The following is a 56,939-nucleotide window of genomic DNA, read 5'->3' as shown; positions in this document are numbered from 1 at the left end:
CCAGGTTTCATTTGCAGGTATTTAAGAGGAACCAAGATGAGCGGACGTATCGTACAAATCATCGGCGCGGTGATTGACGTAGAGTTTCCGCGGGACTCAGTGCCCAAGGTCTACGACGCGCTTAAGGTCGAAAACGCCGACACCGTGCTCGAAACCCAGCAGCAGCTGGGCGACGGTGTGGTGCGTACCATCGCCATGGGCTCCACCGAGGGCCTCAAGCGAGGCTTGGACGTCTCCAACACCGGCGCTGCCATCTCCGTGCCGGTGGGTAAGGAGACGCTGGGACGGATCATGAACGTGCTCGGCGAGCCGATCGACGAGGCGGGTGAGATCGGTGAGCAGGAGCGCATGCCGATCCACCGCAAGCCCCCGACCTATGCCGAGCAGGCAGCTTCCAACGAGCTGCTCGAGACCGGCATCAAGGTCATCGATCTGGTCTGCCCGTTCGCCAAGGGTGGCAAGGTCGGCTTGTTCGGCGGTGCCGGCGTGGGCAAGACGGTCAACATGATGGAGCTGATCCGCAACATCGCCACCGAGCACAGCGGTTACTCGGTGTTTGCCGGTGTCGGGGAGCGTACCCGCGAGGGTAACGACTTCTATCATGAGATGACCGAGTCCAATGTTATCGACAAGGTATCGCTGGTCTACGGTCAGATGAACGAACCCCCCGGCAACCGCCTGCGCGTGGCGCTGACCGGCCTGACCATCGCCGAGAAGTTCCGTGATGAAGGCCGCGACGTACTGCTGTTCGTCGATAACATCTATCGCTATACCCTGGCCGGTACCGAGGTCTCGGCACTGCTCGGCCGCATGCCCTCGGCGGTAGGTTACCAGCCCACGCTGGCCGAAGAGATGGGTGTACTGCAGGAGCGCATCACCTCGACCAAAACCGGCTCGATCACCTCCGTGCAGGCGGTCTACGTACCGGCGGATGACTTGACCGATCCGTCGCCGGCGACCACCTTCTCGCACCTCGACGCTACCGTGGTACTGGCGCGCTCCATCGCCGAGCTGGGTATCTACCCGGCCATCGATCCGCTCGACTCCACCTCGCGTCAGCTGGATCCGCTGGTGGTCGGTCAGGAGCACTACGACACCGCCCGCGGCGTGCAGAACGTGCTGCAGCGCTACAAGGAGCTCAAGGATATCATCGCCATCCTGGGCATGGACGAGCTGTCCGATGAGGACAAGCTGGCCGTGTCACGAGCGCGTAAGATCCAGCGCTTCCTGTCGCAGCCGTTCTTCGTTGCCGAGGTGTTCACCGGGGCGCCCGGCAAGTATGTGTCGCTCAAGGACACCATCCGCGGCTTCCAGGGTATCCTCAACGGTGAGTATGACGAGCTGCCGGAACAGGCCTTCTATATGGTCGGTTCGATCGACGAAGCCGTCGAGAAAGCCAACCAAATGAAGTAAGGCCGTCCACCCAGAGGGGACAACACTATGGCGAACAGCTTCAAGTGCGAGATAGTCAGCGCAGAGGAAGCGGTGTTCTCCGGCGAGGTCGAGCAGGTGGTCGCCGCCGGGATCATGGGTGACCTGGGCATTCTGCCCGGCCACACGCCGCTGCTGACCGAGCTCCAGCCGGGGCCGGTCAGGGTAACGCTGGCGGGCGGCGGCGAGGAGAACTTCTACATCTCGGGCGGCTTCCTCGAGGTCCAGCCCAAGGTGGTGTCGATTCTCGCCGATGCGGCTACCCGTGCCGGTGACATCGATGAAGCGGCGGCCGAAGAGGCCCGCCAGCAGGCGCTCAAGTCGTTCAACGAGAAGTCCTCGGAGTTGGATTACTCGCGCGCGGCGGCGGAACTTGCCGAGGCGGTGGCCCAGCTCAGAACGATCCAGCAGCTGCGCAAGAAGGCCGGCAAGAGCTGATCGGTTCCTGTCGTGAAAAGCGCCCCCCGCGTCGTTGACCGGGGGGCGTTTTCGTGTCTGCTATGATGGTCGCCATGCCCGCCACCCAATCTGCCCGATTACGGCGTCAGGAGGATGCCTATGTCATTGAATGAAGCCCTGACCGAACAGAAGAGCACGCTGCTCGAGGCGCTGCAGTCGGATGCTGCCGATCTCGACGACGTGCTGCCCGAGCTGCGTGCCGCGGATATCGCCGAGATCCTCGAGGATATTGCCGAGGAAGACGACGACACGCCCACCGTCTTTGCCCTGCTCGACCATCTTTCGGTGGAACGACGTGCCAATGTGTTTGGCTACCTGCCGAGCGACATGCAGGGCGAGTTGGCCGAGGCGATGTCCGACGAGACGCTGCTTGCGCTGTTCGAGGAGATGAGCTCGGATGAACGTGCCGACCTTTTCAACCTGCTCGACGAGGATCGTCGCGAGGGCCTGCTGCGGCGTATGGCCAAGCAGGAGCGCGAGGACCTCAAGCGGCTGGCCAGCTACGAAGAGGGCACCGCCGGGGCGATCATGACCTCCGACTACGTGGCGATCCCCAGTGGCATGACGGTGTCCCAGGCGCTGATGCGGGTGCGTCAGACCGCGCCGGACGCCGAGACTGTCTATCAGATCTACGTACTCGCCGAGGAAGGCCGCCTGGCCGGCACGTTATCATTGCGTCAGTTGATGGTGGCGCGCCCCGGGGCGTTGGTCGACGATCTGATGATCAAGGATGTGATCAGTGCGCGCGTCGATGACCCCCAGGAGGACGTGGCACGGCTGGTGGCGCGTTACGACCTGCTGGCGGTGCCGGTGATCGACAGTGATGAACGGATGGTGGGTATCGTCACCCACGATGACGCCATGGACGTCGCCGAAGAGGAGGCCACCGAGGACTTCCACAAGGGGATGTCGATAGGCCAACTGGAGGATGGCGTCAGCCGCGTGCCGCTGTGGAGCCTGTATCGCAAACGCGTCATCTGGCTGGTGCTACTGGTATTCGCCAACCTGTTCTCCGGCGCGGGTATCGCCTATTTCGAGGAGACCATCGCCGCTCAGGTGGCGCTGGTGTTCTTCCTGCCACTGCTGATCGGCAGCGGCGGCAACGCCGGTGCCCAGGCCGCCACCCTGATGGTGCGCGGCATGGCCACCGGCGATGTCGGGGTCAAGGACTGGGGTACGCTACTGGGTCGCGAGCTGCTGGTGGCAGGTTCACTGGGTCTGACCATGGCGCTGGCGGTGGCCCCCATCGGGGTGATGCGCGGTGGAGAGGCGGTGGCGATGGTGGTGGCCATGAGCATGGTCACTATCGTGCTGTTCGGCAGCCTGCTGGGCATGTGTCTGCCGTTTCTTCTCAACCGCCTGGGCTGGGATCCGGCCACTGCCTCGGCACCGCTGGTCACCACCTTGATCGATGCCTCCGGGGTGGTGATCTACTTCAGCATTGCCACGGCAATCCTGACCAGTGTGTGATCAGCGGGAATCAGCGTCGAGGATTATGGTGGTGGCCAGAACAGGCCTCTTATTCGAGTGAGAGATGTCATGCCTGGACGGCGGACAAACTGTTACCGAGTGTGTATCCTTGTCCGCGGTCATCTTGTCCAGGAGGTGGGCAGGTACACGCCGCGCCGTTCTTCGAGCATCATCTATTGGCCCTAAAGGATTACCATGGACTGGCTACAGGTCGTCGTTCTCTCGCTGGTGCAGGGACTTACCGAGTTCCTACCCATCTCCAGCTCTGCTCACCTGATCCTGGTGCCAGTGCTGACCTCATGGGAAGATCAAGGACTGGCCTTCGACGTGGCGCTGCATATCGGCAGCCTGGCGGCTGTCATCGTCTATTTCTGGCATGAACTGAAACGTATGACGCTGAGCTGGGTGGCCTCCTGTCGTGGACAAGGCAGCGATGCGGACGGCCGCCTGGCGTGGTGGGTCATCGTAGCTACGATTCCGGTCGGGCTGATCGGTCTGGTGTTCAAGGAAACCATCGAGCTGGAGCTTCGTTCACCGCTGATTCTAGCCATTAGCCTGATCGGCTTCGGGCTCCTGCTTGGCTACGCCGATTGGCGTAAGCACGGTACTCGCAGCGAATATCAGCTGAGTCTGAAGGATGCACTGCTGATTGGCGGCGCCCAGGCGCTGGCGCTGATTCCCGGCACCTCTCGCTCCGGTATCACCATCACCGCGGCGCTGCTGCTGGGCATGAATCGTGAAGCGGCCGCGCGCTTCTCGTTTCTTATGTCGATTCCGGTAATCGTGCTGGCCGGCGGCCTCGAGGTGGTTGGCCTGATCCAAGAGCCGGAGGACGTCGCCTGGACGGCGATGATCGTGGGCACCTTGCTGTCTGGCATCAGCGCCTATCTGTGCATCCACTATTTCCTGGTCTTCATCAAGCGCATCGGCATGCAGCCGTTCGTGATCTATCGGATTATCTTTGGACTCTGGCTGCTGTGGTTCTTCTGGTAGCCCCTGGAGGACATCAACCATGTACGTCACCCGTTTTATTGTTCCACTGCTGCTGGCCGTGCTGGTGGCCGGTTGCGGCGAGCGAGACCCCGAGCTCGACTCACCGGTGCGCCTCGAAGGCAATATCTTTGGCTCCTTCTACCAGGTCACCATCGCCGACCCGCTGACGCGCAGTCAGGCCGAAGCGCTCGAGGAGGGCTTCGTTGCCGAGCTCGATGATGTCGATGCGGCAATGTCGATCTATCGGGATGACAGCGAGCTGATGGATCTCAACCGCACGCCTGTGGATGAATGGCTGGCTCTCTCCAATGCGCTGTTCGAGGTGCTGGCAGTGAGTCAGTCGGTGGCCGGGAAGAGTGATGGCAGCTTCGATGTCACTGTGGGTGGGCTGGTCAATCTGTGGAGCTTTGGCTCTGAAGCTCGTCCCCAGGAGGTGCCATCCCCGGATGTCCTTGCCGAGCGACTCGCCGAGGTTGGCCACGACAAGCTCGAGCTGGATGCCAGCGAGACTCGGGCCAGGCGCACCGGCGATGTGTTCATCGACCTGGGGGGCGTGGCCAAGGGGTATGGCACCGACCGGGTCGCCGCTTATCTCGATGCCCAGGGCATCGAGCACTACCTGGTTAACCTGGGTGGCGATCTGATCGTCAAGGGCTATCGCGATGAGGAGCAGAACCCATGGCGGATCGGCGTCGAGGTGCCTGACGGTAGCCGCCAGGTGGCCCACCATACGCTACCGCTGCACGATATCTCTGTGGCCACCTCCGGTGACTACCGCAACTATTTCGAGGCACAAGGGCAGCGCTATTCGCACACCATCGACCCACGCAGCGGTATGCCGATCGAACACGCGCTGGCCTCGGCGACGGTACTGCACCCCTCCAATGCCTGGGCCGATGCCTGGGCCACGGCGCTGATGACGCTGGGGCCAGATGATGGCCTGCGACTGGCCGAGCAGCACGACCTGATGGTGCTGTTGCTGGTGCGCGAGGGAGACGGCTGGGCGACGCGGGTAAGCTCGGCATTGATCGACTATTTTGGCATCGAAACCCTCGCCGACATTGGTATCGACGTGGATGACTGAACAAGGAGAGACCATGACCCTCGACGTAGTGATTCTAGCCGCCGGTCAGGGCACACGGATGCGCTCGACCCGGCCCAAGGTGTTGCATACTCTGGCTGGCAAGCCGATGGTGCGTCACGTCATCGACACTGCCGCGACGCTTGGTGCCGAGAAACTGCACGTGGTGATCGGTCACGGCGGCGACCAGTTGCGCCAGGCGCTGGGCGATTGTCCGGTGAGCTTCGCCGTACAGGCCGAACAGAAGGGCACCGGCCATGCGGTGGCCCAGGCGCTGGATGCGTTGGGGCCCGACAAGGTGCTGGTGCTGTATGGCGATGTGCCCTTGATTCGGCGCGAGACCCTGGCGGCACTGCTCGACAGCGTCAGCGAACAGCAGATGGCACTGCTCACCGTGACCCTCGACGACCCCAGCGGCTATGGGCGTATCCTGCGCAACGCCGCCGGTCAGGCGGTGGCGATCGTCGAGCACAAGGATGCCAGCGAGAGCGAGCGGGCGGTCCAGGAGTGCAATACCGGGATCATGGCGATGACCAGCGCCCAGCTACGGCGCTGGCTGCCTCAGCTGTCGGCGGATAACGCCCAGGGCGAGTACTACCTGACCGACGTGCTCGCGCTGGCCGCCGCCGAAGGAGTGAGTATCGCCACCGCCCAGCCGGCCAGCCCCATGGAAGTCGAGGGGGTCAACAACCGCGCCCAGATGGCGCGTCTCGAGCGTGCCTATCAGCAGGCCATTGCCGAGCGGCTGATGACCGAAGGCGTGGCGCTGGCCGACCCGGCGCGCCTCGACGTGCGCGGCAGCCTGCGCTGTGGCCACGACGTGGAGATCGACGTCGGCTGCGTGTTCGAAGGCGAGGTGGAACTGGGTGAAGGGGTACGCATCGGCCCCTACTGCGTGATTCGCGACAGCCATATCGGCGCCGAGAGCGTGATCGAGGCACATAGCGTGATCGAGGGCGCGGTGGCTGCCGGGCATAATCGCATCGGGCCCTTCGCGCGGCTGCGCCCCGGCTCGCGCCTGGCGGTGGGCGCCAAGGTCGGTAACTTCGTCGAGACCAAGAACGTCGAGGTCGGCGAGGGCAGCAAGATCAATCATTTGAGCTATGTCGGCGACGCCAGCCTGGGGCGCGGCGTCAACGTCGGCGCAGGTACCATCACTTGCAACTATGACGGTGCCAACAAGCACCGCACCGAGATCGGCGACGACGCCTTCATCGGCTCCAACACCGCCCTGGTGGCGCCGATAAGCGTCGGCAAGGGCGCCACCGTGGGAGCCGGCTCGACCATCGGCAAGGACGTTGCCGACGGCGCCCTGGCGGTATCCCGGGCGCGGCAGATCAGCAAGCCCGACTGGCCGCGGCCGACTAAGGATTCCTAAGCCATCCGGCAACCCACCATAACGCCGCTTCGGCTTGGCTGAAGCGGCTTTTTCGTGGTCGGGACTTGACGTTGTACGGCTATTGGTCTTTCATTTGGAAATTAATTTCTTTCGATTCGAAACGTTAAGATTGATATTAAATGACCAAACGAAACACGGCCCAGCGGCGGCATGCCATTTTGGCATTCGTCAACGCCGCGGGGGAGACCAGCGTCGAGACCTTGGCACAACGCTTCGACTTCTCCGAGGTGACGATACGCAAGGATCTGGCCACCTTGGAGAAGAGCGGACTGCTGCTGCGTCGCCACGGTGGCGCAGTGCCACTGCCCGTCGAGCTGCTGGACGGTGCCGTCAATATCTCGCCTGCAAAGCGGGCCATTGCCCGAGCAGCAGTTGAGCGGCTCCGAGAGCATAACCGCATCATCGTCGATAGCGGCACCACGACCTCGGCGATGATTCCCGAGCTGGATGGCAAGACCGGCCTGGTGGTCATGACCAACTCCTTGGCGGTGGCCAATGCGCTGCACGCGCTGGAACGCGAGCCGATGCTATTGATGACCGGCGGCACCTGGGATCCGCATTCCGAATCGTTTCAGGGCCAGGTCGCCGAACAGGTGCTGAGGCACTACGACTTCGACCAGCTGTTCATCGGTGCCGATGGTATCGACCTGGCGCGAGGTACTACGACCTTCAATGAGTTGCTGGGACTATCGCGGGTAATGGCCGAGGTGGCCCGCGAGGTCGTGGTAATGGTGGAAGCCGACAAGATCGGCCGACGTATCCCCAATCTCGAGTTGCCGTGGGGCTGCATCGATACATTGATCACCGATCATCGTCTCGATCCTGCCGACCGCCGAGCGATCGAGGCCCATGATGTAGAGGTCGTCACCGTTATGGTGGATGACGCAGAATCCAGGAGGTAGCGCGATGTGTGGAATCGTTGGAGCGGTAGCCGGGCGTAACGTGCAGGGTATTCTGCTCGAGGGTCTGCGACGCCTCGAGTATCGAGGCTATGACTCCGCCGGTATGGCAGTATTGGACGACAACGGAGTACTGGCACGACGGCGTGCCCAGGGCAAGGTCGCGGCACTTGCCGAGCGGCTCGAGCAGTCGGCCCTGTCGGGAAGCGTGGGGATCGCCCATACTCGCTGGGCGACCCATGGCAAGCCCAGCGAGGCCAACGCTCATCCCCATCAGTCCGCTGGTCGTCTGGCGGTGGTACACAACGGCATCATCGAGAACTTCGAGTCTCTCAAGGCCGACCTGGAGGCCAGCGGCTACGTATTCGAATCGCAGACCGATACCGAGGTCATCGCCCACCTGCTGGATCGCGAGAGTGCCGTCCAGGGCGACCTGCTGGCGGCAGTGCAGCGGGTCCTGGCGAGGCTCGATGGCGCCTATGCGCTGGGTGTAATGCACGCCGCCGAGCCGGACGTGGTGATCGGCGCGCGCAAGGGCAGCCCGCTGGTGGTGGGTGTGGGCATCGAGGAGGCCTTCCTGGCCTCGGACCCGCTGGCGCTGCTGCAGGTCACCGACCGCTTCATCTACCTCGAGGAGGGCGATGTGGTGCGTCTCTCGCGGGGCGGCGTGATTGAGATCGTCGACGCCGATGGGCGCTCGGTCGAGCGTGAGGTGCAGACCTTCGAACACGGCGACGGAGCCGCCAGTAAGGGCAATTACCGCCACTTCATGCTCAAGGAGATCCACGAGCAGCCGGCGGTCATTGCCCAGACCCTGGAAGGTCGGCTGAGTGAGCGAGGGGTGCTGGTCAAGAGCTTCGGCGTCGAGGCCGAGGCACTGTTCTCGAAGGCCAAGCAGATCCATATCATCGCCTGTGGCACCAGCTACCATGCCGGCATGGTGGCGCGCTACTGGCTGGAGCGCTACGCCGGCATTCCGACCCAGGTAGAAGTTGCCTCGGAGTATCGCTACCGCCGTGTGGTGGTGCCTGAGAACACCCTGTTCGTGACCCTCTCTCAGTCCGGCGAGACTGCCGACACCCTGGCGGCGCTACGCTTTGCCAAGCACAGCGGCTATCTCGGCAGTCTGGCAATCTGCAACGTGCCGGGTAGTTCGCTGGTGCGTGAGTCGGATCTCACGCTGCTGACCCACGCCGGCCCCGAGATCGGCGTGGCCTCGACCAAGGCCTTCACCACCCAGCTCACCGCACTGATGCTGTTTACCCTGGCGCTGGGGCGCCAGCGTGGCATGGACGATGACCAGCAGGGGCAGATCGTGACGGCACTACGCGGGTTGCCGGCGCTGGTCACCCGGGTGCTGGCGCTGGACCCTGCAATTGAGCGTCTTTCGGTAGATTTCGCCGAGAAGCAGCATGCGCTATTCCTGGGGCGTGGGGCGCATTTCCCGATCGCTCTGGAGGGCGCGCTCAAGCTCAAGGAGATTTCCTACATCCACGCCGAGGCCTACCCGGCCGGTGAGCTCAAGCACGGTCCCCTGGCGCTGGTCGACAGTGAGATGCCGGTGATCTCGGTGGCGCCCAACGACGAGTTGCTCGACAAGCTCAAGTCGAACCTGCAGGAGGTACGCGCCCGTGGCGGCGAGCTCTATGTGTTTGCTGACGAGCAGGTGGCAATCGAGGCTGGAGAGGGCATCAAGGTGCTGCACCTGCCCCACGTCGACGAGGCGCTAGCGCCGATCCTCTACACCCTACCGCTGCAGCTGCTCTCCTATCACGTGGCGGTGCTCAAGGGCACCGATGTCGACCAGCCGCGTAACCTGGCCAAGTCGGTGACGGTGGAGTAAACCCCCAGCTTACTTTTCTTGTTTATTGTCGTTAAACTTTACTTCGACCTAGGGCAGTAATAATCAACTTATTGCTGCCCTGTTCGACGTAAATGAAAAACGAGAAAAGGATATCGGCATGGGGAAGGAACAGCAGCGTCGGGGAAGTGTATTCAAACGATCAGTAGTCATTATCCTGGGGTTGGTGCTTATCGTAGGTTTGGCAGCTCCCTACTGGTTAGGTCAACGGATTGAACAGAAGTACGCTGATTATCTGCAGCAGTTACAGCGCTTCGGTTATATAGAGGTCGAAAACCTGGTTTACGAGCGTGGCTGGCTGGAGGCAAATGCCGCATATGAGCTCGTACTCGAGCCGGAGTTTGCGCAGTTTTATACAGGTCTTCTCAGCACTGCCGTGGGCCAGGAGTTCGAAGGAGAACCATTGCGGATCCACGTCGATGATCAGATTACCCATGGCCCCTTCATTGGTGCTTTCGCCAGTATCGAGGGACGGGCGGACGCCTCGGGTTGGCTATTCGATCAGTTGGTTCAAATGGAGGTCGACGGGAGTATCTCACGCTACGATGCCAGGGTCGGTTTCGACCAGGTCGTGGTAGGTGAGTGGGCCCCCATGCAGATGGTTCTGACGGCTGGCCCGCTGTTGAGCGACGCAGGCCTGGATCTACGCTATGACCTCGATTACCAAGGCGGTGATTTCCGCTACGATCCATCCCTTGGCGAGTATCGAAGCTCCAATCGCATGGGGCCGGCACGATTGGAGGAGCCCAGCGCTACCCATACCTTCGAAGGTTCTACCGCGGAGTTCGTGGCCTCCTTCCCCGAGGGGGTGCTGCGTGATGTCATGTTCAGCTCGCAGGACGGGCCGATCGTCACCGAAAGCCGTGACGTCGAGTGGGTCGGCGACTCGCGCATCGATGCACAGAGCGTCGACATTCAGCTGCAGTTCGATGAGCAGGGTCGCTTCGAGGGCTTCACGACCCGTTATGCGCTGCAGGGTTTCGAAGCCGAGGAGCCGGAGCTGTTCCTTACCATGCAGGACATGGGGGCGGAAATTACGGCGAGTCGCCAGGACGAGACCAGCTGGTACGGCCAACTGGATGTAAGCCTCGAGGGGCTGACACTGCGCGAGCTGGATTCGCCGAGTTTTGAAGTGCAAGACATGCATTACCGCCTGGGCTTGGAGCCGGAATCCGCGGCGCATTTCCGGGTAGCGCAATTGCTAGCCGCAAGCGGGCTTCGCATTCAGGGCGTAAACGATCCGATTGCGCTGCACGTCGAGTCAAGCTATGGACAGTTGCCGCGTGCGCAATACGACACGCTATGGGGCCTGATCCATGAGGCCGTCGGCCAATTCTCGTGGGAGGACCCCGATCGGCTGTTGCCGGTATTCGAGCGCATGGAGCGCGTTGGCGAAGAACTGTTAGCGGGCCGCTCCACGATCAGCGTCAAGCCGTTCACGTTCAGCATGGGTGAGGCGGATATTGACCTGCAACTGGAGGCCGATATGTCGCTGGTGGATCTGGCAGCCTTCGAAAATGACGGGTTGCTTGCTCCCGAGAGCCGCCTGGATCTAAGCGTGAATGCTTCCGAACGACTGCTGCACAAGATGTTTCGCGAGTCACTGCGACAGCAGCTCGGCGGGCTGAGGTCCGATAGCGAGCTCGATGCGATGGCAAAGGAAGCCGTGGCAGACAGCCTGGAGGCAATGCTGGAGCTAGGCGTAGTGCGTCGCGAGGAGGATGAACGCTACTCCCTCGAGGCTCAGCTACGCGATGGCCAGCTGCTGTTGAACGGTGAGCCGGGAGAATGGCTACTGGAGCAGTTCTAAGCCGCCTGCTAGCAATCAGGGCCGGGTAGAGCGTCTAGCGCTGCACCCGGCCCTGCTGGATCTGCGTCTCCATGGCATTCGTGTGATAGCGAGGTGACAGTGGCCGGACAACTCTACCTTGGCTTGGCCATGTGGGCCAACGCTGACTGGCGGGGCAGCCTCTATCCGCCCCACGGCGGGCAGCAGGAGTGGCTTGGCGAGTACGCGCGGGTATTCTCTGCCGTCGAGGGCAATACCACCTTCTACAGCGGGGCGCCCAAGGCCGAGACGGTGGCCGGCTGGGCACGCCAGGCACCCGCCGAGTTTCGCTTCTGCTTCAAGCTGCCGGCCAGCCTGACTCATGAGGCGCGGCTGGTGGGTATCGAGGCCGAGCTGGACGCTTTTCTCGAACGCCTCTCGCCGCTACATGATCGTCTCGGCCCCCTGATGGTGCAACTACCGCGCGATTTTGGTGCTCAGGAGCTTCCGCAACTCGATCAGCTACTATCGCGCTGGCCGAAGGGAATCTCCTGTGCCGTTGAGGTCCGCCACAGTGAATTTTTCCACAAGGGCAGCGCCGAGGTGGCACTCAACCGGTTGTTGATAAGTCATGGCGTAGACCGCGTGATGCTTGATGTAAGGCCGCTGTTCTCGACCCCGGCGGGCAGCGACCCGAGGCTACTCAAGGCCCAGGGGGAAAAACCCAAACGTCCGTTACACGTGCTCTCCACTGGCGATAGGCCGCTGGTGCGGTTCATTGGCCATGTCGATGAGGATGTCAATACGATCTATTTTGCGGCCTGGGTGGAGCGCCTCTGCCTGTGGATAAAACAGGGGAAAAGTCCTTTTCTATTTGTGCATACCGCGGATAACCGCCGCGCCCCGCAGCTCGCTCGGCGGTTGCATGACGAGGTGGCCAGGCGGCTGGGTCAAGCGAGCATCGGGGTATTCAGCGGCGAAGCGCAGGCCACGCTGTTTTGAGCGTGAGAAGCGGATATCGAGGGAGTGAAGGCTAGTAGACCTCGCGCAGGGGAGGCCTGATAGAGAAGTGCTGCGGGCGCCGTGGCGCCGGTGATGGCGGAACCCTATGGGTTACTGCATCAGCTCGTCATCGTCGAGATCGGCGATATCGCGCTCGAGGCGCTTGAACTCCCGGTGCAGCTCGATGCCGCGGCGCGCGCGCAGGTAGCGCACGGCGGCAGTCTTCTGGCGCTGCTTGTGCTCATCGACCTCCATGCTCATGAAAATATCGAGTAGCTCTGTTTTGAGGGAGGATACCTGTTCGACATTGCGCATGTTCGATTCTCCTGACTCAAGTGACACCCGGCCGAACGACCGCAGGGTTACCGGCCGGTAGTTTTACTATACCTCAGTTGACAAAATGATGAATCCCTGAAGGCACTGCTTGTCGGATGGGACTCTCCATCACGCCGCCGCTGAGGCATACTGGTGGCCAGCTAGCGGCTTGCCGCGGCCGACACACCGGATATTCATAAGTTATGCACAAGTTATGCCAGCAAGGAGCCTGACGTGAGCCGCGCCCTATTCGACGAGCTAAGAAGCCGCATGGAGCACTTTCGACGCTCCGAACAGAAGGTCGCGCGCTTCGTGCTGCGCAACCCCGAGGAAGTTATCCACATGCGCATCGTCGACCTGGCCACCGAGGCCAAGGTCAGCGAACCCACGGTGGTGCGTTTCTGCCGTGCGCTGGGCTGCAACGGTTTTCAGGACTTCAAGCTGAAGCTGGCGCAGATGCTGGCCACCGGCAGCCAGTTCGCCCAGTTCTCGATGAACGACGACGACTCGGTGGCGGAGTTCTCCCACAGCATCTTCGACTCCACCGTGGGCACGCTGTTGTCGGTGCGTGATCGTCTCGACAACGATCTGCTCAGCCAGGCGATCAACGCCCTGGCGATGGCCAACCGCGTCGAGTTCTACGGCTTCGGTGCCTCCGGAGCGGTGGCCTTCGATGCCCAGCACAAGTTCTTCCGTTTGCAGATCTCCACCTCGGCCTACGCCGACCCGCACATGCAGAACATGTCGGCGGTGACCCTGAAGCCCGGTGACGTGGTGGTGGCGATCTCCCAGACCGGCCGCACCAAGGCACTGGTGGCTAGTGTCAGGCTGGCCCGCGAGGCCGGTGCCACGGTGGTCGGGCTGTGCCCGAGCGGCTCGCCGCTGGCCGACGAGGTATCGATCCCGCTGTTCATCGATGTCCACGAGGACACCGAGATCTACACGCCGATGAGCTCGCGGATCGCGCACCTGGTGCTGGTCGACGTGCTGGCGGTGGGGGTGGCCAAGACCCGCGGCCCCAAGCTCACCGAGCAGCTCAAGTCGGTCAAGCGCAGTCTCAATTCGCTGCGCTTCCCGGAGCCGGAGGAGTGAGCGGCAATATGCTACGCTAGGCGTCCATTTTCGACCTGCAAGTGCCAGCCCCTATGGATGACGTCACGGCGATTCTCGATCACCTCAATCCCGCCCAGCGCGAGGCGGTCAGTGGGCCCCAGGGCAATATGCTGGTGCTCGCCGGGGCTGGTTCCGGCAAGACCCGGGTGCTGGTGCATCGTATCGCCTGGCTGCTGCAGACCGAGGGCATGTCGCCCTACGCCATCCTCGCCGTGACCTTCACCAACAAGGCGGCCCGCGAGATGCGTACCCGCCTCGAGGCGCTGCTCGGCCTGTCGCTGCGCAACATGTGGGTGGGTACCTTCCACTCCATTGCCCACCGTCTGCTGCGCACCCACTGGCAGGATGCGCGGCTGCCGCAGCACTTCCAGATCATCGACAGCGACGACCAGCTGCGCCTGGTCAAGCGCCTGCTCAAGGATCACCGCATCGACGACGAGCGCTTTCCGCCGCGCCAGGTGCAGTACTTCATCTCCGGCTGCAAGGAGGAGGGGCTGCGGCCGCATCAGGTCGATGCCCACGGTGATGGCTACATGGCGCAGATGGTCGAGCTCTACGAACGCTATCAGCTGACCTGCGAGCGCAGCGGGCTGGTCGACTTCGGTGAACTGCTGCTCAGGAGCCTCGAGCTGCTGCGCGATACCCCGGCGCTGCTGGCCCACTACCAGGCGCGTTTTGGCCATGTGCTGGTCGACGAGTTCCAGGACACCAACACCCTGCAGTACGCCTGGCTCAAGCTGCTCACCGGCGAGAGCGCCGGCATGACCGTGGTTGGCGACGACGACCAGTCGATCTACGGTTGGCGCGGCGCGCGGGTCGAGAACATTCGCCGCTTCGAGCAGGAGTTCCACGACACCCGCACCGTGCGCCTCGAGCAGAACTACCGCTCCACCAGCGCCATCCTCGACGCCGCCAACGCCTTGATCAGCCACAACACCGGGCGCATGGGCAAGGAGCTGTGGACCGAGGGCGCCAAGGGCGAGCCGATCTCGGTCTATGCCGGCTTCAACGACCTCGATGAAGCGCGCTTTATCGTCGATACCATTGGCGAGCAGGTGCGCGACGGCGCGGCGCGCCGCGAGATCGCGATCCTCTACCGCTCCAACGCCCAGTCGCGGGTGCTCGAGGAGACCCTGATCCGCCAGGGCGTGCCCTACCGCATCTACGGTGGCCAGCGCTTCTATGAGCGCCTCGAGATCAAGAACGCCCTGGCCTACCTGCGGCTGCTGCTCAATCGTGAGGACGACGCCTCGCTGGAGCGCGTCATCAACGTGCCGGCTCGCGGCATCGGCACCCGCACCGTGGAGATCCTCCGCGAGCATGCGCGGCTCAACAACGTCTCGCTGTGGCAGGCGCTGCACGACGCGCTCAGCGATGCGCTGCTCAAGGGCCGCGCCGCCAATGCGGTGCGCGCCTTTGCCGAGCTGATCGAACAACTCGACAACGATACCGCCGGCATGGCGCTGCACGAGATCATCGCCCACGTAAACCACGCCAGCGGGCTGGTCGAGCACCACGCCAATGAGAAGGGCGAGAAGGGCCAGGCGCGGATCGAGAACCTCGAGGAGCTGATCAACGCTGCCCGCGCCTTTACCCAGGGCGATGCGCTGGAGAACCAGGAGGTCGGCGAGGGCGCCGCAGCGCTGGAGCCGTTCCTCTCCGAGGCGGCGCTCAACGCCGGCGACCACGAGGCCGACGAGTTCGAGGACTGCGTGCAGCTGATGACCCTGCACTCCGCCAAGGGGTTGGAGTTTCCCGTCGTGTTCGTCTCCGGGGTCGAGGAGGGGCTGTTCCCGCACAAGATGTCGCTGGAGGAGCCGGGCCGCCTCGAGGAGGAGCGCCGGCTCTGCTATGTGGGTCTGACCCGCGCCATGCGCAAGCTCTACCTGACCTACGCCGAGCTGCGCCGGCTGCACGGCAAGGAGACCTTCCAGCGGCCGTCGCGCTTCCTGCGCGAGCTGCCCGAGGAGCTGCTCGAGGAGGTGCGCCTGCGCGGCCAGATCTCGCGCCCGGTGACCGCCAGGCCGGCGGTGGGCCTGTCGCGCCAGACCTCGGTGGATGGCGGCGGCGACTTGCCCAGCCTGTCGCTGGGCCAGCGGGTCAGCCATCCGCTGTTCGGCGAGGGGGTGATCCTCAACGCCGAGGGCGAGGGCGAACGCGCCCGGGTCCAGGTCAGCTTCGAGGGTGAGGGTGACAAGTGGCTGGTGCTGGGCTTTGCCAAGCTGACGCCGCTGTAGAGAGAGTAAGTGAGGAACGCTGGCGGCAGGGTGTAGGGGAGGTTTGCGCCGTGGGTGAGAAGCATCGCTTCGAACGGGCTGGCCATGGATGGCCAGCACCGGTCCTGTAAGCGGAGCAGGATGCGAGAGCGCAGCAGGGCGCAAGGTAGCGCCCAGGGACAGGTTTACAGCGCCTCCCTGTAAGCCTACCGCCAGATCAGTTCCGAGCGGTGCAGCTTTTGCGATGGTGCAAGAGCCCCCACTTCGACCTACCGCCAGCGTTCCTCGCGCACAGCCATGACGCTAAATGTGTACGTTGAGCGACGGGACTTGCCGAACGAAAGTCGGCTTAGCATACTCGCTGGCGGACGCTTTCCCGCAGGATCCAGGAAACACTGCATAACTGTCTGCGCGTCGCTCGCCGATTTATTCAGCGCTTCCCTAAGCCTGCCAGGAAATCACAACAACGCTTCTGGAGTTCGCCTTCATGCAACGCCGTAACTTTCTCAAGACCCTGGGGGCCGGTGCCGCCGGCGTCGCCGCAGCACCCTTCATCTCCACCGCCAAGGCCGACGAGGTCATCACCTGGCGCATGGTCACCTCCTGGCCGCAGAACTTCCCGGCGCTGGGCACCGGGGCCAAGGACTTCGCTGAGCGCATCGAGCGGCTCTCCGGCGGTCGCATGCGCGTCGAGGTGCTCGGCGCCGGCGAACTGGTCCCGGCCCTGGAAGTCTTCGATGCGGTCGCCGCGGGCACCGCCGAGATGGGCCACTCCGCCGCCTACTACTGGCGCGGCAAGGTCGCCGCGGCGCAGTTCTTCACCGCCGTGCCGTTTGGCATGAACACCACCGAGACCAACGCCTGGCTCTACAACGGCGGCGGTCAAGAGCTGTGGGACGAGCTTTACGCCCAGCACAACCTCAAGCCGTTCGCGGTGGGCAACACCGGCACCCAGATGGCCGGCTGGTTCAAGAAGGAGATTCATTCACTGGACGACATGCGCGGCGTGCGCATCCGTCTGCCGGGGCTGGCCGGCGAGGCCATGAACGGCATCGGCGCTACCGCCGTGAACATGCCCGGTTCGGAGATCTTCACCTCGCTGCAGACCGGCGTGCTTGACGCCGCCGACTGGGTTGGGCCCTACAACGACATGGCCTTCGGCCTCTACCAGGTCGCCGACTACTACTACACCTCGGTGTGGAACGAGCCCAGCGCGGTGCTCGAGGGCACCATCAACCTGGATGCCTGGAACGCCCTGCCCGACGACCTCAAGGACGTGGTCACCGAAGCCGCGCGCAGTGCCAATCTGTCGATGATCGACGAGTTCACCTACCGTAACGCCCAGGCCCTCGAGACCCTGGTCGAAGAGCATGGCGTCGAGCTGCGCACCTTCCCCGATGACGTCATGCAGGCGCTCTACGAGTCCTCCATGGAGGTGCTGCAGCGCCAGGTCGATGACGATCCCGACTCGAAGAAGATCTACGACTCCTACCTCGCCTTCCAGCGCCTGGTACGGCCCTTCACTGACGTGGGCGAGTATGCCTATCTCAAGGGGCGCGACACCGTGGGTGCCTGACCGACGACGCCGTGAATGAAGGGTGCCCTTGGGCACCCTTCGTCGTTCAGGCGTCGGGGACGGCGCGTATCCGCCCATTGTCGTCCAGGGCGACCATCACGAAGCGCGCCTCGGTGACCTTGTACAGCTCGTCGGGGTTGTGCTCCTGGTGGGGGCGGATCCACACCTCGACGTCGACCTTTACCGAGCTGCGGCCCACCTCATGGATCGCGGTATAGATATTGACCACCGAGCCGACCCGCACCGGGCACAGGAAATCCATCGGCTCCAGCGCTACCGTAGCGGTGCGGCCGTGGGCCTGGCGCCCGGCGGCCAGTTCGGCGGCCTGGTCCATATGGCCGATCAGCCAGCCGGCGGGGATATCGCCGTAGAAATTGGTATCCTGCCGGGAGGCCAGCAGTTTCAGTGTCAGTTGGCCCTGGGGCGCGGGTACATCGTCGAGGTCGGTCATGGAGTGTGCAGCATCTTGTTGTTGTGAAAAGAGAGTGATGTGTTGGGCGTGCCGCATCGCGGCATCGTCGCATCATCATATACGCCAGCCGCGGGCAAGCTCCAGTGGCTGCGACACCCCGCCTCGCAGCCGGCTGGGGCGAGTGGCCAGCGTCTGCCTGCTGCTGTGCTGGCTGCTGATGGCCTGGCCGCTAGCCGCTGCCGAGCGTGCGGTGGTCGGCAGCCTCGACTCGGTGGGCTCGGAGACCCTGGCCGGACTGATGTTGCGCTGGGGTGAGCAGCTCGAACGCGACTACCCCGGGGTGCGCCTGCAGCTGCAGGCCAGCGGCTCGGCCACCGCGCCGACGGCACTGGCGGCGGGCACCAGCCGGCTGGGCCCGATGTCGCGACGCATGTCGGCGGCCGAGCGCGAGGCCATCGTGGCGCGCCAGGGCCATCCGCCGCTGGAGATACCGGTGGCGCTGGATGCCCTGGCGGTGTTCGTGCATCGCCACCACCAGCTCGAGGCGCTGAGCCTCGCCCAGCTCGATGCGATCTTCTCGGATACCCGGCGCTGCGGTGCGGCCCGGCCACTGGGACGTTGGCAGGATGTCGCGGGGAGCAAGCAACAAGGCAGCATCACGCGACACGGCCGCAATTCGGTCTCCGGCACCCACGGCGTTTTCAAGCGCCAGGCGCTGTGCGGCGGCGATTTTCGTCTCGACGTCAACGAGCATACCGGCTCGGCGGCGGCGGTAGCGGCGGTGGCCGGCGCTCCTGGGGCGATCGGCTACGCTGGCGCCGGCTATCTCACTGCTGGCGTGCGCGCCGTGGCGCTGGAGAACGCCGCCGGCGAGGCGGTGGCGCCCAGTGCAGAGGCGGTGCTCAGCGGCGACTATCCGCTGTCGCGGCCGCTCTACCTCTACGTCAACCTGCCTCCGGGCGAGCGTTTGCCGCCCGCCGAGGCGGCATTTATCGCGCTGGTACTCTCCGCCGAGGGCCAAGCGCTAGCCGAGGAGAGTGGCTTCATCGCGCTGCCCGAGGCGTTGCGCCGGGCGGCCCGGGCGCAGCTCGGGCTTGGGGAAGGCTGATGTCATCTATTTGTCATCGAACTGCCTTATTGTCATGGTTACCCGCGGCTGACGAGCACCCTTAATGACCGATCACGCGGCTTCTCTTCGACAGCGCCTGCGCTTTATACGCGACCGCTTGGCCACGGCGCTGATCAGTGCCTGTGGCATCGGCGTGATTGCTGCAGTGCTGGCAATCGGGGTGTTTCTGGCCGTCGAGGTGGCGCCGCTGTTTGTGGCACCCGAGGTGCGCGAGCAGGCTACCGACGGCGCCTCCCTGCCAGCGCTTGCCAGCCTGCCGACGGATAGCCTCAGCGCCGCGGGCGAGCAGCAGCAGTGGCAGGCCGACGGCCGTGAACTGGTGGTCTTTCAGCGCATGGCCAGCGGGCTCGAGCTGGCGGGCCGTGTCGAGGCGGTGCCGCCGTCGCGTCGCATTACGGCGCTGGCGGCGCTGCAAGGCGGGCGGGCGCTGCTGATTGGCGACGATGGCGGCGGTGTGCAGCGCTGGGTGACGCTGGCCGATCAGGATTTGCCGGTGCCGGCGAGCCGCTATCAGGCGCTGGGATCGGCGCCGATCCGCCAGCTGATCGCGCTGCCCGATCGCCAGGCGCTGGCGCTGAACGAGGCCAACCAACTGGGGCTCTACCAGGCCATCGGCGGCCTGCGCTGGCAGGGCCAGGCGCCAAGCGGTGAGGCGCTGGGCTGGGACGACCAGGGCGACTTGTGGTGGGGCACCGCGGAGGCGGCCAGCCGCCTCGAGGTCGACGCCGAGCACGCCGAGGTCAGTTGGCGCAGCCTGTGGCTGCCGCAGCACTACGAGGGCCACGCCGCACCCCAGCAGCGCTGGCAGACCAGCGTCAGTGACAGCCGCGATGAGCCGCGCTACGGCCTGGCGCCACTGGCCTGGGGCACGCTCAAGGCCGCCGCCTATGCGCTGCTGGTGGCAATTCCGCTGGCGCTGGGAGCCGCAGTACACACCGCCTGCTTCATGTCGGCGGGGCTACGCACGCGCATCAAGCCGACCCTGGAGCTGATGGAGGCGCTGCCCGGCGTCGTGCTGGGCTTTATCGCCGGGCTGGTGTTGGCACCCTGGGTCGAGCGTCATCTCCCGGGCGTGCTGGCGCTGCTGCTGGTGTTGCCGCTGGGCATGCTGAGCGGCGGCGCACTCTGGGCGTGCTGCTCGGCACGTTGGCGCCAGCGCTTGCCGCTGAGCTGGGCGGGGCTGTGGCTGATGCCGTGGCTGGCGCTGCTGGCGGCACTGGCGCTGTGGCTGTCGCCGAGCCTGGAGCGCTGGTGGTTCGACGGCGACATGCGCAGCTGGCTGGAACTCCAGCTGGGCCTGGACTATGCCAGCCGCAACGCCATGATCGTCGGCCTGGCCATGGGCCTGGCGGTGATGCCGACCATCTACGCGCTGGCCGAGGATGCGCTCTCCGGGGTACCCAAGAGCCTCGCCGAGGGGGCCGCGGCGATGGGCGCGACGCGCTGGCAGGCGCTATGGAAGGTGGTGCTGCCGGCGGCCAGTCCAGGCATCTTCGCCGCGCTGATGATCGGCGCCGGCCGCGCGGTGGGCGAGACCATGATCGTACTCATGGCCACCGGCAACACCGCGGTGATGACCGCCAGCCCCTTCGACGGCCTGCGCTCGCTGTCGGCCAATATCGCCATCGAGCTGCCCGAGGCGGCGCTGGGCGGCACCCACTACCGGCTGCTGTTCCTCAGTGCGCTGCTGCTGTTCGTGTTCACCTTCTGCGTCAATACCCTGGCCGAGGTGGTGCGTGGCCGGCTCAGGCGCCGCTATCAGCGACTCGGCGGGTCGACATGAGGCGGCTGCGAGGCGAAGGCCCCTGGGCGTGGCTGGCGGCCGGTAGCGTGGCGCTGTCGCTGCTGCTGCTGGTGGCACTGCTGGCGCTGCTGGCGGGCCGCGGGCTGGCGCACTTCTGGCCTGGTGAGCTGGTCCAGATCGAGCTCGACGACGGCAGCCGCTTCGCCGCCCGCCCCGGTCGCGAGGAGCGTAGCGCCGAGGGAGTCGAGCGGCTCTATCACACCGGCAACCGCGAGTGGCTGGGCACGCCCTGGCGCTGGATCGAGGTGGCGCGGATCGTCGAACAGCGGCGTCCGGCGGAGCTGGTGATCGTCGAGCGCCGCCGCTGGGGCGACTTCATCGGCCGCGTGGCGGGTCTCGAGGAGGATGGCGTGGCCCTCGACATCGATGATGAGGCGGCGCGCTGGACGACACTCGATGAACGTCTGGGGCGCCTGGCGCAGTTGCGTGAGGCACGTGATGCGCTGCGCCAGCAGGCGGTGATGCCGCGGGTGCGAGCGCTGGCCGCGGAGCAGGATGTCGCCAGCCGGGCTCGGCTCGAGGACGAGCTGGCCGCGGCCAACGCCGAGGTGCTGGCGCTGCAGGCGCGCATGGCCCGCGATCGCGTCGTGCTGGAGAGCGTCACGGGTGAGCGCCTGGCGCTGCCGCTGGAGGAGGTGCTGGCGCTGCAGCGTCCCAACGCCATGTCGCTGCCGGCCAAGCTCGGCGCCTGGGGCGAGCGGGCATGGCGCTTTCTCAGCGAGGGGCCGCGCGCCGCCAACACCGCCGGCGGCGTGTGGCCGGCAATCTTCGGCACCGTGCTGCTGGTGCTGCTGATGTCGCTGCTGGTGGCGCCGTTCGGCGTGCTGGCGGCCATCTACCTCAACGAGATCGCCCACCAGGGGCGGCTGACACGACTGGTGCGGATCAGCGTGCGCAACCTCGCCGGGGTGCCATCGATCGTCTATGGCGTGTTCGGCCTCGGGGTCTTCGTCTACGGCATCGGCGGCAGCCTCGACGAGTGGTTCTTCAGCGAGCAGCTGCCGTCGCCGACCTTCGGCACCGGCGGGCTGCTGTGGGCCTCGCTGACCCTGGCGCTGCTGACCCTGCCGGTGGTGATCGTGGCCACCGAGGAGGGCCTGGCGCGGATACCCGACCATCAGCGCGAAGGCGCCCTGGCGCTGGGCGCCACGCGGCTCGAGACGCTGCGCCGGGTGGTGGTGCCGATGGCGCTGCCGGCGATGCTCACCGGGATGATCCTGGCGGTAGCGCGGGCTGCTGGTGAGGTGGCGCCGCTGATGCTGGTGGGGGTGGCCAAGCTGGCGCCTCAGGTAGCGCTAGACGGCGAGTTTCCGTTCCTGCATCTTGAACGCAAGTTCATGCATCTTGGCTATCATATCTTCGACGTTGGCTTTCACAGTGGCGATGTCGAGGCCGCGCTGCCGCTGGTATACGCCACGGCGCTACTGCTGGTGATGGTCATTCTGGTGCTTAACCTGACTGCAATCTTCTTGCGGCATCATCTCAAGGCGCGTCATGGCGCGCTGCCACGCTAGGAGGTCCGAGAGCCGTGCTTGCGCAACCCGATACCCCGGCCGCTAACGCCAGCCGTGACGCGGTGATCGACATCGATCCTGGCGCCAGCTGTCTGGAAATCCAGGGGTTGAGCCTGGCCTATGCCGGTACTCCGGCGCTCAGCGATCTCACGCTGCGCGTGCCGCGGCATCGGGTTACGGCCTTTATCGGGCCGTCGGGCTGTGGCAAGTCGACGCTGCTGCGCGCGCTGAACCGGCTGCACGATCTCAACGAGACGGTCAGCCGGCGCGGCGCGATCCGCCTCGAGGGCCAGGAGATTCACGCCCCCGAGGTGGCGGTGGCCGAGTTGCGGCGGCGGGTGGGGATGGTCTTCCAGACCCCCAACCCCTTCCCGATGTCGATCTACGAGAACGTCGCCTTTGGCCTGCGCCTGCAGGGCGGCCTGCGTAAGCGCCAGCGCGATGAGGTGGTGGAGTGGGCGCTACGTTCGGCGGCGCTGTGGGATGAGGTCAAGGAGCGCCTCGGTGCCTCGGCCTGGTCGCTGTCCGGCGGTCAGCAGCAGCGCTTGGTAATCGCCCGCACCCTGGCGGTCAAGCCCGAGGTGCTGCTGCTCGACGAACCGGCATCGGCGTTGGACCCGATCTCGACGCTGAAGATCGAGGAGCTGATCCGCAGCCTCAAATCGCAGCTGACGCTGGTGCTGGTCACCCACAACATGCAGCAGGCGGCGCGGGTCTCGGACTACACCGCCTTCCTGCACGGCGGCGAGCTGGTCGAGTACGCGCCCACCGACGCACTGTTCACCAACCCGCGCCTGGTGCGCACCGAAAACTACATCACCGGCCGCATGGCCTGAGCCGAGGCTCCCGCCGCTGCCGAACAGGAGAGTCAGCATGGATATCACTAGCGATACGCACAGTCAGCATATTTCCAAGCAGTTCAACCAGGAACTCGAAGAGCTCAAGACCCATCTGATGGCGATGGGCGGGCTGGTCGAGAAGCAGGTCCAGGACGCCGTCACCGCGCTGCTCGACGGCGACAGCCGGCTGGCCGAGCGGGTCCGCGACAACGATGACGCGGTCAACGACATGCAGCTCAAGATCGACGACGAATGCACCCGGGTGCTGGCGCGGCGCCAGCCGGCGGCCTCCGACCTGCGCCTGGTGCTGGCGGTGATCCGTGCCACCTCGGATCTCGAGCGCATCGGCGACGAGGCCAGCAAGATCGCCCGCAACGCCATGAGCCTGGCCGAGGCCGGCAACGGCAGCAAGGGCTTCATCGAGGTGCGCCATATCAGCGAGCACGTGCGCAAGATGGTGCGCGATGCGCTGACCGCGTTCGCGCGCTTCGATATCGACTTGGCCCTGGAGGTGGTGCACGAGGACGAGGCGGTGGACAGCGAGTACACCACCGCCATGCGCTCGCTAATGACCTTCATGATGGAGGATCCGCGCTCGATCTCCTCGGTGCTCAGCGTGATGTGGATTCTGCGCGCCCTGGAACGCATCGGCGATCACGCCAACAACCTCGCCGAGTACGTGGTATATCTGGTCAAGGGACTGGATATTCGTCATATCGATCCCGACGAGCTCGACGAAGAAGCGATCAAGCGGCGCGGTTGATGGCAGCGCTCTCGGCTCTCGATGCCTTGAGCCGCGGCACCCGGCTAGTCTACTCGCCGGGGCTGCGGCGCTATGTGTTCGTGCCGCTGGCGGTCAACCTGCTGGTCTATGCCGCCATGCTGTACTATGTGCTCAGCCACTTCGGCGGTTGGCTGGCGGGCTGGATGGCCATGGTGCCTGGCTGGCTGGCCTGGCTGGAGTGGCTGATCTGGCCGCTGTTCGTGGTGACTCTGGTGCTGATGGTGTTCTTCACCTTTACCCTGATCACCCACCTGATCGCCGCCCCCTTCTACGGCTTTCTCGCCGCCAGGGTGGAGGTGGTCGCCTGCCAGCGTCAGCCCCTCGACGATCGTGGCCTGCTGCGCACCGGCGTCGATGCACTGGGCCGCGAACTGGTCAAGCTGGCGTATATCCTGCCGCGGCTGACGCTGCTGCTGGTGATCAGCTGGATTCCGGCGCTCAATGTGCTGGCGCCGCTGCTGTGGGCGGCCTTCTCGGCCTGGGTGATGGCGATCACCTACCTCGACTACCCGATGGATAACAACAAGGTCACCTTCGCTGACATGCGCCGCCGGCTCAGGGCGCGTCCCTGGCCGACGCTCAGCTACGGTGGCCTGGTGACGCTGATCACCTGGCTGCCACTGGCCAACCTGCTGCTGCTGCCCGGCGCCGTGGCCGGCGCGGTACTGATGTGGGACCGCCACTATCGTGGCCAGTCCGACTGAGTCAGATCCGCCCCTCCTCCACCGCGTGGCAGGCCACTTCGCTGCCGTCGCTGTGCGCGATCAGCGCCGGCGCCTCCCGCGAGCAGCGCGCGTTGGCGTGGGGGCAGCGTGGGTGGAAGGCGCAGCCCGAGGGCGGATGCACCGGGTTGGGTACCTCGCCCTCGATGACGCTGCGCTGCTTGCCCATGCCGGTCAGCGTCGGCACCGCCTCGAGCAACATCCGCGAGTAGGGGTGGCGCGGCGTGGCGAACAGCTGCTCGGCGGGGGCGATCTCGGCGATATGGCCGAGGTACATCACTGCGATGCGGTCGGCCATGTGCTTGACCACCGCCATGTCGTGGCTGATGAACAGGTAGGTCAGCCCGTACTCGCGCTGCAGGTCGCGCATCAGGTTGAGGATCTGCGCCTGCACCGAGACGTCCAGCGCCGAGGTCGGTTCGTCGCAGACCATGAACTCCGGCTCGTTGGCCAGCGCCCGGGCGATGGAGATGCGCTGGCGCTGGCCGCCGGAGAACTCGTGGGGGTAGCGGTTGGCGTCCGGCGCCGACATCCCGACCTGCTCGAGCAGCTCGCCGACCCGGGTGCGGCGCTGGGTAGCGCTCAGCTCGGGGCGAAACACCCGCAGCGGCTCGCCGATGATGGTGCCCACCCGCCACAGCGGATTGAGGCTGGCGTAGGGGTCCTGGAAGATCATCTGGAAGCGCTTGCGCACCGCCGCGGCCTGCTTGCCGCTGCGGTTGACCAGGTCGCTGATGTCCTCGCCGTCGAACAGCAGGCGGCCGCGGGTCAGGCCGTAGAGGCCGACGATCAGCCGCGCCACGGTGGACTTGCCGCAGCCGGACTCGCCGACCAGCGCCAGGGTCTCGCCGCGGCGGATGGCGAAGCTGACGCCGTCCACCGCCTTGAGGGTGAGCCTGTCGCTGCGCTCCAGCACGCGATTCAGCCACGGCTTGGAAACGTCGAAGTGGCGCGCCAGGTCGCGGGCCTCGAGCAGCACCTCGCCGCCCGCGGCGGACTCAAGGAGTTCAGTGGCCATCGGCGGCGACCTCCTCGCTAACGGGAATGACGGGATCAATGGGGTCATGCAGCCAGCAGGCGGCGCGGCTGGTGCCGGCCGGCAGCAGGTCGGGTCGCTCGCGGCGGCAACGCTCGGTGGCATGCGGGCAGCGCGGGTTGAAGGCGCAGCCGCTGGGGATCGCCGCCAGCCGCGGCATGGCGCCCTCGATCTGGTAGAGCCGCTCGCGGGAGGTCTCGATGCCTGGAATCGATGCCATCAGGCCGCGGGTGTAGGGGTGCTGCGGTTCGCGAATCACCGCCTCCACCGGGCCGATCTCGATCAGCCGGCCGGCGTACATCACCGCTACCCGATCGGCGGTCTCGGCGATCACCCCCATGTCGTGGGTGACCAGCATCACCGCGGTGCCGCGCTCGGCGCACAGCCGCTTGAGCAGTGCCAGGATCTGCGCTTGCACCGAGACATCCAGCGCCGTGGTGGGCTCGTCGGCGATCACCAGTTCGGGTTCGGCGGCCAGCGCCAGGGCGATCACCACGCGCTGACGCATGCCGCCAGAGAACTGGTGCGGGTAGGCGTCGAGGCGATTCTCCGGGGCCGGGATGCCCACCTCGCGCAGCAGTTCGAGGGCTCGTCCGCGGGCCTGCTTGTGGTTCATCGGCAGGTGGGCACGAATCGTCTCGATCAGCTGCTCACCCACTGAGAACAGCGGGTTGAGGCTGGTCAGTGGGTCCTGGAAGATCATCCCGATATGGCGCCCGCGCAGCGGCACGAAGGCGTCCTCGTCGAGGTCGTCGATGCGCTGCGAGCCGAGGTGGACCTCGCCGCCGGCGATGCGCCCGGGCGGCTCGAGCAGCTGGATCACGGCGTTGCCGGTCATCGACTTGCCGGCTCCGGATTCGCCGACCACGCCGAGGATCTCGCCGGGGGCGATATCGAAGCTGACGTCGTCGAGCGCCACCAGGGTGCCGTGGCGAGTGGGGAACTCGACCCGCAGCTCGCGCACGCTGAGCGCCGGCACGCTGGGCGTGTCGCGGCTATCTGAGCTTGGGGTTGAGGACATCACGCAGCCAGTCTCCGAGCAGGTTGACGGAAAGCGCCAGCATCAGCAGCGCCAGGCCGGGGAACAGCAGGATCCACCACTCCCCGGAAAACATGTAGTCCTGGCCGACCCGGATCAGGGTGCCCAGGCTCGGCTGGGTGGCTGGCATGCCGACCCCCAGGAACGACAGCGTAGCCTCGGCGATGATTGCCAGGGCCAGGCCGATGGTGCCGATCACCAGCACCGGTCGCATCACGTTGGGTAGGATATGCTGGAACAGGATATTGCGCGCCGGCAGGCCGATCACCCGCGCTGCCTGGACGTACTCCTTGCCTTTCTCGACCAGAGTGGCGCCGCGCACTGCGCGGGCGTACTGCACCCAGTCGGAGAGGCCGATGGCCACGATCAGCACGATGATCGCCACCTCGGCGTGCATCGAGCGCGGCAGGAAGCCGCGCACCACGCCGAAGATCAGCAGCGCCATGAGAATCGAGGGAAAGGTCAGCTGGACGTCGGCGATGCGCATGATCAGGGCATCCCGCCAGCCGCCGCGGAAGCCCGCCATCAGCCCCAGGGCGGTGCCCAACACCAGCGCGAAGAGCACCGCGGCGAAGCCCACCAGCAGTGATATCCGCGAGCCGTAGAGGATCGCCGAGAACACGTCGCGGCCCTGGCTGTCGCTGCCCAGCAGGTAGAAGTTGCCGGTGAAGTCCGAGGTGGTCAACGGTGGTGCGAAGGCGTCGATCAGGTCGAGCTGGCGCGGGTCGAAGGGGTTCTGCGGCGCGATCCACGGCGCGAACAGCGCGCCCAGGAACATGACCAGGGTCACCAGGGTGGCGAGTATCACCACCGGCTGGTGCTTCCACGAATAGACGATGTCGCTGGCGAGGAAGCGTTGCAGCTTGCCGGGACGGGGTGGCGGCGTGGTGGTATGCCGTGTGTCGTTCATTTGGCACCTCCCTGGACGCGCAGGCGCGGGTCCACCGCGTAGTAGAGCAGGTCGACGATCAGGTTGATGACCACGAACACCAGCGCGATCATCATCAGGTAGGCGGCCATCACCGGGATGTCCACGAAGCGCACCGCGGTGATGAAGAGTGCCCCGACCCCCGGCCACTGGAACACCGTCTCGGTGATGATGGCGAAGGCGATGATGGTGCCCAGCTGGAGGCCGATGATGGTGATCACCGGGATCAGGGTGTTCTTCAGCGCGTGGCGCAGGTTGACCACACGCTTCGACAGGCCCCGGGCGCGGGCGAACTTGATGTAATCGGCGCGCAGCACCTCGAGCATCTCGGCGCGCACCAGGCGCATGATCAGGGTCAGTTGGAACAGCCCCAGGGTGATTGCCGGCAGGATCAGCGAGCGCAGCCCGCTGGTGGTCAGCAGCCCGGTGGTCCACCAGTCGCCGAGACGCACCGTCTCGCCGCGACCGAAGGCCGGCAGCCAGCCGAGCTCCACGGCGAACACATAGATCAGCAGCACGCCGATCAGGAAGGTCGGCAGCGACACGCCGATCAGCGACGCGGTCATGATGAAGTTGGACAGCCAGTTGCCGCGGTTGAGCGCGGTGTAGATGCCCAGCACGATGCCCATCACCACCGCGAAGATGGCCGAGATGATGGCCAGTTCCAGGGTCGCCGGCAGACGCTCGACGATCAGGTCGGTCACCGGCCGCGCCGAGCGGTAGGAGATGCCGAACTCGAACTGGGCGGCGTTGGCGATGAACTGGAAGAACTGGATCGCTATCGGTTGGTCGAGGCCGAGGCGCGTGCGCAGCTCGGCGCGATCGGCCTCGGTGGCCTCCTGGCCGACCATGTTGAGGACCGGGTCACCGACGTAGTGAAACAGCGAAAATGCAATGAGCGCGACCACCAGCATCACGAAGATGGCCTGGAAGACGCGCTGGATCAGGAATGCCAGCATGGGATCTCCACGGTGCAGCCCTCCGCGCGAGGATAACGCGGGGAGGGCCTAGCACGGGTTACGGCTTAGTTATTAAAACGCAGGTATTTGAAGTGCGGGGTATTTTCGCTCTGCACCTGGAAGTCGATATCGTCACGCATCGACCAGGTCAGCATCTGGTGGTGGATCGGGATATAGAGGATCTCGTCGTGGACGATTTGCCAGGCCTCGCCGATCATCTCGTTGCGCGCCGCCTCGTCGGTCTCCTGGCCCATGGCCACGGTCAGCTCGTCGACCCGCTCGTCGGAGTAGCCGGTGAAGTTCCAGCTGCCGCGATCCTCCTCCTTGGTGTGGTAGAGGTAGTTGAAGATGTACTCCGAATCCATGGTCGGCACGCCCCAGCCGAGCAGGTAGAAGTCGTACTCCTCGCGGGCCATCTCGGCGAAGTGCAGCGAGCGGGTCTGGGCGATCAGGTCGACGGTGATGCCGATCCGCGCCAGCATGCTGACCACCGCCTGGCAGATCTGCTCGTCGTTGACGTAGCGGTCGTTGGAGCAGTTGAGGGTAACGCGGAAGCCGTCGCCGTAGCCGGCCTCGTTCATCAGTGCCTGGGCGCGCTCGACATCGGCCGGCAGCACCTCGTCCATCTCCTCGCTGTAGCCGTTGACGAACGGCGGTGCGATCATCCCGGCAGGCTCGGAGTTGCCGCGCATCACCGAGCGCTGGATGGTGGTGGTATCCACGGCGAGGTTGATCGCCTCGCGCACGCGGCGGTCGGCGAAGGGGTTGCTGTCGACGTCGGCGCTGTCGAGCACCTCGAGGTCCATGCGCATGCCGAGGAAGATGGTGCGGTTTTCGGCGCCCTGCTCGTTCTTGATGCCGTCAGCCTGGGCCAGGCGCTCGATATCCTGTACCGGGGTCTCCTGGAGCAGGTCGACCTCACCGGAGAGCAGCGCGGCGACGCGGGTCGAGGCGGACTCGATGGGGGTGAAGATCAGCTCGGAGATCTCCATCGGGTAGTGATCGATGCCCCAGTAGTCGTCGTTGCGCACGAACACCGTACGCACATCCGGCTCGCGGCTCTCGACGCGGAACGGCCCGGTGCCGTTGGCGTTGCGCACGGCATAGGTCTCTTCGCCGGCGGCGTAGTTCTGCGGCTCCTCGACGCCGTGCTCCTCGGCCCACTCGCGGCTCATGATGAACAGGTTGGTGAGGTTGTTGGGCAGCAGCGGGTTGGGGCCGTCGGTGACCACTTCCACGGTGAAATCGTCGGCGGCACGCACCTCGACGATCGACGTCAGCAGGCCGCGCATGTCGGCATGCTCGTGGCGCGCGCGGTTGAGCGAGAAGACCACGTCGTCGGCGGTCAGCGCCTGGCCCTCGTGGAAGGTCACCCCCTCGCGAATCTCGAATACCCAGACGCTGGGATCATCCTCGTGAACGTACCAGTCAGTGGCCAGGCCGGGCTGGTACTCCACGTCCATGTCCTGGTAGAGCAGGGTGTCGAAGATCTGGTGGTTGACCGAGTGGGTCGGCCCCTCGTTCTGGGAGTGCGGATCCATGGTCAGGCTGTCGGCGGAGCGGGTCCAGCGCAGCGTCTCGGCGTGGGCCGTGGAGGCCAGCATGGCGCCGATCACGGCGGTGGCCAGCAGGGTCTTGTTGAACGTCATGTTGTTTTGTCCTCGGTTCACTCAAGCGTTTGATGGGCGACTGCCCGTGTGAGATTTCTCTCACAAGGTAGCTGAGAATGCCAGGGGAGCTTGGCGCCATCTTTCAGCGCTGTTTTGACTGTTGCATATGAAACTGTCCTGCGACAGCCGCGCCTCAGGCCTGAGACGATGCTGCGACGGCACTCGGCCGGGACAGACGGGTGGCCGGGAAAACGCAGCGAAACAGCGCGCCGCGGCCGGGGTGGGAGACGATCTCGAGGTGTGCGTCGTGGCGCAGCAACACGTGCTTGACGATCGCCAGGCCCAGGCCGGTGCCACCGGTGGCGGTGCTGCGGCCCTTGTCGACGCGGTAGAAGCGCTCGGTGAGGCGCGGGATGTGTACCGGGTCGATGCCCTCGCCGTCGTCCTCGACCTCGAGGCAGGCGTCGTCGCCCTGGGTGCGCCAGCGCAGCGTGATGTGGCGGTCGTCGCCGGCGTAGCGCACGGCGTTGAAGACCAGGTTGGAGATGGCGCTGCGCAGCTCCTGTTCGCTGCCCACCAGCCGGCGCGGATCGTGGCACTCCACCAGCAGCCGGTGGCGCCCGGCGGAGAGCGACTCGGCGTCGCGGCGAATCGCCTCGAGCAGCGCCTCGACGGCCACCGGCGCCTCGTCGTCGCCGCGCCGGTCTATCTCCAGCCGCGACAGCAGCAGCAGGTCGTTGACCAGGTTCTGCATGCGCGAGGTCTGGGCCTGCATCTGGCCCAGACCACGGGCCAGGCGCGGCGGCAACTGATCGGCGATGTCGGTGTAGGTTTCGAGGTAGCCGGCCAGCACCGTCAGCGGCGTGCGCAGCTCGTGGGAGACGTTGGCCACGAAGTCGCGGCGCATCTGCTCGAGGCGGTGCAGGCGAGTGATGTCGCGGGCCATCAGCAGTCGCTCGTCGTCGCCGTAGAGGGTGATCTGGAACTGCAACACCTGGCGCTCATCGATGGGCGAGGTCAGCGTCAGCGGCTCGCGGTAGTCGCGGGCGTTGAAGTAGTCGATGAAGCGTGGATCACGCAGCAGGTTGGTGATGTGCTGGCCGCGGTCGTGGACGGTTTGCAGCCCCAGCATGCGTCCGGCGGCGCTGTTCCACCACTCCAGGTCGCCGCGACGGTCGAGCATCACCACGCTGTCGCTCATCGCCTCCGAGGAGTCCTGGATGCGCTTGAGGGTGTCGCGCAGGCGCTGCTGGGTGATGCGCTGGGCCTTCTGATACTTGTAGAGGCGGTCGAACAGTTCGCCCCACAGGCCGCGGGCGGCGGGCGGTTCGGCGTGGGGATGACGGGTCAGCCAGCGGTGCAGAGCGTGCAGCTGGCGCAGCTGCAGCAGCAGCACGATGGCTAGGCCTGCGGCCAGACCGAGACTGGTGGTGCCCAGCAGCCAGCCGACCAGGCTGGCGGCGGCGGTGATCAGCGCCAGGCGGCACAGCTCGCGGCTCCACAGACGCATGTCAGATCTTGGCGGAGAACCGATAGCCGGTACCGCGCACGGTCTGGATCAGATGCTGATGGGGTTCGCCCAGCGCCTTGCGCAGGCGGCGAATATGCACATCCACGGTTCGCTCCTCGACATAGACATTGCCGCCCCACACCTGGTCGAGCAGCTGACTACGAGTATAGGCGCGTTCCTGGTGCGTCATGAAGAACTGCAGTAGACGATATTCGGTGGGGCCGATCTCCACCGCGCTGCCGTGGGCGCTGACCCGGTGGCTGGCGGGGTCGAGTATCAGCCCCTCGACCTCCACCGCCTCCTCGACGCCCTTGGGCGTGGTGCGGCGTAGCACGGCCTTGAGGCGTGCCACCAGCTCGCGGGGCGAGAACGGCTTGGTGATGTAGTCGTCGGCGCCGGCCTCGAGGCCCTGAATCTTGTTGTCCTCCTCGCTCTTGGCGGTGAGCAGGATGATAGGCAGTTCGCTGGTGGTTTCCTCGCGCTTGAGGCGGCGTGCCAGCTCGATGCCACTGGTGCCCGGCATCATCCAGTCGAGCAGTAGCAGGTCGGGCTGGTTGTCGACGATCATGGCATGGGCATCCTGGGCGTTGTCGGCCTCGAGCACCCGGTAGTCGGCCATCTCGAGGGCCACGGCGATCATTTCGCGGATGGGGGCTTCGTCATCGACGATCAGAACGGTCTTGGCGGTCATCCGGTGGCCTCATCGGGGTCATGACAGTATGGCGATTACAACGCGCTTAGATGACATTCTCGTTACAACCCTACCCCTCTGGCCATAGCGTCAGCGCCAGACCGGCGAACAGCACCAGCCCCGCCCAGTGGTTGTTGAGGAAGGCCTGGAAGCAGCGCTCCCGGGAGCGGTCGTGGATCAGCCACTGCTGGTAGACGAAGATCGCCGCCATGGCCGCCAGCCCGAGCCAGTAAAAGGCGCCGAGCCCGAGGCGCTGGCCGATCCAGCCGAGCAGGCCCAGGGTGACCAGCTGCAGCAGGCCGATGATCGCCTTGTCGGCGCGGCCGAACAGCACCGCGGTGGACTTGATGCCAATCTCGCGGTCGTCGTCGCGGTCGACCATGGCGTACTGGGTATCGTAGGCCACCGTCCAGGCCAGGTTGGCAGCGAACAGCAGCCAGGCTTCGGGCGGCACATGGCCGAGCACGGCGCCGAAGGCCATGGGAATCGCCCAGGAGAAGGCGGCGCCCAGGAATACCTGCGGGAAGTGGGTGTAGCGCTTCATGAAGGGGTAGATGAAGGCCAGCACCACGCCGCCGATCGACAGCAGGATGGTGAACAGGTTGGTGAACAGCACCAGCAGGAAGGCCAGCGCCACCAGGCCGGCGAACAGCCCCTTGGCCTCCTGCTCGCTGATGCGGCCGGTGGCCAGCGGACGCTCGCGGGTACGCTTGACGTGGCCGTCGACGTGGCGATCGGCGTAGTCGTTTATCACGCAGCCGGCGGCGCGCATGGCGTAGACCCCGGCGACGAAGATGAGCAGGATATCGCGACTCGGCAGGCCCTCGGCGGCGAGCCACAGCGCCCATAGCGTCGGCCACATCAGCAGCCAGGTGCCGATCGGCCGGTCGAGGCGCATCAGGCGCAGGAAGTCGGGCAGGCGTTTCAAGCCGCGAGGGCGAGGGGGGTGGTCCATATCAGTCTCCAGCAGCGACGCAGCCTAGCCTAGCGCGGTGGCAGCGCCAATTCATCCGCCATGGTAGCGAGAAAGAACTCCTGTACCAGCACCGCGAAGCGGCCGTGGCGAAATACCGAGCGGCGGCCCCAGGGCCCCGCTGGGTTCAGCGCGGCGGCAAAGGGCGCGGGATCGGCGCTGACATCGATGGGGCTGCGCTCGAGATCGGGCTGGCGGAACAGCCAGCTGCCCAGCGAGCGCTCGCCGAGCCGCTCGAGGCGCTGGCCGCGCAGCTGGGCGAGTGGCGCCACCGAGCGGGCCACCACCCAGGGGCGCTGGTCGACGCACAGCGCCACCTGGCGTAGCCAGGCCGCCTGGTGCCGCGGCAGCCCCAGGGCACGGGCCTCGTCGAGGCGCGGCCGGCCCAGGCGCTGATCGAGCAGCCTGACGCGGAACGGGCGACCGTCGGCGGCGGCGATAAGCCGTGCGGTCAAGGAGTCGCTGGAGGCGACCCACTGCCACCAGGCGGCGCTCATGGCCGGGCGGTGGGCGGCGGCGGCGCGCCAGCGGCAGCGCGGGAAGCACAGTGATGGGCGGTCGGGCACCGGCGGGCTCCGGGTCAAAAACGGGGCCGTAGTGTACCATGGGCGACCAATGATCCCGGTTGCCTGATCCCGATTCCCAGGAGTTTCATGGACGCCCCCTTGACCCTCATCGGCAGCGGCATGGCCGCGCTGGGCCTGGTGCGCCAGCTGCGCGCCCGCGACGCCCGGCGGCCGATTACCCTGATCACTGCCGACAGCGGCGACGACTACTCGAAGCCGCTGCTTTCCACCGGCTTCACCAAGCGCTTGCCGCCTGAGCGGCTGGCGACGCGCTCGGCGCTGGAGGTGGCCGACCAGCTCGGCGTGGTGATGCGAACCCACACCCGGGTCACGGCCATCGACCCTGCTGCGCGCAGCCTTTCGATAGGTGCGGAAACCCTGCCCTACGGCGAGCTGGTGATCGCCACCGGTGCCGCTCCCCGGGTACCCTTTGCGATCCCCGAGGCGGTTGCCTCGCGGGTTTTTACCATCAACGACCTCGACGACTACCGCGGCTTTTACGCCGCCCTCGAGGCGCTGGGGCGCCCGGCACGGGTGGCGATCATCGGTGCCGGCCTGGTGGGCTGCGAGTTCGCCAACGACCTGGTCGCGGGTGGCCATGCGGTAAGCCTGATCGCCCCGGAGGCCACCCCGTTGCCACGGCTGTTGCCCGAGCCGCTGGGCCGAGTGCTGGGCGAGGCGTTTGGCGAGGCGGGTATCGCGCTGAATCTGGAGCGTCAGCTCACGGCGCTGGACGCGCAGGGCAGTCAGGTGGCGGTGTGCCTCGATGACGGCCATGCGCTCGCCGCCGATCTGGTGCTGGTGGCTACCGGCCTGGTGCCGCGCACCAGGCTCGCCGCCGAGGCCGGACTGGCGGTCAGTGACGCCGGTATTCGCGTTGATCGCCAGCTGCGCAGCTCGCAGCCGGGTATCTACGCGCTGGGCGACGTGGCCTGCGTGGCGGGGGTCAACGCGATGTACGTGCAGCCACTACAGGCCAGCGCCAAGGCACTGGCGGCGACACTTGCCGGCGAGCCCAGCGAGGTTCATTACGGCGCCTGGCCGATCCTGGTCAAGACCCCGCTGCTGCCCTGCGTGGCACTGCCGCCAATCCAGCCGGTGGCACGCTGGCGTATCGAGGGCGAAGGCGCCGATCTGGCGGCTCTGGCCGAGGCCGAGGACGGCCGTTTGAGTGGATTTGCGTTGACAGGCGCCTGCGTCAGGCGGAAAGTCGCACTGGCGCGGGCGGCACCGGCGTTGCTAGTCTAATGACGTTGCGTTGCGAGCCAGTACTCATTACCGCGTAACCAAACCGTAAACGTGTTCTTTAGCGAACAATAACACGGCGGCCGTGCCGCCATGCCAATGCCAAACTAGGAGGGCTATATGCGCAAGCCAGAACTCGCCTCGGCGATTGCCGAGCGTGCCGATCTTTCCAAGGACAAAGCCAGCCAGGTGCTCAACGTCATTCTCGACGAGATCACCGGCAGCGTGTCGAAGGGCCAGGACGTGTCACTGATCGGCTTCGGCTCATTCACCGTGCGCGAGCGTGCCGCACGCACCGGCAAGAACCCCCAGACTGGCCAGCCGCTGACCATTCCGGCCAGCAAGACCGTGGCGTTCAAGCCCGGCAAGGCGCTCAAGGACGCCGTCGCCAAGTAACGCTGCCCCATGATGCGACGCCCAGTGCCGAACCCCCTTGGCCGTCGGCGTCGTATCTGTACGACCCACTTCCACGCCAGGACATACCATGAAGCTGCGACTGATGCTGTGGCTGCTCGGCTTGTTGCTCAAGCGGGCGCAGCGGCGCAAGCCGGCGTTTCGCCAGGCGCTCGACGAGATGCGTGGCCTCGATTGGGGCATCGCCACCGAAGATTTGTCCATCGCGCGTCACTACCGGATGTCGCCACGCGGCATCGAGACGGCCTCCGGGCTGCCGGTGGACCTCGACCTGGAGCTGCGCTTCAGCGACCCCGATAGCGCGGTGCAGGTGCTGCGCAAGCCGACACAGCGCCGTTTTCTCGACGGCATGATGAGCGGCAAGGTACGCCTGGTCGGTGACTCCAAGGATCTGACCCGGTTGCAGACGTTGCTGCGACATCTCTAGGTTGCAGTCCGCGTTGACACCGACGCTAGCCAGCCATCGTTATACTAACGTATAACAACCCTATGCCGACTACGCTCTCGTTACCGCTGCGTCGCCTGTGGACGCTGGACAAGTTCGCCTACAGCCTGCGGGTCTTCCTGGCCTTCAGCGGAGCGCTGCTGCTCAGTTGGGGGCTGGGCGAGGTGGCGCTGGTGATACCGCTGTTCCTGGGCATCATCGCCAGCGCCCTGTCGGAGACCGACGACAGTTGGCAGGGGCGCCTGCAGGCGCTGCTGGTGACCCTGGCCTGCTTTGCCGTGGCCTCGTTCAGCGTGCAGTGGCTCTACCCCTGGCCGTGGCTGTTCGCCGCCGGCCTGGGCCTGGCCACCTTCGTGCTGATCATGCTCGGCGCCATCGGCCAGCGTTATGCCACCATCGCCTCCGGCACGCTGATCCTGTCGATCTACTCGATGATCAATATCGAGCATCATGGCGGCGTGCCCGACGACGGTCCCTGGCACCAGCCACTGCTGCTGCTGGCCGGGGCGGCCTGGTACGGGCTGATCTCGGTGATCTGGTGTGCGCTGTTCTCGCGCCAGCCGGTCAAGCAGAGCATGGCGCGGGTCTACAAGACGCTGGGCGAGTACCTGGTGCTCAAGTCGGCGCTGTTCGAGCCGCTGCGCGACGTCGATATCGAGGCGCGGCGGCTGGCCCTGGCACGCCAGAACGGCAAGGTGGTGGAGGCCCTCAATCAGGCCAAGGAGATGATCTTCCGGCGCCTCGAGGGCCAGCGTGGCGATCGCAAGCTCAACCGCTACCTGCGCATCTACTTCATTGCCCAGGATATCCATGAACGGGCCAGCTCTACCCACTACCCCTATGCCGCCCTGACCGAGGCATTCTTCCACCACGACGTGCTATTCCGCTGCCAGCGGCTGCTCGATCAGCAGGGCCTGGCCTGTCGGCGCCTGGCCAAGGCGCTGTTGCTCAACCGACCCTTCGATCACCGCCAGAGCGAGCAAGCGCTGGAGGATCTGCGTGCCTCGATCGATAATCTGCGCGACCAGCGCCGCCCCGCCTGGCGCGAACTGCTGTTCCCCCTCGAGGCGCTGGCCGACAACCTCGCCACCCTGGAGTCACAGCTGGCCAGCGCCCACAATCCGGATGCCGACGAGCCGCGCCGCGACGATGCGCTGTTCGACCGTTCGCCAAGCAGCCTGAGAGACGCCTGGGAGCGTATTCGCCTCAACCTGACGCTGGCGTCACCGACCTTTCGCCACGCCTTGCGCCTGCCGCTGGCGCTGCTCGCCGGCTACGGGTTGCTGCAGTGGCTCGACCCCCAGCAGGGCTTCTGGATCCTGCTCACCACGCTGTTCGTATGCCGGCCCAACTTCGCCACCACGCGGCGCTTCCTGACCCAGCGAATAACCGGCACGGTGCTCGGTTTGGTGGTCGGCTGGGCGTCGATCACGCTGTTTCCGCAGCCGCTGGTGCAGAGCCTGATCGCGGTGATCGCCGGAGTGGCGTTTTTTGCCAACCGCGAGAAGCACTACGTGATCGCCACCGCCTCGATCACCCTGCTGGTACTGTGCAGCTTCAACCAGGTCGGCGACGGCTTCGACCTGATCTGGCCGCGGCTGTTCGATACCCTGCTCGGCGCGTTGATCGCCGGGCTGGCGGTGTTGTTCATCCTGCCCGACTGGCAGGGCCGGCGCCTCAACCGCGAAGCGGCCAAGGTGCTGACCAACTGCCGCGGCTACCTCGACGAGATCATCCACCAGTACGAGGCTGGCAAGCAGGACGACCTGGCCTACCGGCTGGCGCGGCGCAACGCCCACAACGCCGATGCCGCGCTGTCGACGGTGCTGACCAACATGCTTCACGAGCCGGGCCACTACCGTAAGGCGGAGGCCGACGACGGGCTGCGCTTCCTGGTACTCTCCCACACCCTGCTCAGCCACCTTTCGGCACTGGGTGCCCACCGCCACCGCCTGGCCGACGACGAGGATGACGCCACGCTGGTGCCGCTGGCCCGCGAGATCGGCGTCCTGCTCGGCGAGATCGCCGAGGCGCTGGCGGCGCGGCGCCCGCTGCGGGCGCTCGAGGCCGAGGTGAATGCACTGCTCGAACGGCTCGAGGCGCCGCTGGCGGAGGCCGGCGAAGCGCAAGCGCCCTACCGGCCGATCCAGAGCCAGCTGCGCTTGATCGCCCAGCAGCTGGTGCCGATTGGCGAGGCCGCCAATCGGCTGGTGATGGCCGGCGCCGGCGCCGGCGCCTCGCCCGAGGCATCAGCCGCTGCAGCCTGAGCAGGTAGCGAGGGAGACGTCGGCGCGGTATGGCGCCTACACCTGCCCGTAACGCCCCGCTTCCTCGCCCAGCCAGCGGCGAATCAGCGGCGGGCTGGCCTCGGGGGCCTGCTCCAGCAGCGCCCGGGCCAGCGGGCTGACCTGCTCGAGCAGGTCGCGGTCACGCTCCAGGTCGGCGATCTTCATCTGAGCCAGGCCGGTCTGGCGGGTGCCCAGCACCTCGCCGGGGCCGCGCAGCTCGAGGTCCTTCTCGGCGATGCGGAAGCCGTCGCTGGTCTCGCGCATCACCCCCAGCCGCTCGCGGGAGTGGGCCGAGAGCGGCGGGCGGTAGAGCAGCACGCAGAAACTCTCGGTGGCACCCCGGCCGACCCGGCCGCGCAGCTGGTGCAGCTGGGATAGCCCCAGCCGCTCGGGATTCTCGATGATCATCAGGCTGGCGTTGGGCACGTCGACGCCGACTTCGATGACCGTGGTGGCGACCAGCAGGTCGAGCTCGCCGGCCTTGAAGGCGTCCATCACCGCGGCCTTGTCGGCGGCCTTCATGCGCCCGTGGACCAGGCCGATGGCCAGTTCGGGCAGTGCCTCGGCGAGTTCGGCGTGGGTCGCCTCGGCGGCCTGGCACTGCAGCGCCTCCGACTCCTCGATCAACGTGCAGACCCAGTAGGCCTGGCGGCCCTCGGCGCAGGCCCGGCGAATACGCTCGACCACCTCGGGGCGGCGCTCGTCGGGCACCGCGGCGGTCTGTACCGGGGTGCGCCCCGGCGGCAGCTCGTCGATCACCGAGACGTCGAGGTCGGCGTAGGCGCTCATCGCCAGGGTGCGGGGAATCGGCGTGGCGGTCATCACCAGCTGGTGCGGCGTCAGGCCGCCGGCCTCGCCCTTCTCGCGCAGCGCCAGGCGCTGGTGCACGCCGAAGCGGTGCTGTTCGTCGATGATCGCCAGGCCCAGGCGCTGGAAGTGCACATCGTCCTGGAAGATAGCGTGGGTGCCGACCACCATGCGCGCCCGGCCATCGGCGATGGCCGCCTTGGTATCCAGCCGCGCCTTGCCCTTGAGCTTGCCGGCCAGCCACGCCACCTCGATGCCCAGCGGCTCGAACCAGGCGCGGAAGCTGCGGAAGTGCTGCTCGGCGAGCAGTTCGGTGGGCGCCATCAGTGCCGCCTGGCAGTCGCTGGCCAGGGCCTGCAGCGCGGCCATGGCAGCGACTACCGTCTTGCCCGAGCCGACGTCGCCCTGTACCAGGCGCAGCATCGGCGCCGGCCTTTCCAGGTCGTGGCCGATCTCGTCGAGCACACGGCGCTGGGCGGCGGTGAGGGTGAACGGCAACTGGGTGATGAAGCGCGCCTGCAGGCTGCGCCCCGAGGGCAGGCGTGGGGCGCCGTCGGCCTGGATGCGTAGGCGGATCTGGCGCAGGCTCAACTGGTGAGCGAGCAGCTCCTCCAGCGCCAGGCGTCGCTGGGCCGGGTGCTGGCCGCTGGCCAGACGCTCCAGATCGGCGTCCGGCGGCGGCTGATGCAGATAGTGCAGGCACTCGTGCAGGCCGGCGAGGCGGAAGCGCTCGCGCAGGGCATCGGGGATGCCGTCGGGCAGGGCGTCGGGGTCCTCCTCCAGGCGTGTCAGCACCTGCTTGAGCAGGCCGCGCAGGCGCGCCTGGTTGAGGCCCTCGGTGGTCGGGTAGATCGGCGTCAGATGCTCGTCCACCGGCACCTCGCCGTGCTTGAGCAGGCGGTACTCGGGGTGATAAATCTCCAGCCCGGTGGCGCCGGCGCGGGCTTCGCCGAAGCAGCGCACCCGTGTGCCGGGTTGAAACTGCTGCTGTTGTGCCGGCGAGAAGTGAAAGAAGCGCAGGCTGAGTATCCCCGAGCCATCCTTGAGCCGCACCAGCAGGCTGCGGCGGCGGCCGCGGATCACGTCGCTGGCCGCCACCTCGCCGTCGACCACCGCCTCGACCCCGCCGCGCAGCGTGCCGATCGGGGTGATGCGGGTGCGGTCCTGGTAACGCAGTGGCAGGTGGAAGAGCAGATCGGCCAGGCTGGCGATACGTAGCCTGGCCAGCTTGGCGGCCAACGCCTCGCCGACGCCGCTGAGCTCGGTGACCGGCTGCTCGAAGGGTGTCATGCGGCGGCGATGGCCTGGCTGCGGCAGCGGGCGATGGCGTCGGTCAGGGCATCGATGGCCTTGGGCCGTGGGAAGCTGGCGCGCCAGGCGATGGCCACGGTGCGCGACGGTGCCTCGGGGGTGAATGGCCGGCTGGTCAGCACGCCGCTCTCGTAGTGACCGGTACCGATCGCCGACTGCGGCAGCACCGTGATACCCAGCTTGGAGGCCACCATGTGGCGGATCGTCTCCAGCGAGCCGCCCTCGGCGGTGAGGGTGTTACTGGGACTGTTGAGCTGATGGCTGATGGCCGGGCAGGTTTCGAGAATCTGGTCGCGGAAGCAGTGGCCCTCGCCGAGCAGCAGCAACCGCTCCTCGAGTAGGTCCTCCTTGTCGATGGTGGCCTTGGCCGCCCACGCATGATCGGCGGGCATCAGCACCTCGAAATGCTCGTCGTAGAGCGATTTGGTCAGCACGTCGGACTCGGTGAACGGCAGTGCCACGATGATCGCATCGAGCTCGCCACTACGCAGTTTGCGGCGCAGCGTGGCGGTGAAGCCTTCCTCGATGTAGAGCGGCATCTGCGGTGCGATGCGTGCCAACTCCGGCACCAGGTACGGAAACAGGTAGGGGCCGATGGTGTAGATGGCGCCGAGGCGCAAGGGGCTTGCCAGCTGGTCCTTGCCGGCATTGGCCAGCTCCTTGATTACGCTGCTTTGTTCCAGCACCCGCTGGGCCTGTTCGACGATCCGTTCGCCCAGGGGAGTGACCTGGACGGTGGACTTGGAGCGCTCGAACAGCGCCACGCCGAGCTCCTCCTCGAGCTTCTTGACCGCCACCGAGAGCGTCGGCTGGGAGACGAAGCAGCGCTCGGCGGCGCGCCCGAAATGGCGCTCCTGGGCCAAGGTTACGATGTAGCGCAGTTCTGTTAGAGTCATAGCGGTGCCAGTGGGCATCCTCTCGAGCAGATGGATAGCAAATTTCCAATAGGGACTTTTTATCAAGGGGCGAGGGAAAGGTGAAGACGACGACACTGATTATTGGCTGTGGCGACATCGGCATGACCCTGGGACAGCAGTTGATCGCTGCCGGCCAGCGGGTGATCGGAGTGCGCCGCGGAGCCGTCGCAGCGCTCAAGGATAGCGGAATCGAGCCGCTGGCGCTGGACATCAGCGACCCGGCGGCGCTGACTGGGCTGCCCAATGCCGACACCGTGGTCTACGTGCTCAGCGCCGACCGCTTCGAGGAGGAGGCCTACCGCGCCGCCTACCCCGACGGCCTGCGCGCGGTGCTTGGCGAACTTGCCGGCCGCAAGGCGCCGCCCAAGCGGGTGTTCTTCGTCTCATCGACCAGCGTCTATGCCCAGCAGGATGGCGAGGCGGTGGACGAGACCAGCCCTACCGAGCCCCACGGTTTCTCGGGGATCCTGATGCGCCAGGCCGAGCAGGCGCTGCTCGATCACCCGCTGCCCGGCACCGTGGTGCGCTTCTCGGGCATCTACGGGCCGGGCCGCGACCGTTTGATCCGCCAGGTCAGCGAGGGGCGGATCGCCCCCAGCGCCCCGCCGATGTACTCCAACCGCATCCACCGCGACGACTGTGCCGGGGCGCTGGCGCACCTGATCCAGCGCACCCTCGACCAGGCTCCGGTCGAGGACCTCTACCTGGCCAGCGACTGCGAGCCGGCGCCTCTGCACGAGGTGATGTTGTGGCTGGCCGGCAAGCTCAAGGTCGAGTCCACCGAGACCATCCAATCGCCGCTGCGGCGCCGCGCCAGCAAGCGCTGTGACAACAGCCGGCTGCGCGCGAGCGGCTATGTGTTTCGCTACCCCAGCTACCGCGAGGGCTACGCCCAGGTGCTCAGGGAGGGCGGCTTTCTTCCCGAGCAGGCGTAGACTTGAGCGCCCAGCGCCAAATATTAGAGCGGGTGGCGGTAGCCTACTGACAGGGTTTCAAAACCATCATTCGGTCGTTTGATGCCGGCGTTGGAGTAGTGGATCAGGCTGGCCGAGAGCTCGCCGCTGCCCAGCGGCAGCCCCACCGCCAGGCGGTCCTCGAACTGAAAGGCGCTGGAGAGGTTGCGTGACTCGAGGCGAGTGTTGAGAAACACCGCCGCCCCGATACCGGCTTCGGCGAACACCCCGCGCTCGCCGGCGAAGGTCCAGCGTAGCGCCGGGGTCAGCGTCCAGGCGGCGTTGTCGTCGCCATCATCGCCGGGAAGCAGTAGCAGCCCGCTGGCCAGCCGCAGATCGAGCTGTGGGTGCCAGTGGGCGAGGCTGAACGTGCGATCCAATCCCAGGCTCAGCGCCGGGGTGCCCTCGCTGGTGGCACCCAGTGAGGCATAGCCATCGGCGAAGCTGTCCGCGGGGCTGCCCAGCAGCGCGATGCCGGGTAGCAGCGCGGCTGCCAGGTGATGAAGCGTCACTCGTCTCATGTGGTTTTCCTGCGTTTCGTCCCTGAATGCTTGCGGCTCGTTCAGCGAGTTTACGCCAGAAACGATTAGCAGGAAAACTGCCTCAGTCGCCGATCACCATCACCGCCTCGGCTTCGACCTGGCTGCCCTTGGGCAGCGCCTTGACGCCGACCGCGGCGCGAGCCGGGAAGGGCGCCGTGAAGAACTCCTCCATGACCTTGTTGACGATGGCGAAGTTGTCGAGGTCGACCAGGTAAAGATTGACCTTGACCACGTCGGCCAGCGTGCCGGCGGCCTCTTCGCAGACTGCCTGCAGGTTGCTGAAGACCTGGCGGGCCTGGGCTTCGAAGTCCTCGGAGACCAGCGCCATGGTGGCCGGGTCGAGAGGGATCTGCCCGGACAGGTAGACGGTGTTGCCGGCCTTGATGGCCTGGGAATAGGGGCCGATGGCGGCGGGCGCCTTGTCGGTGTTGATCACGGCCTTGTTGCTCATGATGTCTCCCTCGCGTAGTGCGATATGGTGCATTGTAATGAGTGTATTTTAACGACGCTGGCCCCGCTGCGGCGCACCGCAGCGGGGCCAAGGGTCGCGCTCAGTTGGTGACGCGGTGAATCTTGCCGACGTGGGGCAGGTTGCGAATGCGCTTGATGATGCGTGCCAGATGCACCCGGTCGCGTACCGCCAGGGTCAGGTTGACGATCGACAGCCGTGCATCGCGCTCCTCGATGCCGATGCGCTCGATGTTGGCGTCGGCGTCGGTAACCAGGCCGGCCAGCTCGGCGACCAGGCCGCGGCGGCTCTCGACCTGGATGCGCAGTGCCACCGGGAAGTCGGCCACCTGGGTCTCTGACCACTCGAGGGCGAACAGCTTTTCCGGGTCGCTGCGCAGGTCGTCGAGGTTGCGGCATTCGGCGCGGTGCACCACGATGCCCTTGCCCACCGAGGTGTGCCCGATCACCGGGTCGCCGGGCAGCGGGTGGCAACAGCGCGCGAAGTTGATCACCATGCCCTCGGCGCCGCTGATCACGATCGGCCCATCGACGCGTGGGCCACGCGGCTCGGGGGCCTCCTGCAGCGCCTCGACCAACCGACGCGCCACCGCATAGGCCATGCGCGTACCCAGCCCGATCGATTCCAGCAGCTCGTCCTGCTGCTTGACGCCCAGCGCCTCGAGCTGGGCGGCGAGGTGCCCTTCGGGCAGCTCTTCGAGGCTGGTCTCGAAATCCGCCAAGGCCTTGTTGAGCAACCGCCGGCCGAGCTGCACCGACTCGGTGTGCTGCTGGTGCTTGAGCGCGTGGCGGATCGCCGAGCGCGCCTTGGCGGTAATCACGAACGACAGCCAGGTGGTGTTGGGCCGCGCCCCGGGGGCGGTGATGATCTCCAGCGTCTGACCGCTCTCCAGGCGGCTCGACAGCGGCGCCAGGTGGCGGTCGATGCGACATGCGATGCAGCTGTTGCCGATATCAGTGTGCACGCTGTAGGCGAAGTCGACCACCGTGGCGCCCTGGGGCAGCTCCATGATGTCGCCCTTGGGGGTGAACACGTAGATATCGTCGGGGAACAGGTCATTCTTGACGTGCTCGATGAACTCCAGCGAGTTGCCCGCGTGACGCTGCATCTCGAGCAGGCCGCGCACCCACTCGCGGGCTCGGGCGTGGCTGCCGGCGGCGATCGGGCGCTCGGTCTGGCCGGCCTTGTAGAGCCAGTGAGCGGCGATGCCGTTGTTGGCCATGGCCTCCATCTCGCGGGTGCGAATCTGCACCTCGATGGGCATGCCGCCGCTGCCGAATAGGGTAGTGTGCAGGCTCTGGTAGCCGTTGGCCTTGGGGATGGCGATATAGTCTTTGAAGCGCCCCGGCACCGGCTTGTAGAGGTTGTGCACCGCGCCGAGGATACGATAGCAGCTGTCGACGTCGTCGGTGATGATGCGAAAACCGAACACGTCCATGATCTCGGCGAATGACTTGCGCTGGTCGCGCATCTTCTTGTAGATCGACAGCAGGTGTTTTTGGCGGCCGATCACGGTGCCCGGCAGCCCATCGTCGTCGAGGCACTTCTGCAGGCTGCTCTGGACCTGGCGGATGGTCGAGCGGCGATGGCCGCGGGCCTTGCTGACGGCACGCTTGATGCGCTCCGAGCGCATCGGGTGCAGGGCCTGGAAGGAGAGGTCCTCGAGCTCGACGCGGATGGTGTTGATGCCCAGCCGACCGGCGATGCGGGCGTAGATCTCCAGTGTCTCGCGGGCGATGCGGCGTTTCTTGTCGGGGCGCAGGGCGCCCAGGGTGCGCATGTTGTGGAGGCGATCGGCGAGCTTGACGATGATCACACGGATGTCCTTGGACATCGCCAGCACCATCTTCTGGAAGTTCTCGGCCTGGGCGACCGCCTTGTCCTCGAAGGTGATCTGGGTCAGTTTGGAGACCCCGTCGACCAGCTCGGCCACCGCTTCGCCGAACTGCTCGCCGAGCGCCTCCTTGGAGACGCCGGTATCTTCGATCACGTCGTGCAGCATGGCGGCCATCAGGCTCTGATGGTCCATGTGCATATTGGCAAGAATATTGGCCACGGCGAGCGGGTGGGTCACATAGGGCTCGCCGGAGCGCCGCCGCTGGCCGTCGTGGGCCTGCTCGGCATAGTAGAAGGCGCGCTTGACCTGGCAGATCTCTTCGGGGGGAAGATAGCCGCCGAGGCGGTCGGCCAGGTCATCAATGGTGAACATGCAGCGCGCCTATCCCCGGGTGGTCAACGAATCACTCTTCGCCCATCTCCGGCTCGCGACGCACCCGAACCGGTGCGGCTTCCACCGGCTCGTCGAGGACGTTCTCGTCGATCTTGCCGGCGGCGATTTCGCGCAGCGCCATCACGGTGGGCTTGTCGTTTTCCCACGGCAGCAGGGCGTCGCGTGAGCCGCGGGCCAGCTGGCGAGCGCGCTGGGTGGAGATCATCACCAGCTTGAAACGGTTTTCGACGTTCTCGAGACAATCTTCAACGGTGACTCGCGCCATGTGCAGGTACCTGACTTCGATGTAGGGCGGAAATGGCGAAAGAACGGCCACGCTGACCATTCGATGCTATGGAGGACAGAAGAGTCTACTCGACCGCCGCGCCCCCTGACAAGAGCGCCTGCAGCAGCGGGGCCTGGGCCTCACGCACCCGAGCCAGCCGCGAGCGGGCGGCGCGCACCAGCGCCTCGAGGTCGTCGAGCGCAGTGGCGAAGTCGTCGTTGATGATCACATGGTCATACTCATCGTAATGCGACATCTCGCTGACCGCATCGCGCATGCGCCGCGCGATCACCGCCTCGTCGTCGGTGGCGCGTGACGCCAGGCGCTGGCGCAGGGCGGCCAGCGACGGCGGCAGGATGAACACCGACTCGGCTTCGGCGACCTGCTCGCGGACCTGGCGTGCGCCCTGCCAGTCGATCTCCAGGATCACGTCGGTGCCCGCGGCCAGCAACGCCTGCACCGCCGGCCGCGAGGTGCCGTAGTAGTTGTCGAAGACGCGGGCGTGCTCGAAGAAGTCGCCGCGCTCGATCATCGCCTCGAAGCTGGCGGTCTCGACGAAGTGGTAGTTGACGCCGTCCAGCTCGCCGGGGCGCATGGCGCGGGTGGTGTGCGATACCGAGACCTGCAGGCCGTCGAGGCGCTCGAGTAGCGCTCGCACCAGGCTGGTCTTGCCGGCGCCGGAGGGCGCGGAAACGATAAACAGCGTGCCTTGGGACATAGCGGCTCCGGAGCAGAAGGCGAGTGGCTAGAGGCCAGCATTATACGTGGCCGCAGCGCTCGGCGTCATGTCTCGGCACGGTTCAGCTCCGGTTCGTGCCGGCGGCCAGGCGCAGGCCTGCGTCGCGTCGTTCCAACCCGCGTCCGAAGAAAAAGATCGCCAACCCGAGCAGGCCCAGTGCTGCGCCGACCAGGCCGGTGGCCGACCACACCAGGCCGAGCTGGATGGCCAAGCCGGCGAGCCAGGCACCTAGCGCATTGGCACCGTTGAAGGCGGCATGGTTCATGGAGGCGGCCATGGTCTGGGCATCGCCGGCCACGTCCATCAGGCGTGTCTGCAGCGCTGGCGCCAGAGCCATGCTGGTACCTACCAGGCCGACGAACAGCAAACCGCTCCAGACGTTGTTGGCGGCAAAGTAGAACAGCCCTTGCACGGCCACGCACCACAGCAGGATGCGCGGGATAGCGCGCATCAGATGACGGTCGGCCAGGCGCGCCCCAGCCAGGTTGCCGGCGATCGAGCCGAGGCCGAAGATTACCAGCACCAGAGGACCGAGCGCCTCGCTCATGCCGGCTTGCTGGGTGAGAGTGGGCATCACGTAGCTGAAGATGGCGAACATCCCGCCACAGCCGACACAGGCGATGGCCACGGTCACCAGCACCCGCTGCTTGATCAGTGCCGACAGCTCACGAAGCGGGCTGGCCAGGGCATCGTAGGGTTGTGGCGGTACCCATAGGCGGATCAGCAAGGCGGTGAGCAGGGCGATGGCGCCCACCGCTGAAAAGGCAACCTGCCAGCCCAGCAGGTTGCCGGCCCAGGTGCCCAGGGGGGCGCCGATCAGGATCGCCACGGTGAGCCCCAACATGACCCGAGCGATGGCCCGGGCGCGTTGATCGATGGGCACCGCACCGGCGGCTACCAGGGCGGCGATCCCGAAGTAGGCACCATGCGGCAGCCCGGCCAGGAAACGCAGGCCGACGAAGGACCAGAAACCCGGTGCCAGGGCGCTGGCGATATTGCCCACCGCGAACACCAGCATCAGCGCGATCAGTAGCGCGCGCCTGGGCACCCGTGCCGCTAGCGCCGAGATCAATGGCGCACCCACCACCACGCCGAGGGCGTAGCTGCTGATGGCATAGCCGACCTGGGGCACGCTCACCGCGAGATCCGCGGCGACACGATTCATCAGCCCCATGATCACGAATTCACTGGTGCCAATGCCGAAGCCGCCGAGGGCCAGGGCGAATTCAGCCAGGCGCGGACGGCGGGCCTGGCCGGTGGCAGCGGTGGTGGTGTCCTGCATACGGTGAGCCCTCCGGTGATTGCGGCCGTATAGCGGTCGGGGAAGGCATAATCGCAGAATTAGACGAAAGTATAAACGCGTCTGTCAGTACTCAGGCAGGAGCATACGGGCGACCCCAATCTGTGTATGCTGACGTACATCCACTTGCTTAGTGGAGACCTCTCGCTGACTGTCGGCTGTCTCGATCGACACCATCCCGTTGCCTCCCCTGAGTACAGACTCGAGGTAGGCGATTCATGCTTCCAGGTTCCCTTCAAGCTATTCTCGACGCCGCCGCTGCCCCCAGTGACGCCCGCCATTCGGCCATCGTCTACTGCGAGGGCAATTTCGCACGTATCGATGGCAAGACGGCCAATGGCCTGGTGCGCAACAGTGAGCGCTATCGCATCCTGTCCGTCATCGACAGCACCCTGAGCGGCGAAGACGCGGGTGTCGCCCTGGGCGAGGCGGCGGTGGGCATCCCCATCGTGGCCGGCCTAGGCGACGCGTTGGCCGCGGCCGACGCTCTGCCTGACTTTCTCATCTTCGGGCTTGCCCCACTCTCGGGCCTGATGTCCGAGGCCGACCGCGCGGTGGTGCTGGCGGCGGTGGCGGCGGGCGTCGGGGTGGTATCGGGCCTGCACGAGTTCCTCGCCGACGACCCGGAGATCTCGGCGGCGGCGCAGGCCAGCGGGGTAACGCTGCACGATATCCGTCGGCCACGCCCGACCAAGGATCTGCGCATGTTCGACGGCGCGATCGGCGGCGTCGACTGCGTGCGCATCGCGGTGCTGGGTACCGATGGTGCCATCGGCAAGCGCACCACCTCGACGCTGCTCACCCAGGCGCTCAACGACGCCGGGATTCACACCGTGATGGTAGGCACGGGACAGACCGGCCTGATGCAGGGTGCCGCCTATGGCGTCGCGCTCGATGCCATACCCGCTCAGTTCGGTGTCGGCGAACTGGAAGGGGCGGTGGTCGCCGCCTATGAGGGCGAGCACCCCGACGTCATCGTGATCGAGGGCCAGGGTGCCCTCAGCCATCCCGCCTACCTGAGCTCGACGGTGGTGCTGCGCGCCAGCCGGCCGCAGGCCGTGATCATGCAGCATGCCCCGGCTCGCCGAATGCTCAGCGACTATCCGGCAGTGCCGATGCCGTCGCCGCTCTCGGAGCTCAAGCTTATCGAGCTGTTCGGCAAGACCCGGGTCATCGGGCTGGCCATCAACCATGAGGACATGACCCGGGAGGAGGTCGCGGCGGCCATCGCCCGCTACGCTGGCGAGCTCGGCATCCCCGCCACCGATGCGCTGTGGCACGACCCCGCGGCGCTGGTGGCAATGGTCACCGCCGCCTTCCCCGCACTTAAGGCGCGTCAGCCACTGGCCATGGCGTGACCTGCCCGCGCGTCGAGATCGATCTGACCAGGATCGAGGACAACGCTCGTGCACTCGTCAGCCGTTTGTCCGGCCGCGGCATCGCCGTCACCGGGGTCACCAAGGCGACCCTGGGCTCCCCGGAGGTGGCAAGGGCCATGCTTGCCGGGGGCGTGGTGCGTCTCGGCGATTCGCGGATCGCCAATCTCGAGGCACTGCGCAATGCCGGCATCCGGGCCCCGCTGACCCTGCTGCGCTCGCCCACGCCCGGCCAGGCTGCCCGGGCAGTGGCGTGCGCCAGCATCAGCCAGATCAGCGAACTCGAGGTGGCCAAGGCACTCTCGGCGGCGGCGGGCAGGCTGGGCAGCCGTCACGGCCTGGTGCTGATGGTGGAGCTGGGCGACCTGCGCGAGGGCGTGCTGCCAGAGGACGTACTCGACCTAGCCCGACGGATATTACGGCTCCCCAACGTCACGCTCGCCGGCCTCGGTACCAACCTGGCATGCCGTGCCGGCGTTGTGCCGAGCGCCGACAACATGGGTGAGCTCTCGGCGCTGGTGAGCAGGCTGGAGAACGAGCTGGGTCTGCACCTGCCGATCGTTTCCGGCGGCAATTCGGCCAACCTCGCCTGGGCCTTCGCCGCGCCCGCGGGCCGTGTCAACGACCTGCGGCTCGGCGAGTCGATCCTGCTGGGCTGCGACCCTGTCACGCGGATGCCGCTGAGCGGCCTGCACACCGACGCCTTCACCCTGGTGGTACCCGTCATCGAGTCGCTGGCCAAGCCGACGGTGCCGCGCGGCGCCACCGGGGAGGCGGCATTCGGCGTGCCGACGGCGATGCGCGAACGCGGCACCATCATCCAGACGATCGCCGCAATCGGGCGCCAGGATGTAGATCCCGACGGCCTGACTCCCCCTATCGGCGTCAGCGTGCTCGCCGCCAGCAGCGACCACCTGGTGCTGGAAACGCAGCAGCGCCTGGCCGCCGGCACGGAGCTGCGCTTCGGGCTCGATTACTCGGCGCTGCTGCGCGCAATGACCTCGCCTTTCGTGGTGAACACGTTCGTGGCGACGCAGCGTCAGCCTCCTGCTCATCCACCCCTCGCGAGTCGAATGCCAGCCGCTCTGTGATTTCCGTGTTATGGGTTTTCGATGAGAGCGTGAACGGCTGATGGCTAAATCGGGTTGCGTGATAGCTCCGGTGGTTCGGTTGGCGACGCCGTGTATGGCAGTGGTGTGTCACTTTAATGCCATTTATATGGCGGATGCGTCTAACCTGCTGTTTTCTCGTGGCCATGGGCCTAGCGTTATCCGTACGCATCGAAAACCGGTACCGATGATGTCACTAAAACATAATTGTCTAGACAAGTTCTTTTAACGTGAAGCCTCGAGACTGACGTCATCCGCTTTAGGAGGCGTCCATGTCTATTGCCAATATCGCCGTCGAACGGCTCAACAAGGCCTTCGGGCAGCGCACTGTCCTTGAGGATATCGCTTTCGAGATTCGTGCCGGCGAAATGGTGGCCCTCATTGGGCCTTCCGGCTCGGGGAAGTCCACTTTGTTGCGCCATCTCGTAGGGCTGACCATCGCCAACCGCCAAACCGGCGGCCGTGTCACCGTCATGCAACATGACATCCAGTGCGATGGTCGGTTGATCCGACGCTCTCGTGCCGAGCGTTGCCGTACCGGTTACATCTTCCAGCAGTTCAACTTGGTAGGGCGGCTCAGTGTGATGACCAACGTATTGATCGGCCGCCTGGGCTCGATGCCGCGTTGGCGAGCGTTGCTGGGACGTTTCAGCGAGGAGGAGCGCAGCCAGGCGCGTCATGCCCTGGCCCGAGTAGGGCTTGGCGAGCTTGCTGGCCAACGTGCCAATACGCTCTCCGGCGGTCAGATGCAGCGTGTCGCCATCGCACGTGCGTTGGTACAGGATGCCGACATCATTTACGCCGATGAGCCCATCGCTTCTCTCGACCCGCGCAGTGCCCGGGAAGTCATGGATATTCTCAAGCGCATCAACGCCGAGGATGGGCGTACCGTCCTCGTCACCCTGCATCAGGTCGAGTATGCGCGTCGCTATTGCCTGCGCACGATCGCCCTCAAGCAAGGCCGCCTTTATCACGATGGTCCCACCGCCGAGCTGACCGATGCCCGACTCCAGGCACTTTATGACAACGCCGACCTGGACGAAATGCACGACGCATCTGCACCCAACGACAGTCCGGTGGCCTTGGGGGCTGCCGGCTGAATCTCCGACCGACCATGAGGAACCCGACCATGCTATGCCGTGCCCTACGTCACATCACACTACCCGTTATCGCCAGCCTTGGTCTGCTGGGTAGCCAGTATGCCGCCGCCGAGGAGCTCGACACCCTGCGCTTCGGCATCATTTCCACCGAGTCGAGCCAGAACCAGGAACCACAGTGGCGTCCGTTTCTCGAGGATATGTCGGCATCCCTCGGTATCGAGGTCGAACCGTTCTTTGCCAATGACTACGCGGCGGTGATCCAGGCCATGCGCTTCGACAAGATCGACCTCGCCTGGTACGGCAACAAGTCGGCGATGGAGGCGGTCGACCGAGCCGGGGGTGAAATCTTCGCCCAGGTCGTGCACGAGAATGGGCAGCCCGGCTACCGGAGCCTGCTGATCGTGCACCGGGAGAGTCCTTTCGAAACCGTCGAGGACATTCTCGCCAATGCCAGCGAATTGACCTTCGGCAATGGGGATCCAAACTCTACCTCCGGCTACCTGGTACCTGGCTATTACGTCTTCGCTCAGAACGATGTCGATCCCCGTCAGGCATTCAAGCGCTCGCTCAATTCCAATCATGAGACCAACGCACTGTCGGTGGCTAACCAGCAGATCGATGTCGCCACCTTCAATAGCGGAGCCCTCGAGCGTCTCGAGCTGAATGCGGCCGACAAGGCCGAGCAGCTCAAGGTGATCTGGGAGTCGCCACTGATTCCTTCCAACCCCCTGGTATGGCGTGAGGCACTACCCGCGGAGATGAAGGCGAAGCTGCGCGACTTCTTCGAGCACTACGGTGAGACCGCCGAGCAGCACGACATCATTGCGCCCTTGCAGTGGGCCGGATTCAAGGCATCGGATAATGATCAGCTGCTGCCTATTCGCCAGCTCGAGCTATTCAAGCAGCGGCTCGAAATCGAGAACGACGATGGCATCGCCGACGACGACAAGGCGCGTCGACTCGCCGAGTTGGATGCGCAGTTGGCAGAGCTCGACGAGCGCCTCGAGGCTCGCGAAGCCGCTCAGTCCGAGCGGGAAGCGCCTGATGTGGCCGCCGTGAACCAGTAAGCCTGCCGCCCACACCACGCCAAGAGGGGTATACCAGCCCCTCTTAGGGAGACCCCATGAATATATCCCCCCCCATGCTCGCCAGCACACCGGCCAAGCGTGGCTGGTTGCATCTGATCGGTTGGAGCATGGCACTAGCGGTGCTCGCCTGGGCCTGGCAAGGCGCCGAGATGCAACCCAGTGCATTGATGACCAACGCTGGAAATATGACCGAACTCGCCGGTGATTTTTTCCCGCCGCGTTTTGGCAACCTTGAGCTTTACATCGAGCTGATGCTGGTGACCGTGCAGATTGCCATCTGGGGCACACTGCTGGCGGTGGCATTCGCTATCCCATGCAGTCTGCTCTCCTCGGAGAACCTGGTGCCTTGGTGGGTCTACCAGCCCATGCGCCGCTTGATGGACGCCTGCCGAGCCATCAACGAGCTGGTTTTCGCCATGCTCTTCGTGGTTGCCGTGGGGCTCGGCCCCTTCGCCGGTACCCTGGCGCTGTTCGTCCACACCACCGGTGTTCTCGCCAAACTCTTCTCCGAAGCCGTGGAGGCCAGCGAGGCTGGCCCCATGGAGGGCGTTCGCGTCACCGGTGCCGGTCGTCTCGAGGAGATCGTCTTTGGCCTGATCCCCCAGGTGTTGCCGCTGTGGATATCGGTGAGTCTTTACCGCTTCGAGTCCAATATTCGCTCGGCCACCGTACTCGGCATGGTCGGTGGAGGCGGCATCGGCGTGGCGTTGTGGGAAACCATGCGCGGTTTTCAGTATGCCGAGACCGCCACGATCATGCTGGTGATCATCATCGCCGTCACCCTGCTCGACATGTTGTCGCAAACCGTCCGCAAGCGCTTCATCTAGTTTCCGATGGAAACGGCACTTTTCTTTGGAGTGAATATGTCTAGACAAGTGGCCGGAGGCTCGATCGACAAGACGCCGCGCTATCGTGAGCTGGCCGATACGCTGGCCCGCGAGGTGCGTGCCGATTATACCCCCGGCGAGTTGCTGCCTACCGAGGCGGTATTGGCCAGGCGCTTTGAGGTCAACCGCCATACCGTGCGCCGTGCGTTGGATGAACTGGTAGCTGCGGGCATGGTGACGCGCCATCAGGGGCGAGGCACCCAGGTCGTCGACCGCCGCCTCGACTACGCGGTCAGTGCCGGTAGCAAGGTGACCCAAAACCTTGCCGAGTTGGGGCTCGTGTCCCATACCGACTGTTTGTCGCAGGGGCTCGACGTGCCTCCCGAAGCGATCGCCCAGCGTTTCGGACGAGGCCCCGGTGAGCGCTTGTTGTGCGTCGATACCCTGCGTCACATCGACGGCGCCCCCGTGATGCTGCTGCGTCACTGGTTCGACCCCACGCGGGTACCCGGCTGGGAGCAGCGCTATCGCGGTGGCTCCACCCGCGCCCTGCTCAACCAGCACTATGGGCTGCAACTGGTCCGTCGGCGCGTACGCATCGAGGCCGGCAGTGCCACTCGCGACGACACCCGCCATTTGCGCTGTCCGCTCAACGCTCCGCTGCTGCAGCTCTCGAGCGACAACGTCGACCGTGACGGAACGCTGGTCGAGGTTTCGAGCAGCCGCGCTCGTGCCGACCGGCTCGCCTACCACATCGATTTCGATCCCACCGACGAGGTGCCCTCATGACCTCCTTGCACGACCACTGCACGTCGCAGGCGCGACGCCAGCGGGTATTGGCGCTGACTCCGCGTGAAACGCTCGAGACGCATTGGGCCGCGCTCGGCATTCGCGCCCCCCATCGCTGCGTGCGCGGCCCGGAAACCGGCATGGCCATGCTGCGCGGCCGCATGGGCGGTACCGGCAGTGCCTTCCATCTCGGCGAGATGACCCTGACCCGGGCCAGCGTCGCCCTCGATGACGGCACGCCGGGCGGCGGTGCGCTGGGCCATGGCTGGGTCCGCGGCCGTGACCGGCGTCACGCCGAGCTGATCGCCCTGGTCGATGCCTGTGCCCGGCACGCTGCCTGGGCCCGGCGCATCGACCTCGACCTGATCGCACCGTTGCAGAAAGCCCTCGAGGCGCGTCATGCCGAGGCCTCGCACGAGGCCGCGGCGACCCGCGTCGATTTCTTCACCCTGGTGAGAGGGGAGTGAGCATGCCCTGGCCGACCCTGAACGATCCCGTCCATGACAGCCAGCGGCTGTTCCGCCAACTCCTCGCGGCAATGAGCGAGCCAGGTACACGATATACCCTGGATGCGCCGCAACCGCCCGACGGCGAGATCGGTCCTGCTCTGTGGGGCACGCTGCTGACGCTGTGCGATCTCGATACGCGGGTGTGGCTCGCCCCCGAATGGGACACTGCCGCCCTGCGCGAGGCGCTGGCTCTGCATACCGGCTCGCGTGTGACCGAGTGCGCCGAGGAGGCCGACTTCGCCCTGGTCACGCCTGACACGATGGGCAAAGGGCCCGATTTCTCCCTGGGCAGCGACGAGTATCCCGACCGCAGCACCACCCTACTGGTCGTCCTGGACGACCTCGAAGGGGCCGAAGAGTGGCGGCTCAGCGGCCCGGGTATCGCCGACTGCCGTGTCCTGGGCCTGGGGGCGGCCGCGCGGCCGCTGATGGCCCGGCTCATCGCCAACCAGAACCACTTCCCGCGCGGACTCGACACCATCCTCACCTGTGGCGCACGGCTCGCCGCCATCCCGCGCAGCACCCGAATCGAGGAGGGCGCCTGATGTACGTTGCCGTGAAAGGAGGCGAACGCGCCATCGCCAACGCTCATCGCCTGCTCGCCGACCGCCGCCGCGGCGCGCGCGACCAGGCTGAGCTCGAGGTGGGTCAGATCGAGGAACAGCTGCGCCTGGCCGTCGACCGGGTGATGAGCGAGGCGTCGCTGTACGATCCCGAGCTCGCCGCGCTGGCCATCAAGCAAGCCAGCGGCGATATCATCGAGGCGGTGTTTCTGCTGCGCGCCTATCGCACCACGCTGCCGCGCCTGGCGGTGAGCGAACCGCTCGACACCGGTGCCATGCGCATCGAACGCCGTATCAGCGCCGCCTACAAGGACATTCCCGGTGGCCAGATTCTCGGGCCGACCTACGACTACACCCATCGCCTACTCGATTTCATGCTGCTTGCTGAGGGCGAGGCGCCACCCCCCGAGCGCGCTGAACGGGCGCTGGAAGCCTGTCCGCCGCTCCTCGAGCTGCTCGATGCCGAGGGGTTGATCGAGCGCGAGACGGATAACGGCTGCGAGCCCGCCGATATCACCCGTGACCCTCCCGACTATCCCGTCGACCGTGCCACCCGGCTACAGATGCTGGCGCGCGGTGACGAAGGCTACTTGCTCGCACTGGGCTATTCGACCCAGCGCGGCTATGGGCGTAACCACCCCTTCGCTGGCGAGATCCGCTTGGGCCATGTCGAGGTCGAGATCTTCGTCGAGGAGTGGGGCGAAGCGGTGTGCGTCGGCGAGATCGCCCTCAGCGAGTGCCAGATGATCAACCAGTTTGGCGGCTCCCGCGATGCCGCCCCCCAGTTCACCCGCGGTTACGGGCTGGCCTTCGGCCACAGCGAGCGCAAGGCCATGGCCATGGCTCTGGTCGATCGAGCGCTGCGTGCCGAGGAGCTCGGTGAGGAGGTTCAGGGGCCGGCCCAGCAGGCCGAGTTCGTCCTGGCGCACGCCGACAGCGTCGAGGCCTCGGGCTTCGTCTCGCACCTCAAGCTACCGCACTACGTCGACTTCCAGTCGGAACTCGAGCTGCTGCGTCGCCTACGTCGCGAGCACGATCGCCGGGAGTGCGACATGGGACCTGACGCCCAACCGGAGGATTCGCTGTGAACGGCTATAACTTCGCTTACCTCGACGAACAGACCAAGCGCATGATCCGCCGTGCGCTGCTCAAGGCAGTGGCCATTCCCGGCTACCAGGTGCCCTTCGGCGGCCGCGAGATGCCCATGCCCTACGGTTGGGGCACCGGCGGTATGCAGCTCACCGCCAGCATCCTCGGTGCCGGAGACGTGCTCAAGGTGATCGATCAGGGCGCCGACGACACCACCAACGCGGTCAGCATCCGCGCCTTCTTCGAGCGCGTCGCCGGCGTCGAGACCACCACTGCAACGGGGACGGCGAACGTCATCCAGACCCGTCACCGCATCCCGGAGGCGCCGCTTGCGCCGGACCAGATCCTGGTCTTCCAGGTGCCCATTCCCGAGCCGCTGCGCTTTATCGAGCCCAGCGAGCAGGAGACCCGGCTGATGCACGCCCTGGAAGAGTATGGGGTGATGCAGGTCAAGCTCTACGAGGA

Annotated in this window: 53 protein-coding genes (1 of these 53 cut by a window edge); 34 read left to right on the top strand and 19 right to left on the bottom strand. The window is 65.9% G+C overall.

What is annotated here, in order from left to right; all coding sequences use genetic code 11:
- Positions 1-36 precede the first annotated feature (36 nt).
- The 10 genes from atpD to CK498_RS08840 all read left to right on the top strand — a co-directional run bounded on the left by atpD (position 37) and on the right by CK498_RS08840 (position 12,363).
- Complete coding sequence (gene atpD / locus CK498_RS08885) at positions 37-1,413, top strand: F0F1 ATP synthase subunit beta (RefSeq protein ID WP_095620513.1); 1,377 nt, start codon at positions 37-39, stop codon at positions 1,411-1,413.
- Between the two features lie 27 nt (positions 1,414-1,440).
- Positions 1,441-1,869 (top strand): F0F1 ATP synthase subunit epsilon, encoded by a 429-nt coding sequence (locus tag CK498_RS08880; RefSeq protein ID WP_095620512.1) that lies wholly within the window; start codon positions 1,441-1,443, stop codon positions 1,867-1,869.
- 120 nt (positions 1,870-1,989) lie between these two features.
- Positions 1,990-3,360, top strand: coding sequence for a magnesium transporter (gene mgtE, locus CK498_RS08875; protein ID WP_095620511.1), 1,371 nt, complete (start codon positions 1,990-1,992; stop codon positions 3,358-3,360).
- A 195-nt stretch (positions 3,361-3,555) separates the two neighbouring features.
- Positions 3,556-4,353: an undecaprenyl-diphosphate phosphatase gene (locus CK498_RS08870; protein ID WP_095620510.1), complete on the top strand. Its 798-nt coding sequence runs from the start codon at positions 3,556-3,558 to the stop codon at positions 4,351-4,353.
- A 19-nt stretch (positions 4,354-4,372) separates the two neighbouring features.
- The gene (locus tag CK498_RS08865; RefSeq protein WP_095620509.1) at positions 4,373-5,437 is read left to right on the top strand and encodes an FAD:protein FMN transferase; all 1,065 of its coding nucleotides are present in this window, start codon (positions 4,373-4,375) and stop codon (positions 5,435-5,437) included.
- A gap of 13 nt (positions 5,438-5,450) precedes the next feature.
- The gene (gene glmU, locus CK498_RS08860; RefSeq protein WP_095620508.1) at positions 5,451-6,812 is read left to right on the top strand and encodes a bifunctional UDP-N-acetylglucosamine diphosphorylase/glucosamine-1-phosphate N-acetyltransferase GlmU; all 1,362 of its coding nucleotides are present in this window, start codon (positions 5,451-5,453) and stop codon (positions 6,810-6,812) included.
- A 140-nt stretch (positions 6,813-6,952) separates the two neighbouring features.
- Positions 6,953-7,735 (top strand): DeoR/GlpR family DNA-binding transcription regulator, encoded by a 783-nt coding sequence (locus CK498_RS08855; RefSeq protein WP_095620507.1) that lies wholly within the window; start codon positions 6,953-6,955, stop codon positions 7,733-7,735.
- A 4-nt stretch (positions 7,736-7,739) separates the two neighbouring features.
- Complete coding sequence (glmS, locus tag CK498_RS08850) at positions 7,740-9,575, top strand: glutamine--fructose-6-phosphate transaminase (isomerizing) (RefSeq protein WP_095620506.1); 1,836 nt, start codon at positions 7,740-7,742, stop codon at positions 9,573-9,575.
- Positions 9,576-9,693: 118 nt separating this feature from the next.
- Positions 9,694-11,403: a DUF945 family protein gene (locus CK498_RS08845; protein ID WP_095620505.1), complete on the top strand. Its 1,710-nt coding sequence runs from the start codon at positions 9,694-9,696 to the stop codon at positions 11,401-11,403.
- Between the two features lie 129 nt (positions 11,404-11,532).
- Positions 11,533-12,363: a DUF72 domain-containing protein gene (locus tag CK498_RS08840; protein ID WP_407645840.1), complete on the top strand. Its 831-nt coding sequence runs from the start codon at positions 11,533-11,535 to the stop codon at positions 12,361-12,363.
- 111 nt (positions 12,364-12,474) lie between these two features.
- On the opposite strand, the gene CK498_RS08835 is transcribed toward CK498_RS08840, so the two are convergent.
- Positions 12,475-12,678, bottom strand: coding sequence for a PA3496 family putative envelope integrity protein (locus tag CK498_RS08835; protein ID WP_095620503.1), 204 nt, complete (start codon positions 12,676-12,678; stop codon positions 12,475-12,477).
- 234 nt (positions 12,679-12,912) lie between these two features.
- Here CK498_RS08835 and hexR point away from each other — a divergent pair, with 234 nt between their 5' ends.
- The 3 genes from hexR to CK498_RS08820 all read left to right on the top strand — a co-directional run bounded on the left by hexR (position 12,913) and on the right by CK498_RS08820 (position 17,583).
- The gene (hexR, locus tag CK498_RS08830; protein WP_095620502.1) at positions 12,913-13,770 is read left to right on the top strand and encodes a transcriptional regulator HexR; all 858 of its coding nucleotides are present in this window, start codon (positions 12,913-12,915) and stop codon (positions 13,768-13,770) included.
- Between the two features lie 53 nt (positions 13,771-13,823).
- The gene (gene uvrD, locus CK498_RS08825) at positions 13,824-16,028 is read left to right on the top strand and encodes a DNA helicase II (RefSeq protein ID WP_095620501.1); all 2,205 of its coding nucleotides are present in this window, start codon (positions 13,824-13,826) and stop codon (positions 16,026-16,028) included.
- A 466-nt stretch (positions 16,029-16,494) separates the two neighbouring features.
- Complete coding sequence (locus CK498_RS08820) at positions 16,495-17,583, top strand: TRAP transporter substrate-binding protein (RefSeq protein WP_095620500.1); 1,089 nt, start codon at positions 16,495-16,497, stop codon at positions 17,581-17,583.
- A 46-nt stretch (positions 17,584-17,629) separates the two neighbouring features.
- Here the strand turns inward: CK498_RS08820 and CK498_RS08815 are convergent, their stop codons facing one another.
- A complete protein-coding gene (locus CK498_RS08815; protein ID WP_095620499.1) occupies positions 17,630-18,034 on the bottom strand; it encodes an acyl-CoA thioesterase in 405 nt (134 codons plus the stop codon).
- A 37-nt stretch (positions 18,035-18,071) separates the two neighbouring features.
- Between CK498_RS08815 and CK498_RS08810 the strand changes: the two genes are divergently transcribed.
- From CK498_RS08810 to cysZ, 6 genes are all read left to right on the top strand, one after another.
- Positions 18,072-19,103: a PstS family phosphate ABC transporter substrate-binding protein gene (locus CK498_RS08810; RefSeq protein ID WP_229359016.1), complete on the top strand. Its 1,032-nt coding sequence runs from the start codon at positions 18,072-18,074 to the stop codon at positions 19,101-19,103.
- A gap of 538 nt (positions 19,104-19,641) precedes the next feature.
- Positions 19,642-20,907, top strand: coding sequence for an ABC transporter permease subunit (locus tag CK498_RS26800; RefSeq protein ID WP_407645839.1), 1,266 nt, complete (start codon positions 19,642-19,644; stop codon positions 20,905-20,907).
- Entirely contained in the window at positions 20,904-22,442 is a 1,539-nt protein-coding gene (gene pstA / locus CK498_RS08800; protein ID WP_095620497.1) for a phosphate ABC transporter permease PstA, read from the top strand. Before CK498_RS26800 ends, pstA begins: the two co-directional genes overlap by 4 nt.
- Before the next feature lie 62 nt (positions 22,443-22,504).
- Positions 22,505-23,278 carry a phosphate ABC transporter ATP-binding protein PstB gene (pstB, locus tag CK498_RS08795; RefSeq protein ID WP_095620810.1) on the top strand — a complete coding sequence of 258 codons (774 nt, stop codon included), beginning with the start codon at positions 22,505-22,507 and terminating at the stop codon, positions 23,276-23,278.
- 37 nt (positions 23,279-23,315) lie between these two features.
- The gene (phoU, locus tag CK498_RS08790) at positions 23,316-24,044 is read left to right on the top strand and encodes a phosphate signaling complex protein PhoU (RefSeq protein WP_095620496.1); all 729 of its coding nucleotides are present in this window, start codon (positions 23,316-23,318) and stop codon (positions 24,042-24,044) included.
- Positions 24,044-24,769, top strand: a complete 726-nt coding sequence (gene cysZ, locus CK498_RS08785; RefSeq protein ID WP_095620495.1) for a sulfate transporter CysZ — start codon at positions 24,044-24,046, stop codon at positions 24,767-24,769. Before phoU ends, cysZ begins: the two co-directional genes overlap by 1 nt.
- Position 24,770: 1 nt before the next feature.
- On the opposite strand, the gene CK498_RS08780 is transcribed toward cysZ, so the two are convergent.
- The 9 genes from CK498_RS08780 to CK498_RS08740 form a co-directional block, all read right to left on the bottom strand.
- Entirely contained in the window at positions 24,771-25,805 is a 1,035-nt protein-coding gene (locus CK498_RS08780; protein WP_095620494.1) for an ABC transporter ATP-binding protein, read from the bottom strand.
- Positions 25,795-26,844 (bottom strand): ABC transporter ATP-binding protein, encoded by a 1,050-nt coding sequence (locus CK498_RS08775; protein WP_176475754.1) that lies wholly within the window; start codon positions 26,842-26,844, stop codon positions 25,795-25,797. The genes CK498_RS08780 and CK498_RS08775 overlap by 11 nt, the downstream gene beginning before the upstream one ends.
- Complete coding sequence (locus CK498_RS08770) at positions 26,819-27,772, bottom strand: ABC transporter permease (RefSeq protein WP_095620492.1); 954 nt, start codon at positions 27,770-27,772, stop codon at positions 26,819-26,821. The genes CK498_RS08775 and CK498_RS08770 overlap by 26 nt, the downstream gene beginning before the upstream one ends.
- Positions 27,769-28,749, bottom strand: a complete 981-nt coding sequence (locus tag CK498_RS08765; RefSeq protein ID WP_095620491.1) for an ABC transporter permease — start codon at positions 28,747-28,749, stop codon at positions 27,769-27,771. Before CK498_RS08765 ends, CK498_RS08770 begins: the two co-directional genes overlap by 4 nt.
- Positions 28,750-28,814: 65 nt before the next feature.
- Complete coding sequence (locus CK498_RS08760) at positions 28,815-30,398, bottom strand: ABC transporter substrate-binding protein (RefSeq protein ID WP_095620490.1); 1,584 nt, start codon at positions 30,396-30,398, stop codon at positions 28,815-28,817.
- Positions 30,399-30,552: 154 nt separating this feature from the next.
- A complete protein-coding gene (phoR, locus tag CK498_RS08755) occupies positions 30,553-31,869 on the bottom strand; it encodes a phosphate regulon sensor histidine kinase PhoR (RefSeq protein ID WP_095620489.1) in 1,317 nt (438 codons plus the stop codon).
- Between the two features lies 1 nt (position 31,870).
- Positions 31,871-32,560: a phosphate regulon transcriptional regulator PhoB gene (gene phoB, locus CK498_RS08750; protein WP_095620488.1), complete on the bottom strand. Its 690-nt coding sequence runs from the start codon at positions 32,558-32,560 to the stop codon at positions 31,871-31,873.
- Between the two features lie 70 nt (positions 32,561-32,630).
- A complete protein-coding gene (gene ubiA, locus CK498_RS08745) occupies positions 32,631-33,515 on the bottom strand; it encodes a 4-hydroxybenzoate octaprenyltransferase (protein WP_095620487.1) in 885 nt (294 codons plus the stop codon).
- Between the two features lie 29 nt (positions 33,516-33,544).
- The gene (locus tag CK498_RS08740; protein ID WP_229359015.1) at positions 33,545-34,099 is read right to left on the bottom strand and encodes a chorismate--pyruvate lyase family protein; all 555 of its coding nucleotides are present in this window, start codon (positions 34,097-34,099) and stop codon (positions 33,545-33,547) included.
- Between the two features lie 87 nt (positions 34,100-34,186).
- Between CK498_RS08740 and CK498_RS08735 the strand changes: the two genes are divergently transcribed.
- The 4 genes from CK498_RS08735 to yccS all read left to right on the top strand — a co-directional run bounded on the left by CK498_RS08735 (position 34,187) and on the right by yccS (position 38,470).
- Complete coding sequence (locus tag CK498_RS08735; protein ID WP_095620486.1) at positions 34,187-35,347, top strand: FAD-dependent oxidoreductase; 1,161 nt, start codon at positions 34,187-34,189, stop codon at positions 35,345-35,347.
- 117 nt (positions 35,348-35,464) lie between these two features.
- Positions 35,465-35,740 (top strand): HU family DNA-binding protein, encoded by a 276-nt coding sequence (locus CK498_RS08730; protein WP_043531173.1) that lies wholly within the window; start codon positions 35,465-35,467, stop codon positions 35,738-35,740.
- 88 nt (positions 35,741-35,828) lie between these two features.
- On the top strand, positions 35,829-36,185 hold the full coding sequence (locus tag CK498_RS08725) for a hypothetical protein (protein WP_095620485.1): 357 nt from the start codon (positions 35,829-35,831) through the stop codon (positions 36,183-36,185).
- Positions 36,186-36,247: 62 nt separating this feature from the next.
- The gene (gene yccS / locus CK498_RS08720) at positions 36,248-38,470 is read left to right on the top strand and encodes a YccS family putative transporter (protein ID WP_095620484.1); all 2,223 of its coding nucleotides are present in this window, start codon (positions 36,248-36,250) and stop codon (positions 38,468-38,470) included.
- Between the two features lie 36 nt (positions 38,471-38,506).
- On the opposite strand, the gene recG is transcribed toward yccS, so the two are convergent.
- A complete protein-coding gene (recG, locus tag CK498_RS08715) occupies positions 38,507-40,588 on the bottom strand; it encodes an ATP-dependent DNA helicase RecG (RefSeq protein ID WP_095620483.1) in 2,082 nt (693 codons plus the stop codon).
- A complete protein-coding gene (locus tag CK498_RS08710) occupies positions 40,585-41,505 on the bottom strand; it encodes a hydrogen peroxide-inducible genes activator (RefSeq protein WP_095620482.1) in 921 nt (306 codons plus the stop codon). The genes recG and CK498_RS08710 overlap by 4 nt, the downstream gene beginning before the upstream one ends.
- A gap of 80 nt (positions 41,506-41,585) precedes the next feature.
- Here CK498_RS08710 and CK498_RS08705 point away from each other — a divergent pair, with 80 nt between their 5' ends.
- Entirely contained in the window at positions 41,586-42,461 is an 876-nt protein-coding gene (locus CK498_RS08705) for an SDR family oxidoreductase (protein WP_095620481.1), read from the top strand.
- Between the two features lie 23 nt (positions 42,462-42,484).
- Here the strand turns inward: CK498_RS08705 and CK498_RS08700 are convergent, their stop codons facing one another.
- From CK498_RS08700 to CK498_RS08675, 6 genes are all read right to left on the bottom strand, one after another.
- Complete coding sequence (locus CK498_RS08700; RefSeq protein ID WP_095620480.1) at positions 42,485-43,000, bottom strand: acyloxyacyl hydrolase; 516 nt, start codon at positions 42,998-43,000, stop codon at positions 42,485-42,487.
- An 82-nt stretch (positions 43,001-43,082) separates the two neighbouring features.
- Positions 43,083-43,472: a RidA family protein gene (locus CK498_RS08695; RefSeq protein WP_076749854.1), complete on the bottom strand. Its 390-nt coding sequence runs from the start codon at positions 43,470-43,472 to the stop codon at positions 43,083-43,085.
- A gap of 100 nt (positions 43,473-43,572) precedes the next feature.
- Positions 43,573-45,699 (bottom strand): RelA/SpoT family protein, encoded by a 2,127-nt coding sequence (locus tag CK498_RS08690; protein WP_095620479.1) that lies wholly within the window; start codon positions 45,697-45,699, stop codon positions 43,573-43,575.
- 31 nt (positions 45,700-45,730) lie between these two features.
- On the bottom strand, positions 45,731-45,985 hold the full coding sequence (rpoZ, locus tag CK498_RS08685) for a DNA-directed RNA polymerase subunit omega (protein WP_089657954.1): 255 nt from the start codon (positions 45,983-45,985) through the stop codon (positions 45,731-45,733).
- Positions 45,986-46,070: 85 nt separating this feature from the next.
- Positions 46,071-46,703: a guanylate kinase gene (gene gmk / locus CK498_RS08680; protein WP_095620478.1), complete on the bottom strand. Its 633-nt coding sequence runs from the start codon at positions 46,701-46,703 to the stop codon at positions 46,071-46,073.
- A gap of 82 nt (positions 46,704-46,785) precedes the next feature.
- Positions 46,786-48,006, bottom strand: a complete 1,221-nt coding sequence (locus CK498_RS08675; protein WP_095620477.1) for an MFS transporter — start codon at positions 48,004-48,006, stop codon at positions 46,786-46,788.
- Positions 48,007-48,242: 236 nt separating this feature from the next.
- Between CK498_RS08675 and CK498_RS08670 the strand changes: the two genes are divergently transcribed.
- The 10 genes from CK498_RS08670 to CK498_RS08625 form a co-directional block, all read left to right on the top strand.
- A complete protein-coding gene (locus CK498_RS08670; protein WP_095620476.1) occupies positions 48,243-49,382 on the top strand; it encodes a DUF1611 domain-containing protein in 1,140 nt (379 codons plus the stop codon).
- Complete coding sequence (locus tag CK498_RS08665; RefSeq protein ID WP_095620475.1) at positions 49,379-50,491, top strand: alanine/ornithine racemase family PLP-dependent enzyme; 1,113 nt, start codon at positions 49,379-49,381, stop codon at positions 50,489-50,491. Before CK498_RS08670 ends, CK498_RS08665 begins: the two co-directional genes overlap by 4 nt.
- A gap of 290 nt (positions 50,492-50,781) precedes the next feature.
- Positions 50,782-51,609: a phosphonate ABC transporter ATP-binding protein gene (phnC, locus tag CK498_RS08660; RefSeq protein WP_095620474.1), complete on the top strand. Its 828-nt coding sequence runs from the start codon at positions 50,782-50,784 to the stop codon at positions 51,607-51,609.
- A 29-nt stretch (positions 51,610-51,638) separates the two neighbouring features.
- Positions 51,639-52,676 carry a phosphonate ABC transporter substrate-binding protein gene (phnD, locus tag CK498_RS08655; RefSeq protein WP_095620473.1) on the top strand — a complete coding sequence of 346 codons (1,038 nt, stop codon included), beginning with the start codon at positions 51,639-51,641 and terminating at the stop codon, positions 52,674-52,676.
- A 56-nt stretch (positions 52,677-52,732) separates the two neighbouring features.
- Positions 52,733-53,524, top strand: coding sequence for a phosphonate ABC transporter, permease protein PhnE (gene phnE, locus CK498_RS08650; RefSeq protein ID WP_095620472.1), 792 nt, complete (start codon positions 52,733-52,735; stop codon positions 53,522-53,524).
- A gap of 36 nt (positions 53,525-53,560) precedes the next feature.
- Positions 53,561-54,313: a phosphonate metabolism transcriptional regulator PhnF gene (gene phnF, locus CK498_RS08645; protein WP_176475753.1), complete on the top strand. Its 753-nt coding sequence runs from the start codon at positions 53,561-53,563 to the stop codon at positions 54,311-54,313.
- Complete coding sequence (phnG, locus tag CK498_RS08640; protein WP_095620470.1) at positions 54,310-54,780, top strand: phosphonate C-P lyase system protein PhnG; 471 nt, start codon at positions 54,310-54,312, stop codon at positions 54,778-54,780. Before phnF ends, phnG begins: the two co-directional genes overlap by 4 nt.
- A 2-nt stretch (positions 54,781-54,782) precedes the next feature.
- Positions 54,783-55,367, top strand: a complete 585-nt coding sequence (gene phnH / locus CK498_RS08635) for a phosphonate C-P lyase system protein PhnH (RefSeq protein ID WP_095620469.1) — start codon at positions 54,783-54,785, stop codon at positions 55,365-55,367.
- Entirely contained in the window at positions 55,367-56,473 is a 1,107-nt protein-coding gene (locus CK498_RS08630; RefSeq protein ID WP_095620468.1) for a carbon-phosphorus lyase complex subunit PhnI, read from the top strand. The genes phnH and CK498_RS08630 overlap by 1 nt, the downstream gene beginning before the upstream one ends.
- On the top strand, positions 56,470-56,939 hold the 5' portion of the coding sequence (locus tag CK498_RS08625; protein WP_095620467.1) for an alpha-D-ribose 1-methylphosphonate 5-phosphate C-P-lyase PhnJ. It continues 364 nt past the right edge of the window; 470 of the gene's 834 nt are visible here — the first part of the coding sequence; its start codon is at positions 56,470-56,472; the stop codon falls past the right edge of the window. Before CK498_RS08630 ends, CK498_RS08625 begins: the two co-directional genes overlap by 4 nt.

It is taken from the genome of Halomonas salipaludis (assembly GCF_002286975.1).
GTDB classification, from domain to species: domain Bacteria; phylum Pseudomonadota; class Gammaproteobacteria; order Pseudomonadales; family Halomonadaceae; genus Franzmannia; species Franzmannia salipaludis.
The sequence above is the reverse complement of the archived record's forward strand: the minus strand, read 5'-3'. Positions and strand labels throughout refer to the sequence as shown.

Bases quoted from the DNA above. Each gene is read 5' to 3' on its own strand.
- atpD (WP_095620513.1), top strand. From the start codon at position 37: ATGAGCGGACGTATCGTACAAATCATCGGCGCGGTGATTGACGTAGAG.
- CK498_RS08880 (WP_095620512.1), top strand. From the start codon at position 1,441: ATGGCGAACAGCTTCAAGTGCGAGATAGTCAGCGCAGAGGAAGCGGTG.
- mgtE (WP_095620511.1), top strand. From the start codon at position 1,990: ATGTCATTGAATGAAGCCCTGACCGAACAGAAGAGCACGCTGCTCGAG.
- CK498_RS08870 (WP_095620510.1), top strand. From the start codon at position 3,556: ATGGACTGGCTACAGGTCGTCGTTCTCTCGCTGGTGCAGGGACTTACC.
- CK498_RS08865 (WP_095620509.1), top strand. From the start codon at position 4,373: ATGTACGTCACCCGTTTTATTGTTCCACTGCTGCTGGCCGTGCTGGTG.
- glmU (WP_095620508.1), top strand. From the start codon at position 5,451: ATGACCCTCGACGTAGTGATTCTAGCCGCCGGTCAGGGCACACGGATG.
- CK498_RS08855 (WP_095620507.1), top strand. From the start codon at position 6,953: ATGACCAAACGAAACACGGCCCAGCGGCGGCATGCCATTTTGGCATTC.
- glmS (WP_095620506.1), top strand. From the start codon at position 7,740: ATGTGTGGAATCGTTGGAGCGGTAGCCGGGCGTAACGTGCAGGGTATT.
- CK498_RS08845 (WP_095620505.1), top strand. From the start codon at position 9,694: ATGGGGAAGGAACAGCAGCGTCGGGGAAGTGTATTCAAACGATCAGTA.
- CK498_RS08840 (WP_407645840.1), top strand. From the start codon at position 11,533: ATGTGGGCCAACGCTGACTGGCGGGGCAGCCTCTATCCGCCCCACGGC.
- CK498_RS08835 (WP_095620503.1), bottom strand. From the start codon at position 12,678: ATGCGCAATGTCGAACAGGTATCCTCCCTCAAAACAGAGCTACTCGAT.
- uvrD (WP_095620501.1), top strand. From the start codon at position 13,824: ATGGATGACGTCACGGCGATTCTCGATCACCTCAATCCCGCCCAGCGC.
- CK498_RS08820 (WP_095620500.1), top strand. From the start codon at position 16,495: ATGCAACGCCGTAACTTTCTCAAGACCCTGGGGGCCGGTGCCGCCGGC.
- CK498_RS08815 (WP_095620499.1), bottom strand. From the start codon at position 18,034: ATGACCGACCTCGACGATGTACCCGCGCCCCAGGGCCAACTGACACTG.
- CK498_RS08810 (WP_229359016.1), top strand. From the start codon at position 18,072: ATGTGTTGGGCGTGCCGCATCGCGGCATCGTCGCATCATCATATACGC.
- pstA (WP_095620497.1), top strand. From the start codon at position 20,904: ATGAGGCGGCTGCGAGGCGAAGGCCCCTGGGCGTGGCTGGCGGCCGGT.
- phoU (WP_095620496.1), top strand. From the start codon at position 23,316: ATGGATATCACTAGCGATACGCACAGTCAGCATATTTCCAAGCAGTTC.
- cysZ (WP_095620495.1), top strand. From the start codon at position 24,044: ATGGCAGCGCTCTCGGCTCTCGATGCCTTGAGCCGCGGCACCCGGCTA.
- CK498_RS08780 (WP_095620494.1), bottom strand. From the start codon at position 25,805: ATGGCCACTGAACTCCTTGAGTCCGCCGCGGGCGGCGAGGTGCTGCTC.
- CK498_RS08775 (WP_176475754.1), bottom strand. From the start codon at position 26,844: ATGTCCTCAACCCCAAGCTCAGATAGCCGCGACACGCCCAGCGTGCCG.
- CK498_RS08770 (WP_095620492.1), bottom strand. From the start codon at position 27,772: ATGAACGACACACGGCATACCACCACGCCGCCACCCCGTCCCGGCAAG.
- CK498_RS08765 (WP_095620491.1), bottom strand. From the start codon at position 28,749: ATGCTGGCATTCCTGATCCAGCGCGTCTTCCAGGCCATCTTCGTGATG.
- CK498_RS08760 (WP_095620490.1), bottom strand. From the start codon at position 30,398: ATGACGTTCAACAAGACCCTGCTGGCCACCGCCGTGATCGGCGCCATG.
- phoR (WP_095620489.1), bottom strand. From the start codon at position 31,869: ATGCGTCTGTGGAGCCGCGAGCTGTGCCGCCTGGCGCTGATCACCGCC.
- phoB (WP_095620488.1), bottom strand. From the start codon at position 32,560: ATGACCGCCAAGACCGTTCTGATCGTCGATGACGAAGCCCCCATCCGC.
- ubiA (WP_095620487.1), bottom strand. From the start codon at position 33,515: ATGGACCACCCCCCTCGCCCTCGCGGCTTGAAACGCCTGCCCGACTTC.
- CK498_RS08735 (WP_095620486.1), top strand. From the start codon at position 34,187: ATGGACGCCCCCTTGACCCTCATCGGCAGCGGCATGGCCGCGCTGGGC.
- CK498_RS08730 (WP_043531173.1), top strand. From the start codon at position 35,465: ATGCGCAAGCCAGAACTCGCCTCGGCGATTGCCGAGCGTGCCGATCTT.
- CK498_RS08725 (WP_095620485.1), top strand. From the start codon at position 35,829: ATGAAGCTGCGACTGATGCTGTGGCTGCTCGGCTTGTTGCTCAAGCGG.
- yccS (WP_095620484.1), top strand. From the start codon at position 36,248: ATGCCGACTACGCTCTCGTTACCGCTGCGTCGCCTGTGGACGCTGGAC.
- recG (WP_095620483.1), bottom strand. From the start codon at position 40,588: ATGACACCCTTCGAGCAGCCGGTCACCGAGCTCAGCGGCGTCGGCGAG.
- CK498_RS08710 (WP_095620482.1), bottom strand. From the start codon at position 41,505: ATGACTCTAACAGAACTGCGCTACATCGTAACCTTGGCCCAGGAGCGC.
- CK498_RS08700 (WP_095620480.1), bottom strand. From the start codon at position 43,000: ATGAGACGAGTGACGCTTCATCACCTGGCAGCCGCGCTGCTACCCGGC.
- CK498_RS08695 (WP_076749854.1), bottom strand. From the start codon at position 43,472: ATGAGCAACAAGGCCGTGATCAACACCGACAAGGCGCCCGCCGCCATC.
- CK498_RS08690 (WP_095620479.1), bottom strand. From the start codon at position 45,699: ATGTTCACCATTGATGACCTGGCCGACCGCCTCGGCGGCTATCTTCCC.
- rpoZ (WP_089657954.1), bottom strand. From the start codon at position 45,985: ATGGCGCGAGTCACCGTTGAAGATTGTCTCGAGAACGTCGAAAACCGT.
- gmk (WP_095620478.1), bottom strand. From the start codon at position 46,703: ATGTCCCAAGGCACGCTGTTTATCGTTTCCGCGCCCTCCGGCGCCGGC.
- CK498_RS08675 (WP_095620477.1), bottom strand. From the start codon at position 48,006: ATGCAGGACACCACCACCGCTGCCACCGGCCAGGCCCGCCGTCCGCGC.
- CK498_RS08670 (WP_095620476.1), top strand. From the start codon at position 48,243: ATGCTTCCAGGTTCCCTTCAAGCTATTCTCGACGCCGCCGCTGCCCCC.
- phnC (WP_095620474.1), top strand. From the start codon at position 50,782: ATGTCTATTGCCAATATCGCCGTCGAACGGCTCAACAAGGCCTTCGGG.
- phnD (WP_095620473.1), top strand. From the start codon at position 51,639: ATGCTATGCCGTGCCCTACGTCACATCACACTACCCGTTATCGCCAGC.
- phnE (WP_095620472.1), top strand. From the start codon at position 52,733: ATGAATATATCCCCCCCCATGCTCGCCAGCACACCGGCCAAGCGTGGC.
- phnF (WP_176475753.1), top strand. From the start codon at position 53,561: ATGTCTAGACAAGTGGCCGGAGGCTCGATCGACAAGACGCCGCGCTAT.
- phnG (WP_095620470.1), top strand. From the start codon at position 54,310: ATGACCTCCTTGCACGACCACTGCACGTCGCAGGCGCGACGCCAGCGG.
- phnH (WP_095620469.1), top strand. From the start codon at position 54,783: ATGCCCTGGCCGACCCTGAACGATCCCGTCCATGACAGCCAGCGGCTG.
- CK498_RS08630 (WP_095620468.1), top strand. From the start codon at position 55,367: ATGTACGTTGCCGTGAAAGGAGGCGAACGCGCCATCGCCAACGCTCAT.